A 56,944-nucleotide genomic window follows, 5' to 3' on the forward strand; every position below is an offset into this window, starting at 1 on the left:
AAGGAACGGACGCTTCCTTCGGACCGCCTTCCAGCGGACCCTCCGGGCTTCGTTCTTTCGTGTTTCCAGCTTATCAGATGTTTTCCGCTCCGTTTTCCGGAGTTTCATTCATCGGATTCACTTTCCGCTTTGCCGCCCCGGTCTCCCGCGGCGACTCCGGAACTGTACGGGCACCGGCCCGCCACATGCAAATCGTCCCGCCCCGCTGTCGCGGGACGGGACGATCCATCGTTCGAGCACCGTCAGGCGCGGCCCATCTCCTCGGCGATGGCCGCCGCGAAGGCGTCGATGTCGGCCTCCGTGGTGTCGAAGGCGCACATCCAGCGGACCTCGCCGGTGTGCTCGTTCCAGAAGTAGAAGCGGTAGCGCTTCTGGAGCCGCTCGCTCACCTCGCGCGGGAGGATCGCGAACACCGCGTTCGCCTGGGCCGGGCGGACCACCTCGACGCCGTCGATCTTCCGGACCGCGGCCTCCAGGCGGCTGGCCATCGCGTTGGCGTGGCCGGCGTTGCGCAGGTAGAGGTCGCCGGAGAGCAGGGCCTCGAACTGGACCGAGACGAAGCGCATCTTCGAGGCGAGCTGCATCGAGGTCTTGCGGAGGTACGTGATGTTGCGAACCCGCTCCGGGTTGAGCACCACCACGACCTCGCCGAACAGCAGGCCGTTCTTCGTCCCGCCGAAGGAGAGCACGTCGACGCCCACGTCGGTGGTGAAGGCGCGCAGCGGCTGGCCGAGCGAGGCGGCGGCGTTGGCCAGGCGGGAGCCGTCCACGTGGACGAGCATGCCCAGCTGGTGGGCGTGCTCGGTGATCGCGCGGATCTCGTCGGCGGTGTAGAGGGTGCCGAGCTCGGTGCTCTGGGTGATGGAGACCGCGAGCGGCTGCGCGCGGTGCTCGTCGCCGAAGCCCCAGGCCTGCTGGTCGAGCAGCTCGGGGGTGAGCTTGCCGTCCGGGGTGGGGACGGTGAGCAGCTTGATGCCGCCCATCTTCTCCGGGGCGCCGCCCTCGTCCACGTGGATGTGGGCGGACTCGGCGCAGACCACCGCGCCCCAGCGCGGGAGCAGGGCCTGGAGGGCGACCACGTTGGCGCCGGTGCCGTTGAAGACGGGGTAGGCCTCGGCCTTGTCGCCGAAGTGGCGGCGGAAGACGTCCTGGAGGTGGGCCGTGTAGTCGTCCTCGCCGTAGGCGATCTGGTGGCCGCCGTTGGCGAGGGCTATCGCGGCGAGGACCTCCGGGTGCACGCCGGCGTAGTTGTCGCTGGCGAAGCCGCGGACGGCGGGGTCGTGCCGCCGTACCGCGTCCGTACGGGTGAGGTCGGTCATCGGGCTGTCAGCCACAGGTGCTGTCCGTTCAGTTCTGCTGCGGGGCGGTCCCAGAGGCCCGCCAGGTGTCCGGCGAGGTCGGCGGTGTCGGTGAAGCCGGCGAACTTCGCCTCCGGCTTCTCGGCCCGCATTTCGGGACTGACCAGCGCCTTGATGACCAGGATCGCAGCCGCCGCGGTGGGCTCGCCGTCGGGGGCGGTGGTCTCCTTCTTGAAGGAGTCGGCCATGGCGAGGGTCCACGCCTCGGTGGCGGCCTTGGCGGCCGCGTAGGCGGCGCCGCCGGCGGTGGGCTTGTGCGCGGCCGCGGCGGAGATCATCGCGTAGCGGCCGGCGGTGCTGCGGACCAGCGCGGGCTGGAAGGCCAGCGAGGTGTGCTGGAGGGTGCGCACGACGGTGTCGTGCAGGAAGTCCCAGTCGTCCAGCCGGGTGTCGAAGAAGGTCTTGCCGCCGCGCCAGCCGCCGACCAGGTGGAACAGGCCGTCGACGTGGCCGTGCTCGGACTCCAGGTGGTCGGCCCAGTCGTGGACCTCCTGCGGGTCGAGCAGGTCGATCACCTGGCCGCTGACCTTGGCCCCGCGGACGGCCACCCGGGTGGCGTCCAGCGCGGACTCCAGGCGCTGGGCGTCGATGTCGGCGCCGATCACGGTGGCACCGTCGGCGGTGAGGCGGCGCAGCACGGCGCGTCCGGCCGGGCCGCTGGCTCCGGCGACGGCGATGACCTTGCCGGCCAGCGGGGCGTTGGTGGAGGTGGTCACGCGGCGGCTCCCTGGATCCCGGCGCCGGTGATGCCGGCGGTGGCGGCGATGACGCCGCTCAGCTTCTTGTTGAGGGCCTCGTAGAACATGCTCAGCGGGAACTCGTCCGGGAGCACGGCGTCGCAGAGGGCCTTGTTGAGGGCCTTGCCGTCGGTGATGTCGAGCGGCAGGGCCTCGGAGCCCTTCGCCCAGGTGGAGGCCGGGTGCGGGGTGAGGTAGCGGGAGACCAGCTCGTACGCGGCGATCCAGTGGGCCGGCTTCGGCCGGTCGATGCCGTCGCGGTAGAGGGTCTCGATCTCGGCGCAGAGCGCGTTGGTGACCTGCTGGGCGCGCTCCCAGTCGATGCTGAGGCGGTTGTCGCGCCAGCGCAGCGCGTCGTGCTTGTGCAGGTAGGCGAAGAGCAGCTGGCCGCCGAGGCCGTCGTAGTTGCGCACCCGGTCGCCGGAGACCGGGAAGCGGAACAGGCGGTCGAAGAGGACCGCGTACTGGACGTCGCGGGCGTGCGGGTTGCCCTCGGTCTCCAGCTGCACCGCCTCCTTGAAGGTGGTGAGGTCGCAGCGGAGCTCCTCCAGGCCGTACATCCAGAACGGGCTGCGCTGCTTGATCATGAAGGGGTCGAACGGCAGGTCGCCGTGGCTGTGGGTGCGGTCGTGGACCAGGTCCCACAGGACGAAGGTCTCCTGCGCGCGCTGCTGGTCCTGGAGCAGGCCCTCGGCGTCGGCCGGGATCTCCAGGCCGAGCTGCTGGACGGCGCTGGTGGTGACGGCGCGGAAGCGCGCGGCCTCGCGGTCGCAGAAGATGCCGCCCCAGGTGAATCGTTCCGGCGCCTTGCGCACGGAGACCGTCTCGGGGAAGAGCACGGCGGAGTTGGTGTCGTAGCCGGCGGTGAAGTCCGTGAAGGTGATCGGCACGAACATCGGGTTGTCGAAGCGGGTGCGCTCCAGCTCGGCCAGCCAGTCGGGCCACACGACGCTCAGCAGGACGGCTTCCAGGTTGCGGTCCGGGTTGCCGTTCTGGGTGTACATCGGGAAGACGACCAGGTGCTCCAGCCCGTCCTCGCGCTGGGCGGCGGGCTGGAAGGCGAGGAGCGAGTCCAGGAAGTCGGGCTCGCGGTAGCCGGTGTCGGCCCACTTGGCGAGGTCCGCGTCGACGGCGGCCAGGTAGGCGGCGTCGTGCGGGAAGTTCGGAGCGAGCTCCTGGACGGCGGCGCGGACGGTCGCGACCAGCGGGTCGACCGTGTGCCGCTGGACGGCGGCCAGGTCGATCGAGCCGTCCTTCGACTGGAGCGGGCGCAGCGTCTCGACGGCCTCCTTCAGGCGCAGCCAGGCCGGGTGGCCGGCGAGGGTCGAGACCGGGGCGTCGGCCGCCACAGCGAGCCTTGGCGAAAGATTCTGCATCGTGGACTCACTTCGACAGGAGTTATTTCAACGGGAACACCATAAGTACGAAAGGTTCTCCCGTTCAAGGGGGGCCGGACGGGCAAAGTTCCGGCGCACCACCGCTCCGGCGCGGAAACCTTCGGCGGGAGGCGGGTTGTCCGGCATGTGGACAGTGATCTGGATGTTCTGGACAGATGCGCCGTTCTGATGCGAACCTCCCCGCATGCTCCCGGCGGTGATCACGGTGGCCGTACGCCACGACAGCCCGTTCCGGGCGCCCTCCCGTCGGCACGTCTGCCGTCGCTGTCGCGCGCGCGGCCTCTGCTGCCGCTGTCGCCGCTGTTGTTGACCGGCCTGCCGCCGACCCGGCTGCTGCCGGTCCGGCTCGGGGGGCGCCGCGGACGCGGGCCCGTACGCCGACCATGCCGCCTGTGTTCCGGCGCCGCCACCGGGGGGAAGTGACCCGCCGGGATGCGGGCCGCCCGTCGCGCCCTCCCGTGCCCCTCACCTTCCTTCCGTCCCGCCGGTCCTTTCCCTGGAGCCCCGTCATGACCCTCCGCAAGCCGTCCGCCGTACTGCCCATCGCCGCGCTGGTCGCCGCCGCGGCCGTGCTGACCGCCTGCGCGCCGCAGGACTCGAAGTCCGACGCCGCCCCGGGCGCCTCGGGCGCGGCCGGGTCGGCGGCGGGCTGCGCGCCGGGGGCGCTGGCCACGCGTACCGCCGGGACGCTGACCGTCGGCACCGACAAGCCCGCGTACGACCCGTGGTTCACCGAGGACAAGCCGGAGAACGGCAAGGGCTTCGAGTCCGCCGTCGCCTACGCGGTCGCCGAGAAGCTCGGCTACCCGAAGGAGAAGGTCAGCTGGGTGGTGGCGCCGTTCAACAAGGCGACCTCCCCGGGTGCCAAGGACTTCGACTTCGACATCAACCAGGTGTCCGTCAGCGACGAACGCAAGCAGGCGGTGGACTTCTCCTCCGGTTACTACGACGTGCGCCAGACCGTCATCGCGCTGAAGAACTCCAAGGCGGCGGGGGCCAGGAGCATCGCCGACCTCAAGGGCGCCAAGCTCGGCGCGCAGGTCGGCACCACGAGCCTGGACACCATCACCGACACCATCAAGCCGAGCACCCAGCCGGCCGTCTTCGACTCCAACGACCTGGCCAAGGCGGCGCTGAAGAACGGCCAGATCGAAGCGCTGGTGGTGGACCTGCCGACCGCCTTCTACATCACCGGCGCCGAGGTGCCGGAGGCCCAGGTGGTCGGCCAGTTCGAGGTGTCCTCGCGGGCCGAGCAGTTCGGCCTGGTGCTGGACAAGGGCTCCAAGCTGACCGGCTGCGTATCGCAGGCGGTGGACGCGCTGCGCGCCGACGGCACGCTGGCGAAGCTGGAGAAGCAGTGGCTCTCCGACGCCGTCTCGGCACCGGTGCTGAAGTGAGTGCTGACCTGGGCCCCCGGCCGAGCGGGGAGTCGTCAGGCGGGGAATCGTCGGGTCGGGAGGGCTCAGTGGACCTCGCCAAGGCCCCGGCGGCGCGGACCGGGACGCCGGCCGCGGAGGACGGCTACCGCCCGTCCGAGCGGCGGCTGGCGCACGAGGCCTACCGGCGCTCCCGGGCCCGCCGCTCGGCGCTGATCGCCACCGCGTCGACCCTGGCGACGGCTGTCGTGCTCTACCTGCTGGTCGTCAACTCCCCCGGCTGGGAGGTGACCCGGCGGACCTTCTTCAACCTCGACTACGCCCGCCAGGCACTGCCCGAGGTGCTGAAGGGGCTGCGGCTGAACCTGGAGCTGATGCTCGGCTGCGGGGCGCTGATCCTGGTGTTCGGACTGCTGCTGGCGGTGCTGCGGACGCTGCGCGGGCCGGTCTCCCTGCCGGTGCGGCTGCTGGCCACCGCGTACGTGGACTTCTTCCTCGGGCTGCCGATGATCATCTGCCTGCTGGTGATGATCACCGGGGTGCCGGCGCTGCGGCTGACCGGGGTGACCACCGATCCGCTGCTGCTGGGCGGGGCCGCGCTGGTGCTGACGTACTCCGCGTACGTCTCCGAGGTGTTCCGCTCCGGCATCGAGTCGGTGCACCCGAGCCAGCGCGCCGCGGCCCGGTCGCTGGGGCTGACCAACGCGCAGGCGATGCGGTACGTGGTGCTGCCGCAGGCCGTCCGCCGGGTGGTGCCGCCGCTGCTCAACAACCTGGTGAGCCTCCAGAAGGACACCGGGCTGGTCTCGATCGGCGGGGCGATCGACGCGGTGTACGCGGCGAAGATCATCGCGGCCCGGTCCTTCAACTTCACGCCGTACCTGGTGGCGGGGCTGGTGTTCATCGTGCTGACCATTCCGTTGACCCGGTTCGCCGACTGGCTGACCACCCGGATGACCCGCCGCCAGCTGCAGGGAGGTGCGGTGTGACGTCGAGCGAGGTGCTCCGGCTGGAGTCGGTGCGCAAGACCTTCGGCGACCAGGTGGTGCTGCGCGACGTGGACCTCGCCGTGGCCGAGCACTCGGTGACGGCGCTGATCGGGGCGTCCGGCTCCGGCAAGTCCACGCTGATGCGCTGCGTCAACCTGCTGGAGGGGATCGACGACGGGGCGATCTTCCTGGACGGTGAGGAGATCACCGATCCGCGCGCGGACGAGGACGCCGTACGGCGCCGGATCGGCGTGGTGTTCCAGTCGTACAACCTGTTCCCGCATCTGACGGTGCTGGAGAACATCACGCTCGCGCCGCGCCGGGTGCACCGGGTCGCCCGGGCCGAGGCGGAGGCGCGGGCGCTGGAACTGCTCGACCGGCTCGGGCTGGCGGCCAAGGCGAAGGAGTACCCGGACCGGCTGTCCGGCGGGCAGCAGCAGCGGGTCGCCATCGTGCGCGCGCTGGCCACCGGGCCGCGGCTGCTGCTCCTGGACGAGATCACCGCGGCGCTCGACCCGGTGCTGGTCGGCGAGGTGCTGTCGGTGGTGCGGGACCTCAAGGAGCAGGGGATGACGATGGTCCTCTCCACCCACGAGATGGGCTTCGCCCGCGAGGTCGCCGACCGGGTCTGCTTCCTGGACGGCGGGGTGGTGCTCGAACAGGGGCCGCCGGAGCAGGTGTTCGGCGACCCGCGGGAGGAGCGCACCCGGCAGTTCCTCAGCCGGGTGGTCGCCTCGGGGCGGCTCCAGAGCTGAGCGGGCACGCCCGGCCGGCGGGTACCGCACTGTGCGGCCGGGGTTTGCCACAAGGCGTGCGGTGGGCGTGCGGCAGGCGTGCGGCCAGGGCTTTCGCGAGGACGGGCACCACTGTGCGCCCCCGTACGCGCCCTGGCCACGCCCGGCCGGGTGCGGTGATCGTGGACCGGACGTCCGTCGCCGCGCACGGGGGCGGCGCACGGGCGACAGCCGACGGGTGACAACTGACAGCCGACAGATTTCATCATCTGTTCGCTGACCGCTGTCCGTTGTCATCTGTTCGCCGCCCGCCGCCCCGTCGCCCACCGCCCCGGGAGGCCTCCGTTGCACGGACCCGCCCTGGTCAACTGGCTCCTCGCCCTCCTCGCCGCCGGCGCGGGCACCTCCTGCCTGACCCGGCTGCGCCACTCCCCCTGCGCCCCGGGCGGCGCACACCGGCCGCTCGCCCGCGAGTCCGACGCCGCCGAGGCCCTGATGGGGCTCGGCATGGCCGCGATGGCCGTCACCGGCGCCACCGTCCCGGCCGCCGTCTGGGCCGGGCTCTTCGGCCTCCCCGCCGCCGCCTTCCTGCTCGCCGCCGTCCACGCCCCGGCCGGCCGGGCGCACCGCCTGCACCACGCGGTCGGCGCGCTCGCCATGACGTACATGGCCCTCGCGATGACGGGCACCTCCGGCCACGGGCACCACCAGGCCGCCGCCCTGGGCCTTCCGGCGCTGACCGGGGCGCTCCTCCTCTACTTCGGCGGATACACCCTCTGGACCGGCAGCCGGCTGCTGCGCACCCCGGCGGGCGCCCTCGCGGTCGGCACCGCCGGTCTGCCACAGGCCTGCCGACTCACCATGGGGATCGGCATGTTCGCCATGCTCCTGACCATGTGACGGCCGCACGCCACGACCTCCGGCGCCCCAAGGCCCCCGTCCGGGCGTGGCGTTGGTCACTGGCCGGACGAAAGCCGTTCCACCGGACGTCGCCAGCGCATAGGTTGGCGGGGAACGCGTTGTCGCGTTCCGTGCGTACTCGGGGAGCCCATCGATGCCTGCCCTGATCGGCCTGCTGCTGCTCGGCCTGCTGCTCTCGACCGTCGCGCCCCGGCTGCTGGCCCGGGCCCGCTGGGCGGAGCGCGAACCGGTGCTGGCACTGCTGGTGTGGCAGTGCCTGGTGGTGGCCGTCCTGCTCTGCTGTGCGCTGGGCCTCCTCCTGGCGGCCTCCGCCGCCCTGCCGGAGCTGCGCGCGCTGCTGTTCCGCGGCGCGCCGCACGGCGTGGAGGCGGCGTACGGCCTCCAGGAGGCCGAGGGCTGGGGCCGGCTGTGCGCCGCGGCACTGGCCGCGGGCGGGGTGCAGACGGTGTTGGCGCTCACCCGGGAGGTCCGCACGGCCAAGGCACTGCGCAATCGTCGGCACGCCCAACTGGCCACCCGCGCGCCCGAGTTGCCGGACAGCATCGAGAGCGACCGGAGCCGCCGGGAGCGGCTGGTGGTCCTGGAGAACGTCCGCCCGGAGGCATGGTCGCTGCCCGGACCGGACTCCCGGCTGGTGGTCACCACCGGCGCCCTCCGGCAGCTGACCGACCGGGAGCTGGCGGCCGTGCTGAGCCATGAGCGCGGCCACGTCCGGGCCCGGCACCACTGGCTCCAGCAGTTCGCCCAGGCGCTCGCCTCCGGCTTCCCCGGGGTCGGCGTGTTCAGCGCCTTCCGGGACCAGGTGGCGGAGCTGGTCGAGCTGGCCGCCGACGACCGGGCCGCCCGTCGGCACGGTCGGCACACCACCGCCCTCGCGCTGGCCGAACTCAACCTGGACCGCGGGGTGTTCGGCTCCTGTCCGCCCGGCCTGGCACAGTCCCCGAAGCGGGTCGACCGGCTGCTCGCGGGCCGTCCGCGGCTCTCCGTCCCGCACCGGCTGCGGCTCACCGTCGGGGCGCTCGCCGCGCCCGCCGTGGTCGTCCTGCTGGCCGCCGCACCGGGGCTGCACTCGCTGCTCTGAGGCCAACCCGGCGTCAGCCCGGGGTTCTTGACGTTCCGTCAGCCGGAAAGCCGATCCGTCAGTCGGTGGACGATCCGCAGGCCGGCCCGAGTCCGCCGCCGAGGGTCAGCTCCAGCACCTGGCGGTGGAGCGGCCTGGCCTGCTCGTACCGTTCCCGCCCGGCCTCGGTGAGGGTGAGCACGACGCCCCGCCGGTCGCTCTCGCACATCGCCCGGGTGACCAGTCCGGCCTTCTCCAGGCGGGCGATCAGCCGGGAGAGCGCGCTCTGGCTCAGGTGGACGGTGTGGGCCAGCTCGCTCACCCGCACCGCGGGCCCGCCGCCGCCCCCGCACTCCTCGACGAGGCGCTCCAGCACCTCGAACTCGCTCATGCCCAGCCCGTACCGGTCGCCCAGCTCGCGGTCGAGCATGCAGGCCGCGGCGGCGTGCCGGGCCAGCAGCTCGCGCCACTGCGCGACGAGACCGGTCTCCGCCGGGGAGTCGAGTTCAGCCACGCCGCCACCCTAGCACGTGCATCGACAATTATTGCGTTCACATCTAATTCACTTGCATTGAATGCATGTGCATGTACTGTCCTCCCCATGACCACCGCGACCGTCCCATCACCCGATGCCCCGTCAACCAGCGGGCCGCACTGGACTCCCCGCCTCTGGGGCACCCTGATCGTGCTCTGCGCCGCCATGTTCCTGGACGCCCTGGACGTCTCCATGGTGGGCGTCGCCCTCCCGTCCATCGGCTCCGACCTGCACCTGTCCACCTCCACCCTGCAGTGGGTGGTCTCCGGCTACGTGCTCGGTTACGGCGGTCTGCTGCTGCTCGGCGGACGCGCCGCCGACCTGCTCGGCCGCCGCCGGGTGTTCCTGGTCGCCCTGGGCGTCTTCGCCGCCGCCTCACTGGTCGGCGGCCTGGTCGACGACGGCGGCCTGCTGATCGCGGCCCGCTTCCTCAAGGGCGTCAGCGCCGCCTTCACCGCCCCGGCCGGCCTGTCGATCATCACCACGACCTTCGCGGAGGGCCCGGCCCGCAACCGCGCCCTGTCGATCTACACCACCTGCGGTGCCAGCGGCTTCTCGCTCGGCCTGGTGCTCAGCGGCCTGCTCACCTCGGTCGGCTGGCGCTGGACCTTCCTGATGCCCGTCCCGGTCGCACTGCTCGCGCTGGTCTTCGCCGTCCGGCTGCTCCCCCGCCCGGTCGAGGAGCGCGCCAAGGGCGGCTACGACGCGCTGGGCGCGATCACCGGCACCGCGACCGTTCTGCTGCTGGTCTTCACCGTCACCGAGGCCCAGGGCGCCGGCTGGCTGAGCGCGCGCACGCTCGGCTCGATGCTCGTCGTCGCCCTGTTGGCCGCCGCCTTCCTGCGGGTGGAGAGCCGCGCCGCGCACCCGCTGGTCCGGCTCGGCATCTTCCGCAACGGTTCGGTCGCCCGGGCCAACGTGGTCGCCTTCGCGATGACCGGCGCCTACGGCGGCTTCCAGTTCGTGGTCACCCTCTACCTCCAGCACCTGCTCGGCTGGTCGGCCCTGGAGATGGCCCTCGGCCTGCTCCCCGCCGCGGCGCTCATCGCGCTCTCGGCGCCCTTCATGGGCCCGTTCGTGGACCGCTTCGGCACCGGGCGGCTGCTGCCGATCGGCCTGCTCTCGCTGGTCGCCGCCTTCGCGCTGTTCCTGCGGCTGGACGAGCACAGCTCGTACCCCGGCCTGGTGCTGCCCTCGATGCTGCTGCTCGGCGTGGGCTTCGCCTTCGCCTTCCCCTCGGTGAACATCGCCGCCACCGACGGCGTGGGCGACGAGGAGCAGGGCCTGGCCTCGGGCCTGGTGAACACCGCGATCCAGGTCGGCACCGCGGTGGTCCTGGCCGGAGCGACCGCGATGATCACGGCCGGCAGCGCGGGCGGCGACAGCCCGCAGGCCCAGCTGGACGGCTACCGGCCGGCGCTGCTGTTCGTCACGATGGTCGCCCTGGTCGGCCTGGTGGTCGCGGCGGCGGGCGCCCTGGTGGACCGGCGCCGCGCCTCAACTCCCGCGCCGGTGCCGGATTATGATTACTCATCAGCCGGGTCGACCGCGGCCCGCGCCGAAGTCCTGACCGAGCGCTGACCCCGGGCCCCGCCCGCGGCCGATCTCCGGGCCGTCGGGCCGTGGCGCCGGCTCCACCAAACCCCCGTGTTGGTGGAGCCGGCCGTCTTCGTGGCGGCCGCCCGGGCAGCGCCCCTCGGGGCACGGTTCCTCGGTGCGGCTGTCGGCTCCGCAAGTATATTGGCTCGCAGCCAACGAACGTTCGGAGCAGACACGATGGCACCTCGCGGGGATTCGGTCAATGAGGAGATGCGGCAACGCTCCCGCCGACGCATCATGCGGGCCACCGTCGAGCTGGTTGACCAGCGCGGATACGCGGGCACCACGCTGACGGACATCGCCGAGCGGGCCGGGCTCGCCCGCGGGCTGCTCTCGTACTACTTCGACGGCAAACGGCTGCTGATGCAGTCCGCGACGCACCGGATGATGCACCAGTCGCTGGCCTGCGCCTTGGCGGAACTGGCACCCGGTTCCTCACCGAACGCCCGGCTGGCCCGGGCGATCGACACCGTGCTCGGGCTGGCGCTGGACCACCCCCGGGTGATGCGCTCGCACCTGGCGCTGATCCTCGACCCGGACACCGGCGCCTTCGTCCAGGACCCGGAGCAGCAGCAGCTCGGGGCCCTGCTCCAGGGCCTGCTGCTCGACTGGGGCGCGCCCGACCCGGTCGCCGAGCACGCCGTCCTGCGCAGTGCGCTGATGGGCGGCTGCATCGGGGTGCTGCTGCCGGGCGCCGAGATCCCGCTGGCGCCGATCCGGGCCGACCTCTTCCGCCGCTACGACCTGGCCTGGGAGCTGGGCCGCCCGCCGCAACCGTCCCCGCCGGAACGCGAGAGGCCGCCGGCCCGCGACTGACGGCGGGTGGGCGGCCTGGCGGACCGACTGCCGGGGGCCTCGCGAGGGAGGGATCTCACAGGCCCCGGACGGCAGCGGCTCAGCGTTCCTTCAGGATCGAGGCGAGCAGATCTATCGTGCGCTCCGGCGTGAGACTGTCCACGCAGAGCCGCTCCATGACCTGGATGTAGGCGTCGACGTCGTCGCGCTTGTCCAGGTAGAGCGCGCTGGTGAGCTGCTCCAGGTAGACCACGTCCGCGAGGTCCTGCTCCGGGAAGCGCAGGATCGTGAACGCCCCGGACTCGCCCGCGTGCGCGCCGAACCGGAACGGCATGACCTGGATCACCACGTTGGCCTGCTCGGCGACGTCGATCAGGTACTGCACCTGACCGCGCATCACCTGGGGCCCGCCGACCGGCCGGCGCAGCGCGGCCTCGTCGATGACCGCCCACAGGCGCGGGCTGGCCCCCTCGGTCAGCAACTTCTGACGGCGCAGCCGGAGGCTGACCCGCCGTTCGACCTCCTCCTCGCTGATGACCGGCCGACTCTGGCCGAAAACCGCCCGTGCGTACTCCTCGGACTGCAGCAGTCCGGGGATGAACTGCACCTCGTAGGTGCGGATGAGCTGGGCGGCCTCCTCCAGGCCGACGTAGGTCTGGAACCAGCCCGGCAGCACGTCGTTGAAGCTGTGCCACCAGCCGGACTTGTTGGCCTCGCGGACGAGGCCGAGCAGGGCTTCCCGCTCGATGCCGTCGTCCACGCCGTACAGGCTGAGCAGGTCGGCGACGTCGCGCTCCTTGAAGCTGACGCGGCCGAGCTCCATGCGGCTGATCTTGGACTCGGAGGCCCGGATCGCGTAGCCCGCGTCCTCGCGGGTGATGCCGCGCGCCTCACGCAGGCGGCGCAGCTGCGAGCCGAGGAGGATCCGGCGGACCATCGAGCCGCCGCCCGGCTGAACTGTGGTCATGCGGTCGAAACCTCCACCTAGGGCAAACAGCGCACAGTCTGCCATCAGTTGAGCGCTCACGGTGCCGATACTGACGGATGTTCCTATCAGTTCTGCACTCCACGCACCAGGATGCACGTGCATTCGGCGCTTGCATATGCCAATAGTGCGACTGCACGTGAATCGACTCTTGCATCTGCAGTGAGCGCACACCACCATGGTGCACGTGCACCTGCACATCCCTGGCAATCCCGCGGGCTCCGCGTCGACCCCACGCGCGACTCCGTGCACCGACCCGACGGCGTCCCCCGCGTCATCGGGCGTTCGAGTGCGCGCGCGCCTGGTCGAGGGGGCGGCCGAGCGGCCGAGCGAGTCGGAGGTGACCGGCATGACCCCGGCGGGTCCAGCCGTGTCCGCCCCCTTATGGGAGGAGCTCTTCATGAGCACCGGTACGGCTTTGGCGGTTGACCCCCATGTGGTCACCTGTACGCTCGCTCCTCGCTTCGAAGCCGTCAGAACCGCGCGGGACTTCGCTCGGAGCACGCTCCAGCTCTGGGGCCTGACGGAACTGTTCGACGACGTCGCGCTGGTGGCCTCGGAACTCGTGACCAACGCGCTCCGGCATGCGATCGGCGCACGGCCCGACCCGTCGGGCGGCGCCCTGGGCGAGTACGACTTTCCCATGAAGCCGACCGCGGACGGCCGGCTGCCGATCCGAATAAGCCTGGTGCACCGCGCACCCCAGGTGGTCTGCGCGGTGAGCGATCCGAGCAGCACCGGCCCGGTCGCCCGGGAGGCCGACTTCGTCGCCGAATCGGGCCGCGGGCTGCACCTGGTGGAGTCGTTCAGCCGCTCCTGGGGCTGGCACCCTCTGGGCAGCGGCAAGGTGGTCTGGGCGATGTTCGAGACCGAGTCGGTCGGCGGTTCCCCGCTGGACGGACACCCCGGGCTCGGCGGCCGCTCACCGCTCGACGGTCCCGTCGACGCCGGCGGACGGCATCGGCGCTCGGCCTAGGACGGGCCCCGCGCTCCGAGCGGGTCCTGTACTCCCAGCGGGCCCCGTGCTCCGAGCGGGCCCGGCGTTCCGGACGAGCCCTGACCCCGGGACAGGCCCTGCGCTCCGGAGGAGCCCTGCCTTCGGGACGGACCCCGCGCCGGACGGCGCGCGGCCGGTCGACGGACACCCCGGGAGGACCGCACCCCGGGCGCTTCCAGCAGGCCCCGTCGAGAGCCTCCGGCACCACGGAACCGCGAGCGGCTCAGCGCGGCCGGGCGGGCCGGGCGGCCGGACGGATCCGGGAGAGGCCTCCGGAGCGAAGACATCCGGAGGAGACAAAGACAAAGGCCGTCGTGGTGTCGGCACCCACGACGGCCCCCCGATGATGGAGCACGGCGGCCGGTCAGACCGCCAGGTGGTCGAACTCCCCGTCCTTCGCCCCCAGCAGCAGGGCGGAGATCTCGGCCCGGGTGTAGATGAGGGCGGGGCCGTCCGGGAACCGCGAGTTGCGCATCGCCACATCGCCGCCCGGCAGGGCCGCGAACTCGACGCAGTTGCCCTGGGAGTTGCTGTGCCGGCTCTTCTGCCAGACCACCCCCTGGAGATCGGCGGCGGCCATCCCGTTGTAGGTGTCGTACGAGCCGTGCGTGTCCTGCGAGTCGTGCATAGAAATCTCCCGAAGAGCTCCGGAGTTGTCGTCCAGCGCGGCGCCCCCGGCACCGCCGAAACGAACGGACCGGCCCCGTACCGGTCCGGCACAACGCCTCACTTGACGTGATGATAGCCGCAGTGCACGTGCATCAGCACGGGACATTGCAGGTGCACGAGGCCTTTTACCCGCAGCCGCGAACTCTTCACGGGCCCTTCCCCTGACGGTACGTAAACGGACATAGCCGATGAATCGTCGAGCCCGCGATAACCGGCCGTGAGCACCTCCCCGCTGAATGTTGATCTTCGAATGCCGGGAGTCGCCCGCCCGTGACCCTCCGTCAAGCCGGGCTCATGCTGTGAGACATCTCACGCGCCCCGGGTGCAACGCCCGTCCCCTCGGATCGCGTCGGGACAAGCACCGGCCACCATGCGGGGGTTGGGCGAAGAATGTCCGGATTGTAGGCAAAGCGCCCGGACCGGCGCCGGAGACGCACCGGGTCCGTACCGCGAGCACGCGAAACCCGTACGGCAGCCGACTGCAAGCCGGACGGGCCGATGTCCTACGATCTCCGGCATGAGCACCGCAGCCATTCCGGGCGCGCCACTGCCCGTCCGTACTCCAGGCTCCCGTGCGCGGGGGCGCCACCGTCGTCCCGAGCGCCCCGAGATCCCGGCCGGCGCCCCGGCCCTGGTGCTCGCCGTGCCCGCGACCGCCGGGCCCGAGTCCCGCTCGGTCGTCGAGGAGCTGCTCTCGATCGTCCGCACCGAGCAGAACGGCGTCCAGACCGCCGTCGGCTACCTCCCCGGTGACGGTGCGGCGGGCGCGAGCGGCGAGGACCGCACCGTGGCCGAGCTGCTGGCCCTGGCCGCCGAGGCCGGGCGGCCGATGCCCGTCCTGGTGCCGCTGGTGCCCGGCCCGCACACCTTCCTGACCGGGCTTCACGCGCTCGCCGCCGAGTACGGCGCGCCCGTCACCGACCCGCTGGGCCCGCACCCGCTGCTGGCCGAGGCCGTGCACGTCCGGCTCTCCGAGGCCGGGCTGGCCCGGGCCGACCGCGCCCGACTGTTCGCCATCGCGACCGCCGCGGACGGCGTGGTGCTGACCACCGTCGGCGGCGAGGACGCGGCCGCCGCGGCCGGCATCACCGGCGTGCTGCTGGCCGCCCGGCTGGCCGTGCCGGTCGTCGCCGCCGCGCTCGACGTGCCCGGCTCGGTGGCCGCGGCCGTCAACCACCTCAAGGACACCGGCTCGCAGCGCCCGGCGCTGGCCCCGCTGGTGATCGGCCCGGAGGCGGACTCCGAGCTGCTCGCCACCGCCGCCGAGGAGACCGGCTGCCCGTCGGCCGCGCCGCTGGGCGCCTACCCGTCGGTCGGCCAGCTGATCGCCTCCACCTACCTGGCCGCGCTGCCCACGCCGTCCCCGGAGGACCTGGCACGGGCCGAGGCGGAGGCGGCGGCCGCCGCCGAGGCCGAGGGGGTCGCGGAGGGCTCCCGTGGCGCCCACGCGGCCGCCGAGGGGCCTGGCGGACGATAAGGACACCGCGCGCGGGTTCGCGCGCACCGAAGGGCCCGGAACGGATCGCGTTCCGGGCCCTTCCACGTACTTCCCCCCACCCCGTCCGTCCCGTACGGGAGTCACCCGGCAATGAAGGGGAATGTCCGTTCTGGCGCTATTTGAAAGGAAATAGGGAGCGTGGATTCACATGCTCCGATCGCGACCGCTCCCCCACCCGCCGGAGTGCGCCACTCCGCGATTCGACGCACCGTCACGCCACTCCTGAGGCGGAGCCAGTTGTCGGCTTCCACAACAGCATTGCCTGAAAACGATCATTTACGATCATGGTGAGTGGCAATTTTGGCAGTTTCCACTAAACCGTGATGCACATCACAGTGGTTTGCAGTTTGAACTTAAGTCTGATTAACGTGCTCCCCGTTCGTGACCACACGAACCCGGTCATCCGCAACGCCGAGTCCTGCCGTCGGATGTCCTGGAAGCGCGAAAACGCACCACGGCAGGAGCGGGGGACCCACAGGTAAGTCGCCCCGGACCGCTCTCCGGAACGGTCCAGGGCTAGGGGTGAAGCCGTGCTCACCGCACGGCCGGGCAACTCCAGCCCGAATCCGACAGCTCACCTCGCAGGCGTGGGAGAGGACCACGTCTTCATGCTGCCCACCAACGGCACCCGTCTGTCCGGCCGTACCCGTCGCGTGATCGCCGCCCTCGGCGTCGCGGGCGTCGGCCTCACCGTCCCCTGCCTCACCACCAGCACCGCCTCGGCCGCCTCCGTCGCCACCTGGGACAAGGTCGCCCAGTGCGAGAGCGGCGGCAACTGGAGCATCAACACCGGCAACGGCTTCTACGGCGGCCTCCAGTTCACCTCCAGCACCTGGTCCGCCTTCGGCGGCACGGCCTACGCGGCCCGCGCCGACCTGGCCGCCAAGGACCAGCAGATCGCCGTCGCCGAGAAGGTCCTCGCCTCGCAGGGCCCCGGCGCCTGGCCGGTCTGCTCGGTCCAGGCCGGGCTCACCAAGGGCGGCGCCGCGGCCGCCGTTGACACCTCGGCGGGTTCGACCGCCGCCAAGCCCGCCGCGCCCGCCCAGAGCGCCAAGCCGGCCGCTCCGGCCGCGAAGCCCAGCGCCAAGCCCGCACAGCCCCAGACCCCCGCCGCGAAGCCCGCCGCGCCCGCCCAGGGCGACGCGCAGGCCTCCACCGACTCCGCCGCCTCCGGCAACCGGAGCGACTGGGTGCAGAAGCGCCAGCAGCAGGCCCAGGGCGGCGACTACACCGTCGTCGAGGGCGACTGGCTGTCCGCGATCGCCGACCAGCACAAGGTGCAGGGCGGCTGGCAGCGGCTGTACGACCTCAACCGCGGCACCCTGACCGAGGGTCCGGACACCATCTACCCGGGCCAGCAGCTGTCCTTCGGCGGCAACGGCCAGGCCCGGGCCGGCCAGTCCTCCGCCGGCACGTCCGGCTCGGACTTCACCTGGTTCGACCGCTCGCAGAAGTCCGGCCAGTCCGCGAACGGCGGTGCCGTGAACGCCCAGCCGACCGCGCAGCCCGAGGCCCCGGCCGCCAAGCCGTCCACCAAGCCGGCCGCGAAGCCCGCCACCAAGCCCGCTCCCCAGCCCCAGGCCCAGACGCAGACCCAGGCCCAGGTGCCGGCCGCGACCGGCAGCATGGCCGCCGCGGTCTCCTTCGCCCAGTCGAAGGTCGGTCAGGCGTACGTCTACGGCGGCACCGGCAACGGCGGCTGGGACTGCTCCGGCCTGACCCAGGCCGCGCTGCGCGCCGCGGGCGTCTCCGTCCCGCGCGTCGCCGCCGACCAGGCCGCCGCCAGCACCCACGTCTCGCTGGACAGCCTCCAGGCGGGCGACCTGCTGTTCTGGTCCAACAACGGCAAGGACTCCGGCGTCTACCACGTCGCGATCTACATCGGCAACGGCAAGTACGTCGAGGCCGCCAACCCGAGCTCGGGCGTCCGCGAGCAGAGCATCGCCAACTGGGCCCCGGACTTCGCCGGCCGGGTCTGAGGACGGCGCGCGGTCCACGGCGCTTGGCTGGCTGACGGCGCACGGCCGACGGACCGACGGTAACAGCTGACGGGTAACAGATAACAGCTGACAACTTTCAACATCTGTCAGCTGTTATCCGTCAGCTGTCGGCCGTCGTCCGAACGCTGACCGCCCACCACCCCCGGGGAGAGTCTGGTCGCTCCTCCCCGGGGGTTCCGGCGTTCCCGGGGCCCCGGCGTGCCCGACCGTTCCCGACCGCGGTTCCGCCCCGTTCCGTGGTGGATCGCCGCCCCAGCGGGCATGCTGCTGCTCTGCACTCGAGGAGGAGTCACATGGCCCAGGTCACCGTCACCCTCGACGCGAACCTCGCGATCGACGCGATGATGCTTTCCGGCACCAAGAGCCCCCAGGACGCCGTCGAGCTGGTCCTGCGCGACTACCTGGCCCGCGGCCGCCGCACCGAGACCCGTACCGGCGAGGCCGCCGACGGGCACCGCCTGACCGCCGACCGCCCGACCGCCCAGGAGGGCTGACCCACCCCACGGCCCGCCACGGCCCGCGACGGCCGACCGCGCGCACGCCGACGGGCCCCGGAGAGCGATCGCCCTCCGGGGCCCGTCCGACGGCCGTGGCGGCCGGGGTTCAGCGCGCGCAGGCCCCGGTGGACCCGCGCATCACCAGCTCCGGCTGGAACATGAACTCGCCGCGCTGGGCGGCGTTCCCGCCGACCTCCTCCAGCAGCGCGTCCACCGCCGCCGTGGCCATCGCCTCGACCGGCTGGCGGATCGTGGTCAACGGCGGCTCGGTGAAGGCGATCAGCGGCGAGTCGTCGAAGCCGACCACCGACACGTCCTGCGGCACCGACAACCCGCGCTGCCGCACCGCTCGGATCGCCCCGAGCGCCATCATGTCGCTCCCGCAGACGATCGCCGTGCAGCCCTTGTCGAGCAGCGCGCCGGCCGCCGCGTGCCCGCCCTCCACGCTGAACAGCGTGTGGTGGACGAGGTTCTCGGCCTCCTCCCGGCCGAGCCCGAGCACCTCGCGCATCGCCGCCGTGAAGCCCTCGATCTTCCGCAGCACCGGTACGTACCGGCGCTGACCGACGGCCAGCCCGATCCGCTCGTGCCCGAGTTCGGCCAGGTGCTGGACGGCCATCCACATCGCGGCGCGGTCGTCCGGCGAGATGAACGGCGCGTCGATCTTCTCGCTGTAGCCGTTGATCAGCACGAACGGCACCCCGCGCCCGGCCAGCCGGGCGTAGCGGTCGTGGTCGGCGGTGGTGTCGGCGTGCAGGCCGGAGACGAAGACGATGCCCGCCACGCCCCGGTCCACCAGCATGTCCACCAGTTCGTCCTCGGTGGACCCGCCCGGCGTCTGGGTGCACAGCACCGGGGTATAGCCGTGCCGGCTGAGCACCTGCTCGATCACCTGGGCCAGCGCCGGGAAGATCGGGTTGCTGAGCTCCGGCGTGATCAGGCCGATCAGCCCGGCGCTGCGCTGGCGAAGGCGGGTCGGCCGCTCGTACCCGAGCACGTCGAGTGCCGCCAGCACGGTCTGCCGGGTGGCGGCGGAAACGTTCGCCTTGCCGTTGAGCACGCGGGAGACGGTGGCTTCGCTGACCCCCGCCTGCGCCGCGATGTCTGAGAGTCGCGCCGTAGTCACGGTCCCAGAGCCTATTCCAACCACGTCAGACCGCCCACCAGCCGGTGCTGTCCGGAGCGAGCACCGTCTCGCCGCCGTCCACCACGAGGTCGGTCGAGGCGAGCAGCAGCGTGCCCGGGGCCGCGATCCGCACCGGCTCGCCGGTGGTGTTCACGGTGCAGACGAAGGCGCCGCGGCGGAACGCCAGGGTGCCCTCGGGGCTCTCCAGCCACTCGACCCCGGTGCCGGCGCCGAGGTCGGGCTGGGCCCGGCGGACGGCCAGCGCGCTGCGGTAGAGCTCCAGGGTGGAGTTCGGGTCGCCGGTCTGCGCCTCGACGCTCAGCTCGGCCCACTCGGCCGGCTGCGGCAGCCAGGACGGCCCGCCGGCCACCGGGCCGAAGCCGTACGGGGCCTCGGTGCCGGACCACGGGATCGGGACGCGGCAGCCGTCGCGGTAGCCGTCCTGGCCGGCCTGGCGGAAGAAGGACGGGTCCTGGCGGACCTCGTCGGGCAGGTCGGTGACGTCCGGCAGGCCGAGCTCCTCGCCCTGGTAGACGTACGCCGAGCCGGGCAGCGCGAGCATCAGCAGGGTGGCGGCCCGGGCGCGGCGCAGGCCGAGCGCCCGGTCGCCGGGGGTGCGGATCTGGGTGCCGAGGCCGGGCTCGTTGGCGAACCGGGTGGCGTGCCGGGTGACGTCGTGGTTGGACAGCACCCAGGTGGTGGGGGCGTCGACCGGGCGCATCGAGTCGAGCGAGAGGTCGATCACCTCGCGCAGCGCGGCGGCCTCCCAACCGGTGCCCAGGTACTGGAAGTTGAAGGCCTGGTGCAGCTCGTCGGGGCGGACGTAGTTGGCGGTGCGCTGGACGGTCGGGGTCCAGGCCTCGGCGACGCCGATCCGCTGCCCCGGGTACTCGTCGAGGATCGTGCGCCAGCTGCGGTAGATCTCGTGCACGCCGTCCTGGTCGAAGAACGGCATGACGTCGTTGCCGAGCAGCTTCAGCTGGTCGGCGCCGCCGAGGTCGGGCAGGCCGGGGGCCTTGACCAGGCCGTGGGCGACGTCGATGCGGAAGCCGTCCACGCCCATGTCGAGCCAGAACCGCAGGATCGAGCGGAACTCGTCGGCGACGGCCTGGTTCTCCCAGTTGAAGTCGGGCTGCTCCGGGGCGAACAGGTGCAGGTACCAGTCGCCGGGGGTGCCGTCCGGGTTCTCGCTGCGGGTCCAGGCCGGGCCGCCGAAGATGGACTCCCAGTCGTTGGGCGGGAGTTCACCCTGCTCGCCCTTGCCGGGGCGGAAGTGGTAGCGGTCGCGCAGCGGGGAGCCGGGGCCCTCCCGCAGGGCGCGCTGGAACCACTCGTGCTGGTCCGAGGAGTGGTTGGGGACGAGGTCGACGATGATCCGCAGGCCCAGGTCGTGGGCGTCCCGGATGAGGGCGTCGGCGTCCAGCAGGGTGCCGAACATCGGGTCCACGGCGCGGTAGTCGGCGACGTCGTAGCCGGCGTCCGCCTGCGGCGAGGCGTAGAACGGCGACAGCCAGACCGCGTCCACTCCGAGGTCGCGCAGGTAGGGCAGGCGGCTGCGGACGCCGGGCAGGTCGCCCATGCCGTCGCCGTTGGAGTCGGCGAAGCTGCGCGGGTACACCTGGTAGATGACCGCGTCCCGCCACCAGCCTCTGGACGCGCTGACGTTCGCCTCGTGAGCGGTGTCGGCGGCAGGCCGGGAGGTGTCGGCCAGGTTCTGGGTCATGGACGGTATCCCTTGGGGACTAGAGGAGCGGAAGGCGCCGGGACGTGGAGGCGCGTGACGACGTGGTCGGGAACGGCGGCGTGCGGGTGGTGCGTGACGACGCGGTGGCGCGCTACGACTTGGAGGCGCCGGCGGTCAGACCGGTGACCAGGTGGCGCTGCACCAGGTAGAAGAAGGCCGCGGACGGGATCGCGATCAGCACGGCGGTCGCGGCCATCAGGTTCCACTGGGCGTCGTGCTCGCTGACGAAGGTCTGCAGGCCCACGGCCAGCGTGTACTTGTCGGAGCTGAGCATGAACGTGGAGGCGAACGGCACCTCGGCCCAGTAGGTGAGGAACGAGTAGAAGGCCGCCACCGCCAGGCCCGGGCGGGCGAGCGGCAGCACCAGCCGCCAGAAGGTGCCGAACGGGCTGAGCCCGTCGACCCGGCCGGCCTCGTCGATCTCCACCGGGATGGTGTCGAAGTAGCCCTTCAGCAGCCAGGCGCAGTACGGCACGGTGGTGGTCGAGTAGACCAGGATCAGGCCGGTGTAGCTGTCCAGCAGGCCGAGTTCGGAGAGCATCGTGTACATCGGCACGATCAGCACCGCGATCGGGAACATCTGGGTGACCAGCAGCGACCACATCAGCGGCTTGTGCCCGGGGAACTTCATCCGGGAGACGGCGTAGCCGGTGGTGGCGGCGAGCATCACGCCGAACACGGTGGTGACCCCGGAGACCAGCAGGGCGTTGCCGAACCAGGTGAAGAAGTCGGTGTCGGACAGCACGTGCTGGTAGTTCGACAGCGTCAGCTTGTCGAGGATCTGGCCGGGGTGGAGGTAGTCGGTCTTGTCCGGGCCGAGCGAGACGAACAGGATCCACGCGACCGGGAACAGCGCGATCAGGCCGGCCAGGATCAGGGTGCCGTGGGACAGCGCCCGGGCCAGCGGGCTGCGCTCGCCGCGGCGGCGGACCTTGGCGGGCCGGGCCGCCGGGGCCGGGGCCGCCGCACGGGCCGGGAGTTCGGTGGTGGTGCTCATCGGGGGTACCTGCCTTCGTGGGTCAACTGGGTCCGGGGCCTCAGCCGTTGGCCTGCTCGTTGCGGGCGAGCCAGCGCCGGTAGAAGGCGGTGAAGACGATCAGGATGGACAGCAGGATCACGCCGTAGGCGGCGGACTGCGCGTAGTCCCGCGGGATCTGGCCGAAGCCGAGGCGGTACGCCCAGGTGACCAGCAGCTGGGCGTCGGGGGCGCCGGTGCCGAACAGCAGGAAGATCACGTTGAACTGGTTGAACGTCCAGATCACGCCGAGCAGCACGACCGTGGAGGAGACGGAGCGCAGCCCGGGCAGGGTGACGTACCGGAAGCGCTGCCAGGCGGTGGCGCCGTCCATCTCGGCGGCCTCGTACAGCTCGGCCGGGATCGACTGGAGGCCGCCGAGCAGCGAGATCATCATGAACGGCACGCCGGCCCAGGTGTTCACCATGATCGCGGCCGCCTTCTGCGCCCACGGCTCGGTGAGCCAGCCCGGCTCGGGCAGGTGCAGGAAGGAGAGGATGCTGTTGACGACGCCGCCGTCGGCGAGCATCAGCCGCCAGGAGAAGACGGTGACGAAGGTCGGTACGGCCCACGGCAGGATGAGCAGCATCCGGTAGGCGGCGCGGCCGCGCAGCTTCTGGTTGAGCAGCAGCGCGAGGCCGAGCCCGAGGGTGTAGTGCAGGAAGACGCAGACGGCCGTCCAGGCGATGGTCCAGACGAAGTGCGACCAGAAGCGGTCGTACGAGCCCGGGCCCCACAGGATGTCGGCGTAGTTGTGGAAGCCGACGAACTGGTAGGTCGCCGGGATCTCGTTGACGCCGATCTTGCGCGCCATGTTGAGGCTGTTGGCGTCGGTGAGGGTGAGCCAGATGCCCTCGGCGAGCGGGTAGAGCACCAGCACGCCGAGCACCAGCACGACCGGGGCGATCATCGCGTAGGCGTACCAGTGCTTGGCGTAGGAGCGCTTGACGCGTTCCAGCAGGCCCGGACGCTGCTCGCGCTCCCGGCTGCCCTTGCCGGTGGCGCCCTGCACGGCGACTGACATCGTTTGCACCTTCTCGGGGGGATTCTCGGGGGGAGCCGACGGCCCGGCCCTCCGGGGGGCGACAGGTGAGGGGCGGCGCCGAACGGCGGACGGCGAACAACTGACAGATGATGAAATCTGTTCTCTGTTATTCGTTCGCCGTCACGCGCTCGGCCGCTCCTCGTCCGCTGTCACCCGTCGACCGGCGGGCCGGGCACAGGGACTACTTGGCGAAGCCCGGCAGGAGCTTGGCGTAGTCGGTGGAGACGGTGTTCAGCGCGTCCTGGGTGCTCGTACCCTGGACGGCCTTGCCCAGGTTGGTGCTCAGCGAGGCGAACAGCGAGCTGTACTCGGGCAGTTCGGGGCGCGGCTTGGCGCTGCTCAGCACGGCCTGGAAGCCGGCGATGCCCGGGTCGGCCTTGACGTCGGCGGTGAAGGCGTCGGAGCGGGTCGGCAGGGTGGAGTTCTTCTGCGCGATGAACGCCTGGCTCTCGGCCGAGGTCATGAAGGCGGCGAACTTCTCCGCGGCGGCCTTGTGGGCCTTGTCGGCACCCGCGTACACGGCGATGTTGTGACCACCGGTGGGAGCGGCGGCCTTGCCGCTGGAGCCGGCCGGGACGGCCGCGATGCCGAGGTTGTTCTTGTCGGCGAAGGCCGAGCCCTTGTAGATGTTGGTGATCTCCCAGGGGCCCTGGACGATCGCCGCGACCTTGCCGCTGTTGAAGGCGTCCATCATGTGGGCGTAGGCGTCGGTGGTGACGTCGGCCTTGACGGTGCCGGGCGAGGTGAACATCGTCTTGTAGGTCTCGACGGCCTTGACGGCCTCCGGCGAGGCGACGCTGATCTTCTTGCCGGCGGCGTCGACGGTGTCGGTGCCCTCGCCGTACAGGAACGGCATCGCGTAGTAGCCGTCCGCGGCCTTCAGCCAGAAGCCGTCCACGCCGGCCTTCTCCTTGACGGCGGCGGCGTCGGTCTTCAGCTCGTCCCAGGTCTTCGGCGCCTCGGTGATGCCGGCCTTGGTGAACAGCTCCTTGTTGTAGAGCAGGCCGAGCGTGTCGGTCACCAGCGGAACGCCGTACAGCTTGCCCTCGTACTTGGCCTGCTGGATCAGGCTCGGCTGGAAGGCGGAGGTGTCGGCGGCGGCCGGGGTGCCGTCCAGCGGCTCCAGGAAGCCGGCCTTGGCGAAGGCGGCGGTCCAGCCGACCTCGGAGCGGAACACGTCCGGAGCACCCTTGGCCCCCATGGCGGTCTGCAGCTTGTTCTGCGCCTGGTCGAACGGCACGTTGACGAAGTCGACCTTGACGGTCGGGTTCGCAGCCTCGAACTTCTTGACGAGCTCCTGGTAGTTCGGCGCCTCGTTGGTGGCGTTCGACGTGTCCCAGTACGTGAGGGTGACCGGCCCGTCGGCCTTGCCGTCGGAGCTGGAGCCGCTGCTGCCACAGGCAGCCATCGAGACCGCGAGGGCCACAACGAGGGCAGAGGCCGCGATGCCACGCCGCATGAGAACTCCTAGGGAGGGTGGGGGTGCCCGAGATGTTCCGAGACAGGCGCATAATGGCTGCCTCGTGCCGACCGCACCGTTGCTGCCGTCGGGCTCGGGAAGGAAGTTAACAGCGGCGCAAGAGGGACGGAAAGTCCTTGCAGCAAGTTTCTGCAAGAAACCGCGATCGTTACGCCCGCGTGTCCTGGACGTAGCCACTCGGTAGTTGACGGCGGCACCGATTGCCCCGTTTCGACCGATTCACCCCTCCGTGGGCTGGCCGACGGAACCACCGTGCGTGGCCGGAAACGCTCTGCAGCAGACTGGACGCATGCGAATCAGAGCCGTCACCAGGGACGAACTTCCGCTGCTCGCCGAGCTGGAGCGGGCCGCCGGCGCACCCTTCGCCTCGATCGGCATGCCGGAGATCGCCGAGGACGAACCCCCCGCACCCGAGGAGCTGGCGCACTACCTGGAGCGGGGCGTCGCCCTGCTCGCCGAGGCCCCCGACGGAACCGTCGCCGCCTACCTGCTGGCCGAGCCGGTGGACGGCGCCCTCCACATCGAACAGGTATCCGTGCACCCCGACCACGCCCGCCGCGGCATCGGCCGGGCGCTGATCGAGCACCTCGCCGAAACCGCCGACGCCCCGGCGCTCACCCTCACCACCTTCACCGAGGTCCCCTGGAACGCCCCCTACTACGCCCGCTGCGGCTTCCGGCCGCTGGCCGAGGAGGAACTCACGCCGGGCCTGCGGGAGATCCGCCGCAAGGAGGCCGAGCACGGCCTCGACCGCTGGCCCCGGCTCTGCATGCGCCGGGACCTGCGGCCGTAGCGCCGGCCCCGGCCGGCCGGTCCTCCTGATCAGCCCTGCCGGTCGGTCCCAGCCGTCAGCCCTTCCCACCGGTCCTACTGGTGGGTCCCCAGCCGGAGCACGGTGGTCGAGCGGAACTCCTCCCCCGGCCGCAGCTCCGTGCTGGGGAACGCCGGGTGGTGCGGGGAGTCCGGGAAGTGCTGGGTCTCCAGGGCGATCCCGGCGAACGGCCCGTACGGGACGCCGCTCGCGCCGGTGACCGCGCCCTGGAACTTGTTCGCCGTGTAGACCTGGATGCCCGGCTCGGTGGTCAGCACCTCCAGGGTGCGGCCGCTGACCGGGTCCTCCAGCAGCGCGGCCCGCGCCGGGGCCCCGTCCGCGGGACGGGCGCGCAGCACCCAGTTGTGGTCGTAGCCGCCGGGCCCGGCCAGCTGGGGGTGCTCGTCGTGCACCGACTTGCCGATCGGCGTGGCCGCCGTGAAGTCGAACGGCGTGCCGGCCACCGGCTCGGTCCGACCGTACGGGATCTGCCGCTCGTCGGCCGGGGTGAACGCGTCGGCGTCCAGGGTGAGCAGGTGGCCCAGGACGTCGCCGCTGCCTTCACCCGCGAGGTTGAAGTACGCGTGGTTGGTCAGGTTGACGACGGTCGGCTTGCTGGTGACGGCACGGTAGGCGATCACCAGCTCGCCGGAGGCGTCCAGGGTGTACGTGACGGTGACGTCCAACGCGCCGGGGAAGCCCTGGTCCCCGTCCGGGCTGTGCAGCGCCAGCCGCACCCCGCCCTCGACCGGTTCGGCCGCCCACATCCGGTGCGCGAAGCCGTCCGGACCGCCGTGGATGGTCATGCCGCCGCCGGTCGGAGCGAGCTGGTGCTCCTCGCCGTCGATGGTGACCGACGAACGGTCGATCCGGTTGGCGTACCGGCCCACCACCGTGCCGTAGTGCCGGGCCGGGCCGAGGATCTCGGACAACCGGTCGGTGGCCAGCAGCAGTTGGGCGGAGCGGCCGGAGCGGTCCGGTGCGCTCAGGGTGTGCAGGGTCGCCCCGAGGGTGAGCACGCTCGCCTCGTACGGGCCGGCCGTGAGCGTCCAGCGCTCGATCGCGGCACCCGCACCCGAAGGGTCCAGGGGTTCCTGCCGCACGCTGGTGGCCTCGCTCGCCATTGGCCTGCTCCTCACTGGCGGCGGGCGTTGCACCGCGGCCGCCCGGTTCCGGGTCCGTCGAGGGGGCGCCGCGGCAGCCCCGTGTCCGTCAGCCTAGCGACGGCGGCGGCAGCGGGGGCGCTTCCACCAGCCCACGCGCCGCCCCGCGCGCCGCCGTCCACCATCCGCACGCCGTGCGCCGGACCCGACCGCCGGGCGCTGACCGCCGCGCCCGGCACCGGCCCGGCACCCGCCCCTCGCCCGCCTAGTCGTTCAGGTCCCCCAGCCGCCCCAGGTCCCGCTGCTGCGGCGGCAGCCCGAGCGCCGAGGCCAGGCCGTCCGGCCCGCTGCCCGCCTTGCGGTAGACCGCCGCCAGCCGCCGGTTGACGATTCCGATCGGCACCCCGAGCTCGTCGGCGATCCGCTGCGGCGGCACGCCCTGCACGGCCCGCTTGGCGACCTCCCACTCCGAGCTGCTGAGCGTCTCCAGGGTGTCCCGGAAGTCGCGCAGCCCCACCCGGTTGGGCCGCAGGCCGTAGTTGGCGAGCTCCTGCCGCGCCCGGTCGACCAGCCCCTCCGCCGAGCAGTGCTGGGCCAGCTCGATGCCCTGGTACAGGCACTCCTGGGCGTCGTCCAGCCGACCGACCCGGCGCAGCGCGGCCCCGAGGTCGACCAGCGCAACGGCGTGCTCGTAGCCGGCCGGGGACTGCCCGAGGTACGCCACGGCCTCCTCCAGCAGCTCGACCGCCTGTCGGCCGTGCTCGATCCGCGCGTACAGCCGCAGCGCGCTGCCGATCGCCGAGGCGGTGCCGAAGGCCCGCGCGTCATGGACCGCCTTCTGGGCGTACTCCCGGGCACGCTCGGGCTCGTCGCCCGCGATCGCGATGGCGAGGTGGCCGGCCCAGGGCGCCCAGACGGTGTTGCGCCAGCCGCGGATCTCCAGCTGGGAGCCGGCCTCGGTGAGCGCGGCGGCCGCGCCCGCGTTGCGGGTCTTGGCGACCAGCAGCTTGCCGTACAACGAGGCTGCGTCCGGCAGCACCATGGCGGTCGCGTGGTACGGCGGGTGGAAGCCGGAGTCGTTGGCCAGCTGCCAGGCCTCATCGATCCGGCCGCGGGCGAGCAGGGTGTCGACCAGCACGCCGACCGCGTCCCAGGCCAGCGGCAGCATGTCCCCGATCCGCTCGGAGATGCGGTGCGCCCGGCGCAGGAAGTCCTCGGCCTCGGCGAGCAGGCCGCGGCGGAACCGGGCCAGGCCCATCAGGAAGTAGGCGAAGCCCCGGTGGGCGCCGCTCCAACCGGCCACCTCGAACTGGATGATGGCGTCCGCGGCCAGCCGTTCGGCCTGGGCGATGCGGTCGTTGTAGATGTACGTGAGGCAGAGCATCGAGGGCAGTTCGAAGCCCCAGGTGGTGTCGGTCCACCCGAGGCCCTTGGGCAGCCGTCCGCCGTCGAGGACCTCGTCGGCGAGCGCGAGCGCCTCCGCGGACGGGGCGCCGCGCAGGGTGAGGTCCCAGGCGCGCATGGCGAGTACGGCCCGGGCGGAGGCCTCCTTGCCGTTCAGGCTCCGGCACATCTCGCCGAGCCGGGCGGAGCGGCCCGGGCCGTCCTCCTCGGACTTGCGGAAGGCGTGCCACATGAACGAGGCGGCCTGGAGCCGCTGACGGCCGGCCGGGTCGACGGTCTGCTCGGCCTCGCGCTGGCAGACCAGGGCGGCCTCGCCCAGCTCACCGGCGTGGGCGAGCACCTCGGAGAGCCGGAAGGTGGCGTCCACGCGCAGTTCGGGCCGCAGCGGCAGCTCGTCGGGGTCGAGGGCCAGCTTGAGCTGGTTGACGGTGGCGACGGGGTCGGTGAGCAGTGCGGAGCAGCCGAGTTCGTACATCACCTCGGCCTTGATCTCGTCGGCGGGCGGCTCGTTGAGCGCGCGGTGCAGACAGCGCTGGGCGGCCTCGGGGGCGCCGATCAGCTGGTGTTCGATGGCGGCGCGGCGCAGCTTCTTGACGATCCGGTCGTCGCCCTCGCCGGAGTGGGTCTCGACCAGGTGGCGGGAGGCGGCGAGCAGGCCGAGTCCGGCGTTCTCGATCTCGGCGGCGGCGATGCCGTGCATGCCGAGGCGGGTGGCGTCCGGCATGGTGTTGTAGATGGAGCTGGCGATCAGCGGGTGGACGAACTCCAGGTTCCCGTTGGGGGTCTGGGTCAGCACGCGCTGCTTGCGCAGCTGCTTGATGGACTCGCGGGCGCCCTCGGTGCTCTGGGTAGAGATCCGGGTGGCGAGGTCCACCCGGATGTCGGTGCCCAGCATCGCGCAGGCCCAGGCGTACCGCAGGGTGCTGGCGCCGAGCCGGTCCAGCCAGCTCTTGAGGGTCATCCCGGTGGCGTCGACGGCGAGTTCGCGCAGCTGCCGGGAGTTCTCCTCGACCGGTTCGAGCTCCTGGTCGCGGACCTGGTCGAGCAGGGCGATGACCTCGAACGGGTTGCCGTTGACGACGTTCCAGAACTCGTAGCAGAAGGCCTCCTCGGCCTTGTCGCCGAGTTCGGCACGGATCATGTCGGTGACCGAGCTGAGGTTGAGGCGGTTGAGCTCGTGCCTGCGCGCCTTGAGTCCGAGGACGGCCCGGCGGAATTCCTGGGTCTCGGTGGGCCAGTCGCTCTCGTCCTCCCGGAAGGCGAAGACGAGCAGGACGGGAAGTTCACTCGATCGGATGGCGAACTTGGTCAGCCAGGAGAGTGACTCCCCGTCCGCCCAGTGCAGGTCGTCGACGATCATCACCATCGGCGCCCGGCGCGGCGCGAGCTGGGTGAGGACGTAGTCGAGGCCGTCGCGCACGCCCTGCGGGTCGAGGCGGCGGGCGCCGGCCTTGGGCTGCTTGAGGCCCATGGCCGGTCCGACGACCTCCTCCCAGGTGCCCATGACCTGGGCGAACACGTCCGGCGGCAGGTCACTGAGCACGGGCTGGAGCAGCTGCCGCAGCACGTGGTACGGATCCTTGAACTGCCGTTCTCCGCCTCGGGCGAAGAGCACGGTGGCGCCGTCGCGGAGCTTGGCGAGCCGCCGGACCTCGTGCAGCAGACTGGTCTTTCCGATGCCGGGGCGGCCGGAGAAGGTGAGCAGGTCACCGATCTCCGTGCCACCTGCGGCGAAGCCGCGGCAGAGCTGGTCCACGGCGGCCTCCACCGAGCGCAGTTCGGAGTCGCGGTCGTGCAGCCGGACCCGGGGCGCGGTGCCGTCGCCCTCGTGGGCGGAACCAGCACCCGCCCGAATTGCGTTCTCCTGCTCGGTCACCGTCGTGCCTCCGCCTCGCCCGCTCGCGTCACAGCTCCATCACTGCGTGCAGCCGAGGTTAGCGCCGCGCGGCCGTTCCCGTGGGGCATTCGTGCAGGCTGGGGCGGACGGTGAGGGTTCGGGCGGCTTGTCAAGGGCAACTGCCCTATATCCCTAACGTCCGATCATTGCATCAGATACCCTACGGCCTTCGAGGTTCGGATGATCTTGCGGAACCCACCCCCACCGCCCGCGCCTCGCCGCGTCAACTCCCCCCACCATCAGCGCTCGAACAAAAAGCGCCCCCAACCTCCGCTGCACCGGGAGTCCGATGTCTGACGACACCTCACTTCAGATTCCGTTCCCGCACCGCCGCAGTCCGCACGGCCCGCGCGCCACCGCACTGCACCGGGACTGGCTCATCCGCCACCCCCTGCTACCCGACGCCGACCACCCCGGCTACGCCCACTGGGAAGTGGTGGACCTCGCCGCGCTCGGCTACCCGGACGCCGGTCCGGACGAACTCGCCCTGGCCGCCGACCTGATGGGCTTCTACTTCCTCTTCGACGACCAGTTCGACGGCCCGCTCGGCCGCCGCCCCGCCGAAGTCGCCCCGATCTGCGAACGGCTGATCGCCGTCCTGCACGGTGCCCGCCCCGACCAGGACTCCCCGGTCGAGACCGCGTTCGCCGACCTGTGGGACCGCAGCGTCCAGGGCATGCCGGCCCGCTGGCAGGCCCGCGCCGCCTACAACTGGGAGTACTACCTGGCCAGTCACCCGGCCGAGGCGGCCGGCCGGATCTCCACCCGGCCGCCGGACCGCGACGGCTACCTGGAGCTCCGACGGGGCACCGCGGCCATGGAGACCATCTTCGACATGGTCGAACGCCTGGGCCAGTTCGAGGTCCCGGCCGCCGTCCTGCACCACCCGGTGCTGCGCCAACTCCGCCAGCTGGCCGCCGACATACCGTCCCTCAGCAACGACGTGCGCTCCTACCCCCTGGAGGCGCCGCGCGGGGACGTGAACAACCTGGTCATGATCGTCCAGCGGGAGCGGTGCTGCTCGGCCGAGGAGGCCTGCGCGGCGGTCATCGCCGAGGCCCAGCTGATGGTCGACCGCTGCGCCGAGCTGCGCGACCGACTGCCGGACGTCCACCGCGAGTTGGGCCTCTCCCGGATCGAACGCGTGATCGCCGAGCGGTACGCGGACGGACTGCTGACCTGGCTGGCCGGCTACCTCAGCTGGGAGGCCCGCACCGGGCGGTACCACGCGGTCTGACCGGGCGCCCGCCCCGAACCGCCCGACGGGCGTACGGCGGCCCGCCCCGGGAGCGCCGTCCGGGCCACGCGGCGGCGTGCGGCGGCACGCCGCGGGAACGCGGCCGGAACGCGCGCCCCGCAGCGATCCGGTTCCGGGCGCCCGAGGTGATCCGCTCCGGGGCGCCCCTGGTGATCGGCTCCGGACTCCCGTCGGCACGCCCCCGGGAGCGGCCGGCGGACACACCCTCCGTACGGGCCCGGCGTACGGACCGTAGCCGCGCCGGGCGCCGGGCGGTTATCGTGCTCGACGGCGGGCGCCCGGCGGGGCGCCGGTCCGATGGCGTGTCCCACCCCTCCCGCCGGACCGCCCCCTGACCGGGCGGTCCGGCGTGCCGCCCGCGGCCCGAGCCGCGCCGACGGCACCCGACGCAGCGAGGAGACACCGAGCATGACGGTCTACCAGCCCCCCGGCACCCCCGGCAGCATCGTCGCCTACCGCTCCCGGTACGAGCACTGGATCGGCGGCGACTGGACGCCCCCGGTGCGCGGCGAGTACTTCGGCAACCCGACCCCGGTCACCGGCGAGGTGTTCACCGAGGTCGCCCGGGGCACCGCCGAGGACATCGAGGCCGCCCTGGACGCGGCCCACGCCGCCGCCCCGGCCTGGGGCCGCACCTCGGCCGCCGAGCGCGCGCAGGTGCTGCTGCGGGTCGCCGACCGGATGGAGGCGAACCTGGAGCGGCTGGCCGTCGCGGAGAGCTGGGAGAACGGCAAGCCGGTGCGCGAGACGCTGGCCGCCGACCTCCCGCTCGCCGTCGACCACCTGCGCTACTTCGCCGGTGCGCTGCGGGCCCAGGAGGGCAGCCTCTCCCAGCTGGACGAGGACACCGTGGCGTACCACTTCCACGAGCCGCTGGGCGTGGTCGGCCAGATCATCCCGTGGAACTTCCCGATCCTGATGGCGATCTGGAAGCTCGCCCCGGCCCTCGCGGCCGGCAACGCGGTGGTGCTCAAGCCCGCCGAGCAGACCCCGGCCTCGGTGCTGCTGCTCGCCGAGCTGACCGCCGACCTGCTGCCGCCCGGCGTGCTCAACATCGTCACCGGCTTCGGCGAGGAGGCCGGCGCCCCGCTCGCCGCCAGTCCCCGGGTCCGCAAGGTCGCCTTCACCGGCGAGACCACCACCGGCCGGCTGATCGCCCGCTCGGCGGCCGACAACCTGATCCCGGTCACGCTGGAGCTCGGCGGCAAGAGCCCGAACGTGTTCTTCGCGGACGTCGCCGCCGCCTCGGACGCCTTCTACGACAAGGCCGTCGAGGGCTTCGCGATGTTCGCCCTCAACCAGGGCGAGGTCTGCACCTGCCCCAGCCGCGCGCTGATCGACTCCGCGATCTACGAGCGGCTGCTCGCCGACGGCCTGGAGCGGGTCCGGGCGATGCGCCAGGGCGACCCGCTGGACACCGAGACCCAGGTCGGCGCCCAGGCCAGTGTCGAACAGCTGAAGAAGATCCTCTCCTACTTCGAGATCGGCCAGGAGGAGGGCGCCAAGCTCCTGGCGGGCGGCGAGCGGGCCGACCTCGGCGGTGCGCTGGCCGGCGGGTACTACGTCACGCCGACGGTCTTCGAGGGCGACAACTCGATGCGGGTCTTCCAGGAGGAGATCTTCGGACCGGTCGTCTCGGTCACCCGCTTCGATGGCTTCGACCACGCCGTCGCCCTCGCCAACGACACCCAGTACGGGCTCGGCGCGGGCGTCTGGACCCGCAGCCTCAACACCGCCCACCGGGCCGGACGCGCCATCCAGGCGGGCCGGGTCTGGACGAACTGCTACCACGCCTACCCGGCCCACGCGGCCTTCGGCGGCTACAAGAACTCCGGCATCGGGCGGGAGAACCACAAGGCGCTGCTGGAGCACTACCAGCAGACCAAGAACCTGCTGGTCAGCTACTCCCCCGACGCGGTCGGCTTCTTCTAGGAAGTCGGCTTCCTCCAGGGAGCGGAGCGGCAAAGCGGAGCGGGAGGCCCACCGGGGCCTCCCGCTCCTCGCCACTCCCCGTGGCGGGCTCCGGGGCGATTCGCCTGTTCCGGGGATCAAAGCACATGAATGCGCCCAATTCACCGACGCGCCGCCGACATGCCCGGACGGCCCGCGCGAAAGCCGTAGACAGGACTCCCCGTACCCCAACCCCGATCCGGGAGTCCCGCGTGACCATCGCCCCCACGAAACTCAGCGACCCCGCCGTCCGCGCCTTCGTCACCGCGGTCAACGCGGGCGACCGCGAGGCCTTCTTCGCGCTGCTCGCCGCGGACGCGACCATGTCCGACGACGGGTCCGAGCGCGACCTGGCGGACTGGGTCGACCGGGAGATCTTCGGCCCGAACGGCCGGATGGCCGTCCAGACCGAGTCGCACGGCGGCCACGCGCTGGTCGCCGAGTTCACCAACGAGACCTGGGGCACGATGCGCACCGCGTGGCGCTTCACCGTCGACGGCGGGAAGATCCGCCGCTTCGAGACCGGCCAGGCCTGAAGCGACCGGCCTGGCCCGGGGCCACCAGCCAGGCCTGGGACTACCGGCCGGGCCCGGGGCTACAGGCTGACCCCGGGGCTACCGGTCCAGCCCCAGGCACCCCCGCACCGCGCGGATCAGGTTCCGCGAGCGGACGTCCCCGGTGACACCCGGCTGCATGCCGTTGGTGACGTAGCCGAAGCCCAGCCCCAGGTCGGGGTCGGCGAAGCCGAGCGAGCCGCCCCGGCCCGGGTGGCCGAAGCTCGCCGGGGAGGCCATCGGCGCGGTCGGACCGTGCCGCCAGAAGCCCAGGCCGAAGGTGGAGTTGACGATCAGCACCCGGTCCGGCCCGCTCACCGCCGGCCCGACCGCGCGTACCAGCACCTCGGGGCCGAGCAGCGGCGGCAGCAGCGCGCCGGAGCCGTCCGCACGGTCGGCCGCACCGATCAGCGCCGCGTAGAACCGGGCCAGCGACCGGGCGGTGCCGATGCCGCCGGCCCCGGGGATCTCGGCGGCCTGCACCGCCGGGTCGTTGAGGTCCACGCCGGGGCGCACCGAGGCGAAGGAGCGGGCGGTCAGCGAGGCCGGGTCCTGGTAGGCGTCCCGGACGGACTGCTTGGGCCGCAGCCGCAGCCCGCTCGGACCGGTCCGCGCCGCCTCCGGGGCCGGCAGGTCGACCAGCTTGCCGACCCGGGGCGCGGCGCCGGCCGGCAGCCCGATCCACAGGTCCAGCCCGAGCGGCCGGGCGACCTCCTCGGCGAAGTACTGGCCTATGGTCCGGCCGCTCACCCGGCGCACCACCTCGCCGACCAGCCAGCCGAAGGTGTACGGGTGGTAGCCGTGCGCGGTGCCGGGTTCCCAGGCGGGCTCCTGCGCGGCGACGGCGGCGGCCGCGCGCTCCCAGGTGAGCACGTCCTCCAGCCGCAGCGGCACGTCCAGCGCGGGCACCCCGGCCTGGTGCGAGAGCAGCTGGCGCACCGGGACCCGGCCCTTGCCGGCCGCCGCGAACTCCGGCCAGTACGAGGCCGCCGGAGCGTCCAGGTCGAGCAGGCCGCGCTCGACCAGCAGCAGCGCGGCGGTCGCGGTGAGGCCCTTGGTGACCGAGCGCAGCACCTGGGCGGTGTCCGCCGTCCACGGCACCGCGGGCGCCGGCCGGCCGCCGACCTCCGGCCGGGCGTCGCCGCCCCACAGGTCGACCACCTTGCGGCCGCGCACGTACAGCGCGAAGGCCGCGCCGAGCTCGCCGTAGTCGGCGAAGTTCCGTGCGAAGGCCTCCCGTACGGGCTCGAACCCCTCGGCCGTCTCGCCCCAGATCTCCACCACCGCGTGCCGTCCTCGACCAGTTCCGCTGCTTCTCATGCCATGTGCGCTCGTTTTCGATCTCCTTCGATCCTTCTTCAATCGAATTCGTTCGAACCGAGCCCCGAAACCCTAACCTGTCCCCCATGACCAACCCTGCCGAGGAACTGCTGGACATCGTCGACGAGCACGACCGCGTGATCGGGACCGCCCTGCGCGGCGAGGTGTACCGGCGCGGGCTCACCCACCGCTGCGTCTTCATCCTGGTCCGCGACCCGGCCGGACGGATCTTCGTCCACCGCCGCACCGACACCAAGCTGTTCGCCCCTGGCGCGTACGACATGTTCGTCGGCGGCGTGGTCGGCTCCGGCGAGACCTACGCCGAGGCCGCCGTCCGCGAGACCGAGGAGGAACTCGGCGTCCACGGCGTCACCCCGCGGCCCCTGTTCAAGTTCCTCTTCGAACAGGACCGGCTCTCCTGGTGGTGCGACATGTACGAGGCGGAGTGGGACGGCCCGGTCTCCCCCCAGGAGTCCGAGGTCGCCTGGCACGCCTGGCTCACCCCCGCCGAACTCGCCGACCGCCTCACCTGCGACACCTTCGTCCCCGACGGCCTGGAGGCCTACCGCCGCTACCTGGAGCTCCGGTCCGCCTAGCGCCGCCGCAGCCTCGGAGCCGACGGTTCGCGGTGCGGGGCGGCGTGCCGGCTTCGGAGACGGCGTGCGGGCCGACGGGCGGCGCGCCCCAGACTCCACCGGAGGGCCCGCGACGAACTAGGGTGGCGCGCATGGCCTCCCGTACGCCGTCTCCGACGGCCGACCACGCAGCACGGACCTCCGCATCCGCCGGGGCGGCGGGCGGGCGGCCGCGTCGGCGGCTGAGCGTGGACGAGCGGCGGGAGCAGCTGATCGCCGTGGCGCTGGAGCTGTTCAGCCGCCGACCGCCGGAAGAGGTGTCGATCGACGACATCGCCGCCGCCGCGGGCGCCTCCCGGCCGCTGGTCTACCACTACTTCCCCGGCAAGCAGGCGCTGTACGAGGAGTCGCTGCGGCGGGCCGGGCAGGAGCTGTCGGCGCGGTTCGAGGAGCCCATGGAGGGGCCGCTGTCGGAGCGGCTGCACCGGGTGATGGGCCGCTACCTGGACTTCGTGCAGAGCCACGGCCCGGGCTTCGCCGCCCTGCTGCGCGGCGGGTCGGTGGCGGCCAGCGCGGGCACCTCGGCGGTGATCGACGACGTGCGCCGGGCGGCGCAGGAGCAGATCCTGGCCCACCTGGCGATCCCCGCGCCGAGCGTCGGGCTGCGGCTGACCGTCCGGGCCTGGATCGCCAACGCCGAGATCACCTCGCTGGAGTGGCTGTCCGAGCGCTCGGTGCCGCTGGCGGAGCTCCAGCTGCACCTGGTTCAGGAGTTCGTCGCGGCGCTCACCCTCACCGCCGCCCGCGAGCCGGCGCTCGCCGCCGAACTGGCCTCCTTCTTCGCCGACGAGCGCCCCGACGGCCCGACCGGGCGCCTGGTGCGGGACCTCGCGGGGCTGTTCGCCGTGCCGGGGATCGTCGAGGCGGTCACCGCGCTCGCGGCCGGCACCCCCGACGACGGGTCCGCGCAGGCCACCGGGGCCGCCGCCGAGTGACCCGCGCGGTCGGCGGATCGACGACCGGGGCCGGCGGAGCGGTAACCGTGCCCGGCGGAGCGGTAACCGGGGTCGGCGCCGGACTCGTCACCGCGCGCCGACCGTCCAAGTGATCATCGGGTGATCCTGCGGTTCGGTCAGGACAGTGGGCTCTGATAGGAATGAGCAGGGATCTGACGGCGCGCCGCCGCGCCGGGGCCGGTCCCACCCGAACCACCGACAGCAGACGGAGCAGAGCGGGGGGCTCACCAGGTGACCCAGGACGTCCAGTTCAGCGTGGAGGCCAATCCCTTCGCGGCAGCGGAGCAGGTCTGCGCGACCCTCGGCACCCTCACCGACGCCCTCTTCGACCAACACACCTCGCGCCACCCGGCGGCCTCGCTGAGCGCCCTGCGGACGGCCGAACACCCCGCCGCCGAGGCGCTGTTCGCCCTGCCGCTGGCCCCCAACGGCCCGGTGCACACCGCCCTCGACCGGCTCGGCACGGTGACCACCGCGGGCACCGGACGGCCGGGCACCGGCGCGCGGCTCACCGACCGGGTGGTCACCGCGCTCCAGGCCCGGTACGGCGGCGGCGCGGTGCGCGGTGCCATCGCCGACCGGGGCACCACCTCGGCCGCGCTGTTCCAGCTCCCGGTCACCGGCGAGTTCGCCGACGCCAAGCTGCGTCCGCCGTTCGCCCCCGCGCTGGCCGCGCTGGCGGCCGGGCAGCAGACCCGCCAGCCGGTCGAACTGCCCACCGGCGCGGGCGCCGAGGTCCGGCTGGTCGTACCGCCCGGCTTCCACTCGCTGACCTCCCCGGGCGGCCCGCCCGGCGTCTCCGCCCGTACGGTGCCCCCGCTGCCCGACGGCGCGGACCGGACCGGCGGCAGCGCGACCGGTGGGAGTGCGAGCGGTGGGAGCGCCCCGGCCACCGTGGCGGCCGCCGATGAGCTGGCCCGGCACCTGGCCGAGGTCGCCGAGGAGCTGTTCAGCTCGACCGGTCCGGAGCCGCGGCGCGACTTCGCGGTGATCTCCGCCACCCTGGCCGACCTGATCCGCGACGCGGGCGTCGTGTACGCCGGCGTCTGCGCGCTGGAGCTGGACGACCGCGCCTCGGACGCCGCCCTGGTCGTCTCGCTCGCCCGGCACCCGCTGCCGATCACCGCGCTCGCCACCGAGCTGGCCACCGTCCGGCGGCACGCCGAGGTGTGGACCGTGCTGCTGCCGGCCGGACCGGCCGCCGTCCTGGTCGAGGGCCGGACCGTCCCGGTACCCGGACCGCTGGCCACCGACGGACAGCGGCGCTGGGTGGTCACCTCGGCCGTCCAGGCCTTCGTGCCGCTGCCGGACGGCGGGACGGTGCTGTGCGCCCAGCTGTCCACGGCACGGCCGAAGGACTGGGAGCTGTACACGGAGGCGTTCGCGGAGCTGCTGAAGAGCATCCAGTTCGGCTGGGACGGCGTACCGGTCCCGGGCGCCGCGACCGCCGTCCCGGCCGCCGCGGTGAGCAGCGTTCCGACCCCGGCGCCCGCTCCCGCCCCGACCCCGTCGCCTGCCGCCACCATCGAGGAGGCGCCGGCGGAGGCGCCGGAGGAGAGGCCGGTGCACCTGCGCGGCACACCGGTACGGGTGCCTCCCGCGGACTTCAACCCCTTCGCGCCGGTCGCGGAGACCCCGGAGGTCCCCGCCGCCGGTGGGGACCAGGCGGCACCGGACGCCGAGGGCGGACCGAAGGGCACCCCGGTGATGGTCCCGCCGCCGGACTTCAACCCCTTCGCCATGGGGGGCATCCCGGACGTGTCGGGCGACGCGCCCGCCACCCGGCCCGCCGGGGCGGCTCCGGTCGCCGATCCGTTCGGCACCACGGTCGCGGCCGAGCAGAAGGCCGACCCGTTCGGCACGACTCTCCCCTCCCAGGGCCCGGCCGTCCCGCCGCCGCCCTCGACCCCGCCCGTCATCCCGGCCCAGGCACCGCCCGCCGCGGCCGCGGCGGAGCGGAGTTCGGGGCAGGGCGGGGACGCGGAGGAGCCGGCTTCGGGCAAGGGCACGCCGGTGATGGTCCCGCCACCGGACTTCAACCCCTTCGCCATCGGGGGCCTCCCGGACCTGTCGACTCCCGAGCCGGAGCCGGCGGAGGAGGCGGACGCCGAGCCGCAGAACCGCCCGTTCGGCTGAGCCGGAGGCGAGGGAAGCCGCTGCGCGCCGTCACCGCGAACGGGTGACGGCCGTCAACGGACAGCTGACGACTGACGGCTGACAGGTAACAACCGACAGATAACAGCTGACAGATTTCAGCGAACGAAATCTGAAATCTGTTACCTGTCAGCTGTTCGCCGCCCCCGGCCCCCGCCGCTCGATCATCAGACCGACCCCGTCCAGCATCCGCGCCATCCCGAACTCGAACAGCGCCTCCAGGCCCAGGTCGATCTCCGGCCCCCGGTTCATCGCGTCGAACATCGGGAACCGCTCCGGATCCGCCATCAGCCGGGCGTGCTCCTCACCCTCCACCCGGTCCATCCACTCCTCCGCGGACAGCCCGCTGTCCTGCTCGGCCTGCGCCTCCCGCTCGAAGTGGACGGCCAGCCCGCACACGAACGCCGCCAGGGCGACGGCCGCCTGGGCCATCTCCTCGCCGCTCAGACCCCGCCCCGCCAGGGCGGCCATCGACCGCTCGGTGTGCACTGCGGCGTCCGGCGCCAGCACGGACCGGGTGAAGGACATCGTGGAGGCCAGCCACGGGTGACGCCGGTAGATCCGCCACTGCAGCCGGGCGACCGTCTCCAACCCCTCCCGCCAGTCCTCCGCCGGCGGCTCGGGCAGCGGCTGTTCCCCGAACGCCACGTCCGTCATGAGCCGCAACAGCTCGTCCTTGCCGGGCACATGACGGTAGAGCGACATCGTCGCGACGCCCAGATCGGTCGCGACCCGGCGCATCGACAGCGCCGCCAGCCCCTCCTCGTCGGCCACCCGGACGGCCGTCGCGACGATCCGCTCCCGGGTGAGCTCACCCTCGCCGCCCGATCTCACCCGCCGCTCCGCGGTCGGCTCCGCCACCGGCCGCGCTTCCCGCGCCGGTTCCCGCCGCGGCTCCCGGGCCCGGACCTCCTCCGGAGCCGCCTTCCCGGCCACCACCGTGCCCACCCCAGGAACGGCCCGTACGAGCCCTTCCTCCCGGAGGCGGTTCAGCACCTTGGTCGCCGTGGCCATCGCGACGCCCCACTCCTGGGTGATCCGCCGGGTCGACGGCACCCGCGCCCCCGGCGCCAACTCCCCTGCCGCGATGCGACGTCGGAGCTCGGCCGCGATCCGCTCCGAGGGACTCCCGCTCTCAGCCACCCGATCCCACCATCAACCTGCCGTTCAACAGCCGTGGCGCCGACAGCAGTTGACGCACCGGGCGCCAACCACCGGCCGCCACAGCCGGGTTCACCCGCGATCCGGTCGCACCCGGCCCGATCCGCGTCCGCCCTCAGCCGGCCCTCGGCGCGCCCTCAACCCGCCCGCCGGGCCAGGTGCACCACGTCCGGCACCCCCCGGGCGACCGGGATCTCGTGCGTCACCACGTCCGAGAACCCCACCGCCCGCAGCGCCTCCTCGAAGGCCGGCGAAGGCTGCGCGCTCCACACCGCCAGCACCCCGCCCGTCCGCAGCCGGTGCCACAGCACCGCGAGCCCGTCCGCGCCGTACAGCCCGTCGTTGGACTCGGTGACGGTCCAGTCCGGCCCGTTGTCGATGTCCAGGCACAGCGCGTCGTAGCGCTCGCCGTCCGCCGCCGCGAGGTACTCCAACAGGTCGGTGTGGAGTACCTCGACCCGCGCGTCCTCCAGCGCACCGTCGGAGAAGGCGCCGAGCGGGCCGGTCCGGTGCCAGTCGATGATCGCGGTCTCCCGCTCGACGATGGCGATCCGCCCCCAGCGCGGCTCGGCCGCCGCGTACGCCAGCGAGAAGCCGACCCCGAGGCCCCCGATCAGCACCGACGGCCGCTCGACCGGGCCGCCCGTGCGGTCCAGCTCGTCCAGCGCCGCCTGGATCAGCAGCCGCTCCGAGCGCCCGTCGGCGGTGTCCATCAGGAAGCAGCCGTTGGCGATGATCTCGAAGTCCCGACCGCGTTGCCGGAGCACCACCTCGCCGTACGGACCCTCCCGCCGGTCGAGGGTGACGACGGCCTCGTGGCCGTCGCGTTCGGGCAGTGCGGTGGTCATCCGTCCCCCTTGGTGGACTCGGGCGAACTCGGCTGCGGTGCCGCCCCCGTACGGACGGGGCGGGCACCTGCCCGACAATAGCCGAGTCCGCACCCGGGTCCGTCAGGTCGTGACCAGCACCCCCACGTAGGAGACGCCCGCGACGACCACCCAGGACCCGAGTCCGAGCAGGGCGATCCGCCCGCCGGTGCGGGCCATGGTCGGCAGGTGCACCGCACTGCCCAGGCCGAACAGCGCGGCGGCCAGCAGCAGCCCCTGGGCGTCCGCGGCCAGGTCGAGCGCCCGCTCGGGCAGCACCCCGGTGGTCCGCAGGACGATCATCGCGAGGAACCCGGCCACGAACAGCGGCACGATCGGCGGACGGCTGCCGGTCTTCACCGACTTCTCAGCCGGCTTCGCGCTCGACTTATCGCCCGACACTGCGCTCGCCGCGCCCGCCGCGCCCTCCTCACCCGCCCCGCCCGCCGCTGAGGCCCCCACCGGAGCGCCCACCGGCGCCCCGACCGGAACCTCCGCCAAGGCCGCCACCCGCGCCGCCCGCAGGTTCCGCCGCACCGCCACGGCCACCCCCGCGACCAGCGGCGCCAGCAGCACCACACGCATCAGCTTGACCAGCACCGCCTCCCGCAGCGCCCCGGCCCCGCCGGTCTGCGCGGTGGCGACCACCTGCCCGACGTCGTGCACGCTCGCCCCGACCCAGCGCCCGAACTCCAGCTCGCCGAGCCCGAGCGGGTGCTGGAGCAGCGGCAGCACGGCGATCGCCAGCGTCCCGCAGAGGGTCACCAGCGCCACCGAGGCCGCGACGTCCTCCTCCTCGCTGCCCGCCGCCTGGCTGACCGCGCCGATCGCCGAGGCCCCGCAGATCGAGTACCCGGTGGCGACCAGCAGCGGCTGGTCCCCGGGCAGGCCGAGCCGCCGGCCCAGCCAGAGCGTGCCCGCGAAGGTGGCCGCGACCACCGCGAGCACCATGGCGACGGTGGCCCAGCCGAGGCCGAGCACGTCGTCCAGGCTGAGCTTGAGCCCGAGCAGGACGATCCCGAGCCGCATCAGCCGCTTCCCGGCCGTGGACAGCCCCGGCCGGGCGATCCCGCGGACCACCGGGCGCAGCCCGGGCAGGTGGGCCACCAGCATGCCGAGCAGGACGGCGGCGGTGAGTTCGGGCACGGCCGGCACCAGCGCGTGGATGCCCAGCGCGGCGGCCACTCCGAGGGCCGCGAGCAGCAGCCCGGGGGCGTCCCCGCGCATCGGGGGCAGCGAGCGGGTGCCGGCGGTGCGGTGCCTGAGGGTCAGTGCCACGCCGCCCTCACTGCTGCCGGTCGGCGGGCAGCCGGTAGACCCGCCGGATGCTGGTGCCGAGCCGCGAGACGTCCGCGCCGTAGACGTGGATGGAGATCGCCGTGCTGCTACAGGAGTTGCGCACCAGGTGGATGTCGCCGGGCGGGGCGAAGGCGGCCACGGTGCCGGCCGGGCCGGCCACGTGCTCGGTCTCGACCAGCCGGGAGGTGGGGCCGTCGGAGACCAGCCGGTAGCGGGTCTCGCTCTCCTGGCCCTGGTGGACGCCGGCCACGCACCAGGAGACGTGGTCGTGGATCGGGGTCTGCTGCCCGGGCAGCCAGACCAGGGCGACGACGGAGAAGCTGCCGTCCCCCTCGGCGTGCAGGACGTGCTGGCGGTAGCGCTGCGGGTCGCCCTCGCGCTGGGCGGGGGTGAGCAGCGCGTCGGGCCCGTCCGGGTCGGCGTGCAGGTGCGGGGCGAGGCGCTCGCCGACCAGGTAGGCGGTGAGCTCCGGCGGGAGCCCGCGGTCCACGACGGCGCGGATCTCACTGATCAGCGCGGTCATCCGCTCGGTGAGCCGGTCGCTGCCGACCGTGGCTGAGGGTGTCATCCCAGCAGGTTCGAACCTATGGACCCATCACGTCCAAGGAGGGTTTGTAAGCAATCTCCCCATCAACGCTTATAGGTCGCGGATGGCAGTCCTTGCTCGTCGGTCATGTCGGCCACCGACGGGTCAGCACCCGACCCGGCTCGCCGCCGCCTGCCGCAGGTGGTCCAGCACCAGCCCGGTGGCCGGGATCCGCCGGTGCTCGCGCAGCACGTACGCGCTCACCTGCCGCCGCAGGTGCGGCTCGACGGCCCGTCCGGTGACCTTGCGGTGGCACATGAACGAGAGCACCAGCGCCGGCATCAGCGCGATCCCGACCCCGGCGGCGACGAGCGACTGCACCGCGAGGTTGTCGTCGGTGGAGAAGACGATGTCCGGTGCGAAGCCCTCCTCCGCACAGACGTGCAGCAGGTTGGCCCGGCAGCGCGGACAGCCGGCGATCCAGCGTTCGCCGCCGAGGTCGGCCAGCCGTACGGCGTGCCGGCGGCCGAGCGGGTGCCCGACCGGCAGCAGCACCGTGAGCAGGTCCTCCATCAGCGGGATCTCGTCCACGCCCTCCGGCACCTCGGCCGCTGCGCCGGGGTACCGGAACGCCAGCGCGATGTCGCACTCCCCGCGCAGCAGCCGCTGGACGGAGTCCGGCGGCTCGGCCTCCAGCAGCTCGACCCGCACACCGGGGTGCTCGGCCAGCAGCCGGGCCATCGCCTGGGGTATCAGGGTGGCGTTGGCGCTGGGGAAGGCGCAGACCCGCACCCGACCGGCGCGCAGCCGGGCCAGCGCGGCGAGCTGCTGCTGGGCGGCGGACATGCTGCCGAGGATCAGCTCGGCGTGCCGGGAGAGCGCCTCGCCCGCCTCGGTGAGCCGCAATCCGCGCCCGGCCCGGGTGAAGAGCGGGACGCCGACGGTGCGTTCGAGCGCCTTCATCTGCTGGGTGATGGCGGGCTGGGTGTAGCCCAGTTCGCGGGCGGCGGCCGAGTAGGAGCCGGCCCGGACGACCTCGTGGAACGTCCTGATGTGCCGCGAATCGAACACCGGCTCCATGGTCCCTCCCGCCCTCTCGTCCACCGTCGGCAGCCCCGTTCCGGCCGCGCTCCGGTCGTCCACGGGCCGCGCCCGGGCGCCCGAGAATCATAAGAGGAATTTGGAGGTACCGACCCCAACCCCACCCGTACCTATGGTTCAGCCCCGAACCGGCCTTCTCACAACTGCGCCGACGGAGGCAGCCCCACCGGCACCCCGGCCTTGGCCACCGGTGCCCCGCCCCGCGCGCTCGGACTGCGCCGGCTGCGTCGCTCCACGAAGCGGGCGAGCCAGGAGAGCAGCAGACACATGCCGATGTAGATCGGCGCGATCACCATCACCACCGGGATGAACGGCAGGTCGTAGTCCAGGTTGGTGGCGATCAGCTTGCCCGCGTGCAGGAACTCCTCGAAGGTGATCAGGAAGCCCAGCGAGGTGTCCTTGAGCGCGACCACCAGCTGACTGATGATGGCCGGCAGCATCGCCCGGTTGGCCTGCGGCACCAGGACGTACGTCATCACCTGGGTCTTGCGCATCCCCAGCGCGAACGCCGCCTCCCGCTGCCCCTTGGGCACCGCGAGCACGCCGGCCCGGAACACCTCGGCCAGCACCGAGCCGTTGTAGAGCACCAGCCCGGCCACCAGCGCCCAGAGCGGCTGCACCTTGAGCGCGACGAAGACGAAGAAGATCATCACCAGCACCGGCATGGCCCGGAAGAACTCCACCACCAGCGTGGCGAGCCAGCGCACCACCCGGTGGTCGGAGAGCCGCCCGGCCGCGAACAGCGCGCCGAACGGCAGCGCGAACAGCACCGTCCAGCCGAAGGCCTGCAAGGTGTTGCCGAGCCCGCGCAGCAGCAGCTCCTGCACGCCCCGGTACTCGAAGGGCTGCCACTTGGCGTACGTGAACTGGTGGGTGTGGAAGAGCATGTAGACCACCCAGCCGATCAGCGCCGCGATCAGCAGCAGCGCGATCCCGCCGTACAGCCGGTGCCGGGAGAGCGCCTTCGGGCCGGGGATGTCGTACAGCGCCGAGGATTCGACCGTCATCGGGACACCGCCACTCGTCGTTCCAGCAGGTTGAAGACGGCGCTGATGGCCAGGGTGATGATCAGGTAGCCGACGGCGATCCAGACGAAGGTCCAGATGATGCTGTAGCCCAGCTCGTTGATGGTCCGGTAGGTGCCCAGCAGCTCGGTGACGCTGAACGAGCCGGCGATCGCCGTGTTCTTCGCCAGCGCGATCATCACACTGCCGAGCGGCGCCACCACCGAGCGGTACGCCTGCGGCAGCACCACCAGGCTCATCGTCTGCCCGAAGTTCATGCCGAGGCTACGGGCCGCCTCGCCCTGCCCGGTCGGCACCGTGTTGATGCCCGACCGCATCGACTCGCAGACGAAGGCCGAGGTGTAGCAGCCCAGCGCGAGCACCGCGAAGGTGTAGAAGGGCAGGGTGATGTCGAACCGGGGCAGGCCCAGCACCACGATGAAGAACAGCAGGGTCAGCGGCGTGTTGCGCAGCACCGTCACCCACAGCGTCCCGAACACCCGCAGCGGTTTCACCGGCGAGACCCGGAAGCCCGCGATCAGCACGCCCAGCACCAGCGACAGCACGGCGCTCACCGCGAACAGCGAGAGCGTGCCGAGGAACCCGTCCCAGTAGGTCGACCAGTTGTCGGTCAGCGTTTTCACGGCGCGGCCCTCTCAGTACCGGTCGATCTGCGGCGGGTTCGGCGCCGGCTCCCCGGAGAGGCCGAGGGTCGCCTCGAACGCCCTCCTCCAGTCGCCGTTCTGCATGTGGTGCTCCAGAGCGTCGTTGATCGCGCCGCGCAGCACGGTGTCGTTCTTCGGCACCCCGATGCCGTACGGCTCGGTCGAGAACAGCGGGCCGACCACCTTGAGCTCGTCCGGCACCTTGGCCGCGTAGCCGAGCAGGATCGCGTTGTCCGTGGTCACCGCGTCGACCTGGTTGGTGATCAGGTTGTCCACGCAGGCCGAGTAGGTGTCGTAGCCGATCAGCTTGGCCTTCGGGTACTGCGACTGGATGCGCTGGTACGGCGTCGAGCCGGCCGCCGAGCAGACCTTCTTGCCGTCCAGGTCCTGCGGGCCGTGGATGGTGGTGTTGTTCTTGCGCACCAGCAGCGACTGCCCGGCGATGAAGTACGGGCCGGCGAAGCCGACCAGCTTCTTCCGGTTGTCGTTGATGGTGTAGGTGCCGACGTAGTAGTCCACCTGGCCGTTCTGCAGGGCGGTCTCGCGGTTGGCCGAGGCGATCGTCTTGAACTGGATCCGGTCCGGCGGGAAGCCCAACGAGGCGCCGACCATCTTGGCGATCTCGATGTCGAAGCCGGAGTACACGCCGGTGGCCGGGTTCTTCTGGCCCAGGTACGGCTGGTCCTCCTTGGCGCCGACCACCAGGTGGCCCCGGCCGCGGGCGGCGTCCAGGGTCGGCGAGCCGGTGATCGCGGAGGCGTCCTGCACCTGGTAGCTGGGCAGGGCGCTGGGCTGCGGGCCCTTGGGCGGCGGGGTGCCGGGCTTGCCGCAACCCGCCACCAGCGCGGTGAACAGCAGGGCGGCGGCGAGCACGCGCCGCCCCGCCCGCGCCACGGGCCTTCCCACAGATCTTCCCGCGGGCCTCGCCGCCGGCGTCGTCTCACGGTTCACGGCGCCGCCTCAGTGCTTCAGGATCTTGGACAGGAAGTCCCGGGCACGATCGCTCTCAGGAGCGCTGAAGAAGTCCTCCGGGGCACGGTCCTCGACGATCCGGCCGTCGGCCATGAACACCACCCGGTTCGCGGAGGCCCGGGCGAAGCCCATCTCGTGGGTGACCACGATCATCGTCATGCCCTCGCTCGCGAGCTGGCGCATGACGTCCAGCACCTCGTTGATCATCTCGGGGTCGAGCGCCGAGGTGGGTTCGTCGAACAGCAGCGCCTTGGGGTCCATCGCCAGCGCGCGGGCGATCGCGACCCGCTGCTGCTGCCCGCCCGAGAGCTGCGCCGGGTACTTGGCCGCCTGATCGGCGAGGCCCACCCGCTCCAGCAGCGCGCGGGACTTGTCGTCCGCCTCCGCCCTGGGCCGGCCGCGGACCTTGATCTGCGCGAGCGAGACGTTCTGCAGCACGGTCTTGTGCGCGAACAGGTTGAAGGACTGGAACACCATGCCGACCTCGGCGCGCAGCCTGGCCAGCCCCTTGCCCTCCTCGGGCAGCGGCTGGCCGTCGATCAGGATGGTGCCGTTCTCGATCGGCTCCAGCCGGTTGATGGCCCGGCAGAGGGTGGACTTGCCGGAGCCGGACGGGCCGATGACGACGACGACCTCGCCGCGTCCCACCGTCAGCTCGATGTCCTGCAGCACGTGCAGGTCCCCGAAGTGCTTGTTGACCCCGCGCATCTCGATCAGCGGGGTGAAGGCCGATGCGCCGGCCGGGGCCGGCCCGGGGGCTGTGGTCACCTGCTGCGCCGTCCCTTCAGCAGCCAGCCCAGCGCGACGCCCGCGATCAGCGTGGCCAGCAGCGCGATCCAGAGCGGCGCGGTGACGGTGAAGACCCAGAACTGGATCTTGACCTTGTCGAGGTTGGCGAACAGGAACCACACGGCGAGGACGACGATGGCGCCGATCCCGATGTAGCGCGTGGGAATCCCGCCGATCTCACCGCGCGGGGAGCGGGACGAGCCGTCTGAAATCTTGGTCACCGGAGCAGTCTGCGGGCCGGGCGGCCGATTTGCCCGGTTACGCGCCCCTCCGGGCCAGGGAGTAACCCGTACGGGGCAATCCGGCCCCGTACGGGTTTGAAGCCCCCTCCTGCCGGGACGGCCCGCTCCCCGCTCGTCCCGCCCCGGGCCGTCGCGCTACCGCTCGTCCCGCCAGGACCGCCAGAGCGCCGCGTACGGACCGCCCGCCGCGACCAGGTCCGGGTGGCTGCCGTACTCGCTGATCCGCCCGCCCTCGACCACCGCGATCACGTCCGCGTCGTGCGCGGTGTGCAGCCGGTGGGCGATGGCGATGACCGTCCGGCCCTCCAGCACCCTGGAGAGCGAGCGCTCCAGGTGCCGGGCGGCCCGCGGGTCCAGCAGGGAGGTGGCCTCGTCCAGCACCAGGGTGTGCGGATCGGCCAGCACCAGCCGGGCCAGCGCCAGCTGCTGGGCCTGCGGCGGGGTCAGCGAGGTGCCGCCGGAGCCGACCTCGGTGTCCAGGCCCTCCGACAGGGCGTCCACCCAGGCCCCGGCCTCCACCGCGTCCAGCGCGGCCCGCAGCTCGGTGTCGTCCGCGTCGGGAGCGGCCAGCCGCAGGTTGTCCCGCAGGGTGCCGACGAAGACGTGGTGCTCCTGGTTCACCAGGGCGACCTGCGCGCGCACCCGCTCGGCCGGCATCCGCGCCAGCGCCGCACCGCCGAGGGTCACGCTGCCGCGGCCGGGGGCGTAGATCCCCGCCAGCAGCCGGCCGAGCGTGGACTTGCCCGCGCCCGACGGCCCGACCAGCGCGACCCGGCTGCCCGGGGCGACGTCCAGGCTGATGCCGTGCAGGACGTCGGCGCCCTCCCGGTAGCCGAACCGGACGTCCTTCGCCTCGACCCGACGGCCGTCCGGCCGGGCGGACTCGTCCCCCTCGTGCTCCGGCACCTCGCGCACGCCGACCAGCCGGGCCAGCGAGGCCTGGCCGATCTGGAGCTCGTCGTACCAGCGCAGGATCAGGTCCACCGGGCCGGTCAGCATCTGCGCGTAGAGCACGCCGGTGGTCAGCTGGCCCACGGTGATCCAGCCCCGGAGGGTGAACAGCCCGCCGAGCACCAGGGTGGCGAGCACCGCCGAGGTGTAGACCGCGTCGATGGTCGGGAACCAGACCGAGCGCAGCCACAGGGTGTACCGCTCCCAGGCCAGCCACTCGCGCAGCTTGCGGTCGGTCAGCCGGACCCGTTGGTCGCCCAGCCGCAGGGCCTCGACCGTCGGCCCGGCGTCGACCGTCTCGGCCAGCACGTTGCTCACCGCCGCGTACCCGGCCGACTCGCTGCGGTAGGACTGCGGCGCGCGCCGGAAGTACCAGCGGGAGCTGATCAGCAGCAGCGGCAGGCCGACCAGCGAGGTCAGTGCGAGCAGCGGCGAGGTGACCAGCAGCGCACCGAGCACCAGGAGCAACGACACCACGGCGACGGCGAGTTCGGGCACCGCCTCGCGCACCGACTTGTCCAGCCGGTCGATGTCGGTGGTGCCCCGGGAGACCAGGTCCCCGGTGCCGGCCCGCTCCAGCACCCCGGTCGGCAGGGCCACCGAGCGGACCAGGAAGTCCTCGCGCAGGTCGGCCAGCACCTTCTCGCCGAGCACCGCGCCGCGCATCCGCGACCAGCCGGTGAACGCCGCCTGCGCCACCAGGGCCAGCAGGTACCAGGCGACCGCCACCGTGATGGTGGACCCGGCCGTCCCGGTGGCCAGCGACTCGACCAGGCGGCCGAGCACCCAGGGCCCGACCAGCCCGGCCAGCGTGGCCGTCGAGTGCAGTGTCACCACCGCGGAGAACCCGCGGCGGTGCCGCCGCGCGAGCAGCAGCAGGTACCCGCGCACGGCGGCCGGGGAGCCGACCGGCAGGGTGGTGGCCGGCCCCTGCTCCTCCTGGACGGGGGGCTTCATGACGTACTCCTCGCGTGCGTGGCAGGGAAGTTGACGATGGTCCTCATGGCCCCACCCACCGGGCGGGCCGCTTCCTCGTCGCGGGTGACCACGGCCCGGTAGGCCGGCTCGGTCCGCATCAGCTCACGGTGCCGCCCGGCCGCGACGACCCGGCCCTCCTGCAGCAGCACCACCCGGTCCGCCTGGTCGAGCAGCAGCGGGCTGGTCGCGAACACCACGGTGGTGCGGCCGGCTCGGGTGTCCCGCAGCCCGGAGGCGATCCGCGACTCGGTGTGCGCGTCCACCGCGCTGGTGGGCTCGTCCAGCACCAGCACCGGAGGGTCCGCCAGCAGGGCGCGGGCCAGCGCGAGCCGCTGGCGCTGCCCGCCGGAGAGCGAGCGTCCGCGCTCGGTGATCCGGGCGCGCATCGGGTCTCCCCCGCACTCCGGCGAGCCCTCCACCAGGGCCTCCAGCACGTCGTCGGACCGAGCCGCCGCGAGGGCCTCGGCCGCCGGGACCCGCCCCGAGGACGGGATGTCGAACAGCTCGGCCAGCGTGCCGGAGAGCAGCACCGGCTCCTTGTCGTGGACCAGCACCGCCGCCCTGGCCTCGGCCAACGGCACCGCGTCCAGCTCCGTGCCGCCGAGCCGCGCCGAGGCCTCTGCCCGTTCGCCCTCGGCCAACGGCACGTGGCCGCCGAGCCGCTCGGCCAGCGCCCCGGCGTAGTCCGGGTCCCCGCAGACCACCGCGGTCAGCTCGCCGGCCCGCGCCGTCAGCCCGCTCGCCGGGTCGTGCAGGTCGGCCTTGTCCGGCCTGGCCAGCGCGGCCTCGGCCGTACCGGTGGTCCGGTCCAGCGAGAGCACCCGGACGGCCCGCCCGGCGGAGACCCGGGCCACGCTCCAGGCGTGCGCCGCCTCACCGAGGATGCGCAGCGGAGCGGCCAGGAAGGCCGTCGCGCCGTACACCGCGATCAGGGTGCCGACGGCGAGCTCGCCGGAGGCCACCAGCCGGGCGCCGTACCAGGTGACGCCGACCACGAACAGGCCCGGCAGCAGCACCTGTTGGGCCTGCATCAGCGACCAGATCCGGGACGACCGGACGGCCGCCGCCCGGACCTTCTGGGACGCGGCGCGGTACCGCTCCAGGAACAGCTCCTCGCCGCCGATGCCGCGCAGCACCCGCAGCCCCGCGACGGTGTCGGCCGCCAGCTCGGTGGCCTTGCCGCCGAGGGCGCGCTGCTGTTCGTAGCGCCGCTCGAACGGCCCGATCAGCGGCCAGACGGAGGCCGCCAGCACCGGGACGCCGAGCAGCACCCCGGCCCCGAGCACCGGATCGACCGTCAGGACCACCACGCTGACGGCCAGCCAGACGATCACCGCGGACCGGACCCGGGCGACCAGCTCGACGTACCAGCCGATCCGCTCGACGTCCCCGCTGCCGACCGCGACGACCTCGCCGGTGGCGATCCGGCGGGACAGCCCGGCCCCGAGGTGCGAGGCCTGCCGGGCCACCAACTGCCGTACGTGGGTGGCCGCGTGGATCCAGTTCCAGACCGCCTGGCGGTGCAACAGCACGGTGCCGACCGAAGCGCCCGCGCCCAGCAGCAGGAGGAGCCCGGCGGCCCGCCAGATCCCGCCGGCGTCGCCGTCCACGGCGGCCTGCACGCCGAGCCCGAGCGGTATCGGCAGGGCGGCCTGGCCCCCCATCTCGATCAGCGCCCAGAGGGTGGCGAGCAGCTGCCCGCGCCGCTGGCTGCGCTGCAGCCAGCGCAGGAAGGCCAGGGGTGAGGAGAGGTCGGGACGGCCGGGATCGGCCAGCGGCAGGGGGGTGAGCAGCATGACACTCCGATACGAGCGGTGCGCGGGTGCGGGGCACGGGCGCACAGGGGTGCGAGGGAGCCAGGAAGCAAGGGGAGCCGGGAAGCAGGGGGACCAGGGCGCACGGAACGCCTCAGCACCGTGCGCGCAGCACGCACGGCGACGGAACGGCAGGCGGCCCGGGCCGGCGGGCGGAGGATGCGCGGCGCTGCGGCACGGCGCCCGGCGCGACATCGACGCTGCGTCCGGAGCGGACACCGGACGGACATGGAATGGGCACGAAGGGCCCGGAAGTCAGGAGGTCATGGCCGCGAGCCTGCCAACCTCGATGTGATCCGCGCAACAGGTTTTTCCTCCGCCGACCGCGCGCGCCACGCCCCGCCCGCCACGCGCCGGGCCCGCACTCCCCCTGTGCGCCCCCGCGGGTTCCCGGCAGGCTTCCCGCGAGCCCCCCGCACGTCCCCCACCAGGGCGGTTCCGCCCCGTCACCGGCCGGCCGCCGCCCAGGCCAAACCCCCGCAAAGCTTCACCCAAGATTCGCCCGTTCGGCGGGAACAATCACACCGGGACACCAGTTGCCCCCACTGGAACAGCAGGACAATCAGGAGGGCACCTCTTCCCGTGAGCAGCATCCCCACCGTCACCCTCAACGACGGCGCGCAGATCCCGCAGCTCGGCTTCGGCGTGTGGCAGGTCCCGGACGCCGAGGCCACCCCCGCCGTCCGCGCCGCGATCGAGGCGGGCTACCGCTCCATCGACACCGCGGCCATCTACGAGAACGAGGCCGGCACCGGCGCGGCGATCACCGAGGCGCTGGCGGGCGGCGTGGCCCGCGAGGACCTCTACGTCACCACCAAGCTGTGGAACTCGGGCACCCGCGACTGGTCCGGCGAGCAGGGCCGCGACGCGGTGCTGCGCGAGTTCGACGCCTCGCTGGCCAAGCTCGGCCTCGACCAGCTCGACCTGTACCTGATCCACTGGCCGCGCCCGATGCACGGCGACAGCTACCTGAACATCTGGAAGGCCTTCGAGCAGCTGAAGGCGGACGGCAAGGTCAAGTCGATCGGCGTCTCCAACTTCGGCACCGAGCAGCTGACGCGCCTGCTGGACGAGGCCTCCGTCGCCCCGGCCCTGAACCAGGTCGAGCTGCACCCGTACTTCCCGCAGACGGAGCTGCGCGCGTTCCACGCCGAGCACGGCATCGCCACCGAGGCGTGGAGCCCGCTGGGCCAGGGCAAGGAGCTGCTCGCCGAGCCCGCGCTGGTGAAGATCGCCGAGAAGCACGGCCGCACGGTCGCCCAGGTGGTGCTGCGCTGGCACCTCCAGAGCGGTGTGATCGCCATCCCGAAGTCGGTCACCCCGTCCCGGATCCGGGAGAACCTGGACGTCGCCGGCTTCGAGCTGGACGCCGAGGACCTCGCGGCGATCGCCGCCGTGGCCACCGGCAAGCGGATCGGCCCGGACCCGCAGGAGTTCGACTGGAACTGACGCGCCCGGGGTCCCGGCTCCCGGGCCCCGAACCGTCTGAGCACCCGACCGGCTGACCACCGGTCGCACGAAGACCGCCCGCACCTCTACAGGAGCGGGCGGCCTTCGGTGTGCCCCGATGCGCCAAAGCCCATGGCCATGGACCCTCAGCGTTTTGGCGAATCGTTTTGGCTACGGTGGCGAACTTTTGACCTACAGCCTGCCCGCCTTGGCGATGAGCGCGAGCGCGGCCTCGTGCTCACCCTCCTCCAGCGGCGCCAGCAGCAGGCGCTGGACCTCGGCCACCCCAGCGGCCGAGCGGTGCAGCAGGTCCTGTCCCGCCGGTGAGAGCGAGAGCAGGTTGCGCCGTCCGTCCGAGGGGTCGCGCCGACGCTGCACCAGACCGCGGCGCACCAGCCGGCTGACCATCTCGGCCATCGTGGCCTTGTCCAGCGAGGCCAGCTCGCCGACCGTGCGCTGGTCGGCGCCCGGTTCCAGCTCCAACGCGTCCAGCACCGCGTACTGCGGAGCCGTCAGCTCGGCGCCCACGTGCTCCGACCAGAGCTTGGTGTGCACCTGCTGGCTCACCCTGATCAGGTAGCCGATCGCCCGCTGGGCGTCCAGTATCGGCCGCGCGTCGGTGATGACGGCGACCGCCGCGGGCTCCAGCCTGGCTATCTTGGCCATCACCCGGACGATCTCGACCTGTTCCTCCGCCGTGAGCGGTTCGAACAGGACGCGCTGAACGCGGACCACACCACCGGTGGCCTCGCGCACCGCCTGGGCGCCGCCCTGCGAGAGGGCCAGCAGCTTGCGCCGGCCGTCGGCCGGGTCGCGCCTGCGCAGCACCAGGCCACGACGGACCAGCCGCGCGACCATCTCGGCCATCGTGGCCTTGTCGAGCGAGGCCCGCTCGCCGACCGTCCGCTGGTCCGCACCCGGTTCCAGGGCCAGGACCAGCAGCACGGCGAACTGCGGAGCCGTGAGATCGGCTCCGACGTGTTCGGACCACAAGCGGGTGTGGACCTGCTGTGCCACGCGAATCAGGTGTCCTGGCGACTGCTGCAGTCGCGTAGACACGCGGGTTGTCGGGATCTCCCCCAGCACCATGTATCCGTCCCGATGTCACACCCGGTGTGTGTGGGACACCCGGGTGGGGCAGTAACGGCGAGTGGGCGTCCAGCTATGAGGGAGGGCGCTCCAGCCGTGCAGCCGGTGGCTGCTGGCGGACACTATACAAACGGCGGGCCCTTGCTGGCAGGCAGGGGCGGATAGTAGACGCAGGTTCGGCAACATTGGCATATTTACTCGCTGCGAACAGCTTGCAGTAACCCGTTCTCAGCAGAAAGCCGACCGGTCGGTCCTTACCCACCGTCACCTGCGTCTCTCCACCCTGGCCGCTCCCCCTACCCGCCGGTAGGGTGTGGCCACCCTCTCCGGGGGCTCTCCCCGGGAGGCACTCCCGAGAGAGACGAGAGCGAGCATGACCGAGCAGAGCACCGCCCCCCGGGTCGCCGTCGTGACCGGCGCCGCCCGCGGCCTGGGCGCCGCCACCGCCGTCCGACTGGCCGCCGACGGCTACGCGGTCGCCGTCCTGGACCTGGACGAAGCGGCCGGCCAGGAGACCGTCGACCGGATCACCGCCGCCGGCGGCAGGGCGCTCGCCGTCGGCGCCGACGTCTCGGACGGTGAGCAGGTCCAAGCCGCCGTCGACCGGGTGGCCGCCGAGCTCGGCGCCCCCGTCGTCCTGGTGAACAACGCGGGCGTGCTCCGCGACAACCTGCTCTTCAAGATGTCCGAGTCCGACTGGGACACGGTCATCAACGTTCACCTCCGCGGCGCCTTCCTGATGACCCGCGCGGTGCAGAAGCACATGGTCGACGCCGGTTTCGGCCGCATCGTCAACCTGTCCTCGTCCTCGGCCCAGGGCAACCGCGGCCAGGCCAACTACTCGGCCGCCAAGGCCGGTCTCCAGGGCTTCACCAAGACTTTGGCCATCGAGCTGGGCAAGTTCGGCATCACGGCCAACGCGGTCGCCCCGGGCTTCATCGCCACGGACATGACAGCAGCCACCGCGGCCCGGGTCGGCATGGACTTCGAAGACTTCAAGCGGGCCGCAGCCTCTCAGATCCCGGTCCAGCGGGTCGGTCAGCCCGAGGACGTCGCCCACACCATCTCGTTCCTCGCGAGCGAGGGCGCCGGCTTCGTCTCCGGCCAGGTGATCTACGTCGCGGGCGGCCCCCTCGACTGAGCACGGAACCTACACAGGGTTACCACGGAGTGGGAAGCCGGGCGCACCGGCCTCCCACTCCGTTTGCTTTACCGGGGCTTTTGCAGAACCATTCGACGACCACACTGGCTTTCGATCCTGAAATAGCGGAAATCACCCCTCGGACCACCCCTGGTCGGCCCAATTGTCGATTTCCCGGGAAAATGACAATTACCACCGGAATAGCCCTGTCCGGATGGGTAAGGTCACCCCGTGCAATCCAGAAGTACCCCCGTTCCCCTTCCGCGCCAGGGGCCGGAGCGCCGCACCGCCGAGACCGGCCGCCTGGACCGTCCCACCGCCCCCGCGCGCCACCTCGCCCCGCTCGGCCCCGACCCCGGCGAGCCCGGCTGGCCGCCGATGAGCCGACGGCAGGCCGCCCTCCTCGCCGTCACCCTGGCCGGCTACCTGCTGGTGCTGGCCGGTGTCCTGCTCAACACCGCGCTGGTCGACCTCGACTGGTCGGTCCGGCTGCTGCGCCCCTACGAGCGGTGGCCCCGACTGGAGCCGCTGCTCGACACCTGGGTGGTCGCCGGGCAGCGCGGCCCGTCGGCGATCGCCGCCTTCGTCTGGCTCGGCTGGCGGGCCCACCGCCTCGGCCGACTGCGCCCGCTGCTGGTCATGGGCATCGCGCTGTTGTTGCTCAACGTCACCGTCGGCGCGGTCAAGATCGTCACCGGCCGGCTCGGCCCGCACTATGCCCAGTACGTCGGCTCGCCCGAGCTCTTCTCCGGCGGCACCATCTTCCCCTCCGGCCACACCGCCAACGCGGTGGTCACCTGGGGCGTGCTCGCCTACCTCGCCGTCCGCTGGCGGCGCACCGGCGCGGTGATCGCCGCCGCCACCGCCTGCTCGATCGGTCTGACCACGGTCTACCTGGGCACCCACTGGGTCACCGACGTCCTGGCCGGCTGGGCCGCCGGACTGCTCGTCCTGCTCTCGCTGCCGCTGCTGGAACCCCTGGTCGCCGCCGCCGAACAGCGGCTCCACCGGCGCTTCGGCCGCCGGCACCTGCTCTGCTGAACCCGGGCCCGCCCGAACCAGAGCCGACGGGTCACCGCGGTCCTACCCCTCCCAACTGCGCTCGACCACACCGTTGCGCACCGCGAGGTTGAGCCGCCCCTGCCGGTACTCCATGGTCATCAGGTCCCCCGGCTCCAGCACCCGGACCGACGCCCAGCCGTGCCGCCGGGCCAACTCCCGGGCCCGCTCGATCCGCAGCCCCGCGTACCCCTCGCCGTCCTGGCCCGCCGCCCCCGAACCGGAGCCCGAACCCGAACCCGAACCCGAACCCGCCGCACCGGACCCCGCCCCCACCGCGTCCGAACCCGACATCGCGCCTCCCCCGGCTCGCTCCTCGGACGTACGCTGGAATCGTAGCCCGACCCACGCGGTCCGGAGGTGAACGGCATGCGCACCACCACCCCGCGCCGGTGGCGCAGCGGCACCGAGCCGGCCACCGCCCGCAGCGACCTCAAGCTCCGCTACCTGCTCTCGCTCACCTTCACCCCCTTGTTCGCGCTGGCCACGGCGGGCTTCGCCATCTGGGCGGCCGTCTCGCCCGCCTACGGTGCGCCCAGCCGGGGCACCCTCACCGGCTTCGCCGTGGCCTGCGGCCTGCTCACCCTGTTCGCCGTCGTCGATCTCGTAGTTGTCATCCGGCGCCGCCAGACCGAGCTCTGACGCGGTGTCTCCCACGGAGTGGGAAGTCGACCCGGCCGACTTCCCACTCCGTGCCGTCGACTTCCCACACCGTGCCACCCACGATCCCGACCCCGGCGGCCCCGGCAGCCTCAGCGCCCGCCGACCGCCTGCTTCACCAGCGTCCGCCCGAAGTCCCACATCAGCCCGCTCCCCCGGTGGGCCTCGTCCATGATCTCGGTGAAGGCGTCCACGAACCGGTCCACGTCACGCTCGGTGATGATCAGCGGGGGGATCAGCTTGATCACTTCCAGGTGGTCCCCCGACACCTGGGTCAGGATGCGGTGCCGCTGCAGCAGCGGCACGACCACCATCTGCGCGAACAGCCCCTTGCGCGCCGCCTGGAGCGCGGTCCAACCGGTGCGCAGCTTCAGCGACTTGGGCCGGCCGAACTCGATCCCGATCATCAGCCCGCGCCCGCGCACCTCGGCGAGCAGCTCGTACTGGTCGACCAGCGCGGTCAGCCGTCCACGGAAGTAGTCGCCCACCTTGCGGGCGTTCTCCACCACCTGCTCGTCGCCCATCACCTCCAGGGTCGCCAGCCCGGCCGCCATGGCCTGGGCGTTGGACCCGAAGCTG

The 56,944-nt window shown here is 72.6% G+C and carries 51 protein-coding genes and 1 riboswitch (1 of these 52 cut by a window edge); of the genes, 22 read left to right on the forward strand and 29 right to left on the reverse strand.

All coding sequences use genetic code 11. From position 1 onward, the window contains the following. Positions 1-242: 242 nt before the first annotated feature. From ACFRQN_RS03645 to ACFRQN_RS03655, 3 genes are read right to left on the reverse strand one after another with little or no spacing between them, the layout of a single operon-like run. Positions 243-1,319, reverse strand: coding sequence for a low specificity L-threonine aldolase (locus ACFRQN_RS03645; protein WP_049650550.1), 1,077 nt, complete (start codon positions 1,317-1,319; stop codon positions 243-245). Next, entirely contained in the window at positions 1,316-2,074 is a 759-nt protein-coding gene (locus tag ACFRQN_RS03650; RefSeq protein ID WP_079272480.1) for an SDR family oxidoreductase, read from the reverse strand. Before ACFRQN_RS03650 ends, ACFRQN_RS03645 begins: the two co-directional genes overlap by 4 nt. Beyond that, positions 2,071-3,471, reverse strand: a complete 1,401-nt coding sequence (locus tag ACFRQN_RS03655) for a DUF6421 family protein (RefSeq protein ID WP_049650551.1) — start codon at positions 3,469-3,471, stop codon at positions 2,071-2,073. The genes ACFRQN_RS03650 and ACFRQN_RS03655 overlap by 4 nt, the downstream gene beginning before the upstream one ends. Positions 3,472-4,001: 530 nt before the next feature. Here ACFRQN_RS03655 and ACFRQN_RS03660 point away from each other — a divergent pair. The 5 genes from ACFRQN_RS03660 (at position 4,002) to ACFRQN_RS03680 (ending at position 8,593) form a co-directional block, all read left to right on the forward strand. Beyond that, the gene (locus tag ACFRQN_RS03660) at positions 4,002-4,889 is read left to right on the forward strand and encodes an ABC transporter substrate-binding protein (protein ID WP_049650552.1); all 888 of its coding nucleotides are present in this window, start codon (positions 4,002-4,004) and stop codon (positions 4,887-4,889) included. A gap of 68 nt (positions 4,890-4,957) precedes the next feature. Further along, positions 4,958-5,857, forward strand: coding sequence for an amino acid ABC transporter permease (locus ACFRQN_RS03665; protein WP_380737962.1), 900 nt, complete (start codon positions 4,958-4,960; stop codon positions 5,855-5,857). Further along, positions 5,854-6,612 (forward strand): amino acid ABC transporter ATP-binding protein, encoded by a 759-nt coding sequence (locus tag ACFRQN_RS03670; protein WP_380737964.1) that lies wholly within the window; start codon positions 5,854-5,856, stop codon positions 6,610-6,612. Before ACFRQN_RS03665 ends, ACFRQN_RS03670 begins: the two co-directional genes overlap by 4 nt. A 324-nt stretch (positions 6,613-6,936) precedes the next feature. Continuing rightward, entirely contained in the window at positions 6,937-7,491 is a 555-nt protein-coding gene (locus ACFRQN_RS03675; protein ID WP_380737966.1) for a DUF5134 domain-containing protein, read from the forward strand. A 154-nt stretch (positions 7,492-7,645) separates the two neighbouring features. Next, positions 7,646-8,593 carry a M56 family metallopeptidase gene (locus tag ACFRQN_RS03680; protein ID WP_117492506.1) on the forward strand — a complete coding sequence of 316 codons (948 nt, stop codon included), beginning with the start codon at positions 7,646-7,648 and terminating at the stop codon, positions 8,591-8,593. Positions 8,594-8,651: 58 nt separating this feature from the next. Here ACFRQN_RS03680 and ACFRQN_RS03685 read toward each other — a convergent pair whose 3' ends face one another. Next, positions 8,652-9,086 carry a MarR family winged helix-turn-helix transcriptional regulator gene (locus ACFRQN_RS03685; protein ID WP_049650557.1) on the reverse strand — a complete coding sequence of 145 codons (435 nt, stop codon included), beginning with the start codon at positions 9,084-9,086 and terminating at the stop codon, positions 8,652-8,654. 87 nt (positions 9,087-9,173) lie between these two features. Between ACFRQN_RS03685 and ACFRQN_RS03690 the strand changes: the two genes are divergently transcribed. Then, positions 9,174-10,688 (forward strand): MFS transporter, encoded by a 1,515-nt coding sequence (locus ACFRQN_RS03690; protein WP_380737968.1) that lies wholly within the window; start codon positions 9,174-9,176, stop codon positions 10,686-10,688. 228 nt (positions 10,689-10,916) lie between these two features. Continuing rightward, positions 10,917-11,522, forward strand: coding sequence for a TetR/AcrR family transcriptional regulator (locus ACFRQN_RS03695; protein ID WP_049650559.1), 606 nt, complete (start codon positions 10,917-10,919; stop codon positions 11,520-11,522). 79 nt (positions 11,523-11,601) lie between these two features. Here the strand turns inward: ACFRQN_RS03695 and ACFRQN_RS03700 are convergent, their stop codons facing one another. Beyond that, complete coding sequence (locus ACFRQN_RS03700) at positions 11,602-12,468, reverse strand: helix-turn-helix transcriptional regulator (protein WP_049650560.1); 867 nt, start codon at positions 12,466-12,468, stop codon at positions 11,602-11,604. Between the two features lie 418 nt (positions 12,469-12,886). Here ACFRQN_RS03700 and ACFRQN_RS03705 point away from each other — a divergent pair, with 418 nt between their 5' ends. Next, positions 12,887-13,462, forward strand: a complete 576-nt coding sequence (locus ACFRQN_RS03705) for an ATP-binding protein (RefSeq protein WP_380737970.1) — start codon at positions 12,887-12,889, stop codon at positions 13,460-13,462. 385 nt (positions 13,463-13,847) lie between these two features. Here the strand turns inward: ACFRQN_RS03705 and ACFRQN_RS03710 are convergent, their stop codons facing one another. After that, positions 13,848-14,111 (reverse strand): DUF397 domain-containing protein, encoded by a 264-nt coding sequence (locus tag ACFRQN_RS03710; protein WP_074004386.1) that lies wholly within the window; start codon positions 14,109-14,111, stop codon positions 13,848-13,850. Positions 14,112-14,669: 558 nt separating this feature from the next. On the opposite strand from ACFRQN_RS03710, the gene ACFRQN_RS03715 reads away from it, so the two are divergent. From ACFRQN_RS03715 to ACFRQN_RS03725, 3 genes are all read left to right on the forward strand, one after another. Next, on the forward strand, positions 14,670-15,629 hold the full coding sequence (locus tag ACFRQN_RS03715) for a hypothetical protein (protein ID WP_259316966.1): 960 nt from the start codon (positions 14,670-14,672) through the stop codon (positions 15,627-15,629). 451 nt (positions 15,630-16,080) lie between these two features. Further along, positions 16,081-16,251: riboswitch (cyclic di-AMP (ydaO/yuaA leader) on the forward strand. Then, the gene (locus ACFRQN_RS03720) at positions 16,238-17,629 is read left to right on the forward strand and encodes a transglycosylase family protein (RefSeq protein ID WP_380737973.1); all 1,392 of its coding nucleotides are present in this window, start codon (positions 16,238-16,240) and stop codon (positions 17,627-17,629) included. It overlaps the preceding riboswitch by 14 nt. Positions 17,630-17,943: 314 nt before the next feature. Continuing rightward, a complete protein-coding gene (locus ACFRQN_RS03725; protein ID WP_117492512.1) occupies positions 17,944-18,144 on the forward strand; it encodes a hypothetical protein in 201 nt (66 codons plus the stop codon). Between the two features lie 109 nt (positions 18,145-18,253). Here ACFRQN_RS03725 and ACFRQN_RS03730 read toward each other — a convergent pair whose 3' ends face one another. The 5 genes from ACFRQN_RS03730 to ACFRQN_RS03750 form a co-directional block, all read right to left on the reverse strand. Further along, entirely contained in the window at positions 18,254-19,273 is a 1,020-nt protein-coding gene (locus ACFRQN_RS03730; RefSeq protein ID WP_181970866.1) for a LacI family DNA-binding transcriptional regulator, read from the reverse strand. A gap of 25 nt (positions 19,274-19,298) precedes the next feature. Further along, complete coding sequence (locus ACFRQN_RS03735) at positions 19,299-20,996, reverse strand: glycoside hydrolase family 13 protein (protein WP_049650564.1); 1,698 nt, start codon at positions 20,994-20,996, stop codon at positions 19,299-19,301. A gap of 112 nt (positions 20,997-21,108) precedes the next feature. Further along, positions 21,109-22,014: a sugar ABC transporter permease gene (locus ACFRQN_RS03740; protein ID WP_049650565.1), complete on the reverse strand. Its 906-nt coding sequence runs from the start codon at positions 22,012-22,014 to the stop codon at positions 21,109-21,111. A 40-nt stretch (positions 22,015-22,054) separates the two neighbouring features. Next, positions 22,055-23,056, reverse strand: coding sequence for a carbohydrate ABC transporter permease (locus ACFRQN_RS03745; protein WP_049650566.1), 1,002 nt, complete (start codon positions 23,054-23,056; stop codon positions 22,055-22,057). Between the two features lie 202 nt (positions 23,057-23,258). Continuing rightward, the gene (locus ACFRQN_RS03750) at positions 23,259-24,536 is read right to left on the reverse strand and encodes an extracellular solute-binding protein (RefSeq protein WP_074004381.1); all 1,278 of its coding nucleotides are present in this window, start codon (positions 24,534-24,536) and stop codon (positions 23,259-23,261) included. Between the two features lie 310 nt (positions 24,537-24,846). Between ACFRQN_RS03750 and ACFRQN_RS03755 the strand changes: the two genes are divergently transcribed. After that, positions 24,847-25,350, forward strand: coding sequence for a GNAT family N-acetyltransferase (locus ACFRQN_RS03755; protein ID WP_380737976.1), 504 nt, complete (start codon positions 24,847-24,849; stop codon positions 25,348-25,350). A gap of 74 nt (positions 25,351-25,424) precedes the next feature. Here the strand turns inward: ACFRQN_RS03755 and ACFRQN_RS03760 are convergent, their stop codons facing one another. Both ACFRQN_RS03760 and ACFRQN_RS03765 read right to left on the reverse strand, forming a co-directional pair. Next, positions 25,425-26,492, reverse strand: a complete 1,068-nt coding sequence (locus tag ACFRQN_RS03760; protein ID WP_380737978.1) for an aldose epimerase family protein — start codon at positions 26,490-26,492, stop codon at positions 25,425-25,427. A 244-nt stretch (positions 26,493-26,736) separates the two neighbouring features. Then, complete coding sequence (locus tag ACFRQN_RS03765; protein ID WP_079272478.1) at positions 26,737-29,751, reverse strand: AAA family ATPase; 3,015 nt, start codon at positions 29,749-29,751, stop codon at positions 26,737-26,739. A gap of 310 nt (positions 29,752-30,061) precedes the next feature. On the opposite strand from ACFRQN_RS03765, the gene ACFRQN_RS03770 reads away from it, so the two are divergent. The 3 genes from ACFRQN_RS03770 (at position 30,062) to ACFRQN_RS03780 (ending at position 33,516) form a co-directional block, all read left to right on the forward strand. Then, on the forward strand, positions 30,062-31,009 hold the full coding sequence (locus ACFRQN_RS03770) for a hypothetical protein (protein WP_049649515.1): 948 nt from the start codon (positions 30,062-30,064) through the stop codon (positions 31,007-31,009). Between the two features lie 429 nt (positions 31,010-31,438). Further along, positions 31,439-32,962 (forward strand): aldehyde dehydrogenase family protein, encoded by a 1,524-nt coding sequence (locus ACFRQN_RS03775; protein ID WP_049649514.1) that lies wholly within the window; start codon positions 31,439-31,441, stop codon positions 32,960-32,962. 230 nt (positions 32,963-33,192) lie between these two features. Next, positions 33,193-33,516: a hypothetical protein gene (locus ACFRQN_RS03780; RefSeq protein WP_049649513.1), complete on the forward strand. Its 324-nt coding sequence runs from the start codon at positions 33,193-33,195 to the stop codon at positions 33,514-33,516. A gap of 78 nt (positions 33,517-33,594) precedes the next feature. Here ACFRQN_RS03780 and ACFRQN_RS03785 read toward each other — a convergent pair whose 3' ends face one another. Beyond that, a complete protein-coding gene (locus ACFRQN_RS03785; RefSeq protein WP_380737981.1) occupies positions 33,595-34,854 on the reverse strand; it encodes a serine hydrolase domain-containing protein in 1,260 nt (419 codons plus the stop codon). An 86-nt stretch (positions 34,855-34,940) separates the two neighbouring features. Between ACFRQN_RS03785 and ACFRQN_RS03790 the strand changes: the two genes are divergently transcribed. From ACFRQN_RS03790 to ACFRQN_RS03800, 3 genes are all read left to right on the forward strand, one after another. Then, entirely contained in the window at positions 34,941-35,450 is a 510-nt protein-coding gene (locus ACFRQN_RS03790; RefSeq protein WP_380737983.1) for an NUDIX hydrolase, read from the forward strand. Between the two features lie 131 nt (positions 35,451-35,581). After that, the gene (locus ACFRQN_RS03795) at positions 35,582-36,424 is read left to right on the forward strand and encodes a TetR/AcrR family transcriptional regulator (protein ID WP_375876293.1); all 843 of its coding nucleotides are present in this window, start codon (positions 35,582-35,584) and stop codon (positions 36,422-36,424) included. Between the two features lie 252 nt (positions 36,425-36,676). Beyond that, positions 36,677-38,581 (forward strand): hypothetical protein, encoded by a 1,905-nt coding sequence (locus ACFRQN_RS03800; RefSeq protein ID WP_380737986.1) that lies wholly within the window; start codon positions 36,677-36,679, stop codon positions 38,579-38,581. A gap of 147 nt (positions 38,582-38,728) precedes the next feature. Here the strand turns inward: ACFRQN_RS03800 and ACFRQN_RS03805 are convergent, their stop codons facing one another. The 12 genes from ACFRQN_RS03805 to ACFRQN_RS03860 form a co-directional block, all read right to left on the reverse strand. Further along, entirely contained in the window at positions 38,729-39,742 is a 1,014-nt protein-coding gene (locus ACFRQN_RS03805) for a TetR/AcrR family transcriptional regulator C-terminal domain-containing protein (RefSeq protein WP_380737988.1), read from the reverse strand. Between the two features lie 155 nt (positions 39,743-39,897). Continuing rightward, positions 39,898-40,608, reverse strand: a complete 711-nt coding sequence (locus ACFRQN_RS03810) for a spermidine synthase (protein ID WP_117492522.1) — start codon at positions 40,606-40,608, stop codon at positions 39,898-39,900. Between the two features lie 102 nt (positions 40,609-40,710). Next, complete coding sequence (locus ACFRQN_RS03815) at positions 40,711-41,853, reverse strand: YeiH family protein (RefSeq protein ID WP_380738015.1); 1,143 nt, start codon at positions 41,851-41,853, stop codon at positions 40,711-40,713. A gap of 58 nt (positions 41,854-41,911) precedes the next feature. Next, a complete protein-coding gene (locus tag ACFRQN_RS03820; RefSeq protein WP_074004375.1) occupies positions 41,912-42,493 on the reverse strand; it encodes a cysteine dioxygenase family protein in 582 nt (193 codons plus the stop codon). 123 nt (positions 42,494-42,616) lie between these two features. Continuing rightward, on the reverse strand, positions 42,617-43,522 hold the full coding sequence (locus ACFRQN_RS03825) for a LysR family transcriptional regulator (RefSeq protein WP_049649505.1): 906 nt from the start codon (positions 43,520-43,522) through the stop codon (positions 42,617-42,619). Between the two features lie 167 nt (positions 43,523-43,689). Continuing rightward, a complete protein-coding gene (locus ACFRQN_RS03830; protein ID WP_074004374.1) occupies positions 43,690-44,559 on the reverse strand; it encodes an amino acid ABC transporter permease in 870 nt (289 codons plus the stop codon). Continuing rightward, positions 44,556-45,200, reverse strand: a complete 645-nt coding sequence (locus tag ACFRQN_RS03835; RefSeq protein ID WP_074004373.1) for an amino acid ABC transporter permease — start codon at positions 45,198-45,200, stop codon at positions 44,556-44,558. Before ACFRQN_RS03835 ends, ACFRQN_RS03830 begins: the two co-directional genes overlap by 4 nt. Positions 45,201-45,212: 12 nt before the next feature. Then, on the reverse strand, positions 45,213-46,115 hold the full coding sequence (locus ACFRQN_RS03840; RefSeq protein ID WP_117492530.1) for a glutamate ABC transporter substrate-binding protein: 903 nt from the start codon (positions 46,113-46,115) through the stop codon (positions 45,213-45,215). Between the two features lie 66 nt (positions 46,116-46,181). Next, a complete protein-coding gene (locus ACFRQN_RS03845) occupies positions 46,182-46,910 on the reverse strand; it encodes an amino acid ABC transporter ATP-binding protein (protein WP_220450147.1) in 729 nt (242 codons plus the stop codon). 47 nt (positions 46,911-46,957) lie between these two features. Then, positions 46,958-47,203: a lipopolysaccharide assembly protein LapA domain-containing protein gene (locus tag ACFRQN_RS03850; protein WP_049649495.1), complete on the reverse strand. Its 246-nt coding sequence runs from the start codon at positions 47,201-47,203 to the stop codon at positions 46,958-46,960. A gap of 156 nt (positions 47,204-47,359) precedes the next feature. After that, positions 47,360-49,132, reverse strand: a complete 1,773-nt coding sequence (locus tag ACFRQN_RS03855) for an ABC transporter ATP-binding protein (RefSeq protein WP_380737991.1) — start codon at positions 49,130-49,132, stop codon at positions 47,360-47,362. Then, positions 49,129-50,949, reverse strand: a complete 1,821-nt coding sequence (locus tag ACFRQN_RS03860; RefSeq protein WP_380737993.1) for an ABC transporter transmembrane domain-containing protein — start codon at positions 50,947-50,949, stop codon at positions 49,129-49,131. Before ACFRQN_RS03860 ends, ACFRQN_RS03855 begins: the two co-directional genes overlap by 4 nt. A 600-nt stretch (positions 50,950-51,549) precedes the next feature. On the opposite strand from ACFRQN_RS03860, the gene ACFRQN_RS03865 reads away from it, so the two are divergent. Then, positions 51,550-52,416 carry an aldo/keto reductase gene (locus ACFRQN_RS03865; RefSeq protein ID WP_074004369.1) on the forward strand — a complete coding sequence of 289 codons (867 nt, stop codon included), beginning with the start codon at positions 51,550-51,552 and terminating at the stop codon, positions 52,414-52,416. A 192-nt stretch (positions 52,417-52,608) separates the two neighbouring features. Here ACFRQN_RS03865 and ACFRQN_RS03870 read toward each other — a convergent pair whose 3' ends face one another. Then, a complete protein-coding gene (locus ACFRQN_RS03870) occupies positions 52,609-53,433 on the reverse strand; it encodes a MarR family winged helix-turn-helix transcriptional regulator (RefSeq protein ID WP_053111942.1) in 825 nt (274 codons plus the stop codon). Between the two features lie 445 nt (positions 53,434-53,878). Here ACFRQN_RS03870 and fabG point away from each other — a divergent pair, with 445 nt between their 5' ends. Both fabG and ACFRQN_RS03880 read left to right on the forward strand, forming a co-directional pair. After that, the gene (gene fabG / locus ACFRQN_RS03875) at positions 53,879-54,646 is read left to right on the forward strand and encodes a 3-oxoacyl-ACP reductase FabG (RefSeq protein WP_380737995.1); all 768 of its coding nucleotides are present in this window, start codon (positions 53,879-53,881) and stop codon (positions 54,644-54,646) included. Between the two features lie 231 nt (positions 54,647-54,877). Beyond that, on the forward strand, positions 54,878-55,687 hold the full coding sequence (locus ACFRQN_RS03880; RefSeq protein WP_241853035.1) for a phosphatase PAP2 family protein: 810 nt from the start codon (positions 54,878-54,880) through the stop codon (positions 55,685-55,687). Between the two features lie 42 nt (positions 55,688-55,729). Here the strand turns inward: ACFRQN_RS03880 and ACFRQN_RS03885 are convergent, their stop codons facing one another. Then, on the reverse strand, positions 55,730-55,999 hold the full coding sequence (locus tag ACFRQN_RS03885; protein ID WP_380737997.1) for an I78 family peptidase inhibitor: 270 nt from the start codon (positions 55,997-55,999) through the stop codon (positions 55,730-55,732). A 75-nt stretch (positions 56,000-56,074) separates the two neighbouring features. Between ACFRQN_RS03885 and ACFRQN_RS03890 the strand changes: the two genes are divergently transcribed. Next, on the forward strand, positions 56,075-56,347 hold the full coding sequence (locus ACFRQN_RS03890) for a DUF6343 family protein (RefSeq protein ID WP_380737999.1): 273 nt from the start codon (positions 56,075-56,077) through the stop codon (positions 56,345-56,347). Between the two features lie 110 nt (positions 56,348-56,457). On the opposite strand, the gene ACFRQN_RS03895 is transcribed toward ACFRQN_RS03890, so the two are convergent. Further along, on the reverse strand, positions 56,458-56,944 hold the end of the coding sequence (locus ACFRQN_RS03895) for an aspartate aminotransferase family protein (protein WP_380738001.1). Its footprint extends 914 nt past the window's final position; only the last 487 of its 1,401 coding nucleotides appear in the window; the start codon falls outside the window, past its right edge; the stop codon is at positions 56,458-56,460.

The sequence above is a fragment of the Kitasatospora sp. NPDC056800 genome (genome assembly GCF_042789775.1).
In the GTDB taxonomy this organism is placed as follows: domain Bacteria; phylum Actinomycetota; class Actinomycetes; order Streptomycetales; family Streptomycetaceae; genus Kitasatospora.

Bases quoted from the DNA above. Each gene is read 5' to 3' on its own strand.
- ACFRQN_RS03645 (WP_049650550.1), bottom strand. From the start codon at position 1,319: ATGACCGACCTCACCCGTACGGACGCGGTACGGCGGCACGACCCCGCC.
- ACFRQN_RS03655 (WP_049650551.1), bottom strand. From the start codon at position 3,471: ATGCAGAATCTTTCGCCAAGGCTCGCTGTGGCGGCCGACGCCCCGGTC.
- ACFRQN_RS03660 (WP_049650552.1), top strand. From the start codon at position 4,002: ATGACCCTCCGCAAGCCGTCCGCCGTACTGCCCATCGCCGCGCTGGTC.
- ACFRQN_RS03680 (WP_117492506.1), top strand. From the start codon at position 7,646: ATGCCTGCCCTGATCGGCCTGCTGCTGCTCGGCCTGCTGCTCTCGACC.
- ACFRQN_RS03690 (WP_380737968.1), top strand. From the start codon at position 9,174: ATGACCACCGCGACCGTCCCATCACCCGATGCCCCGTCAACCAGCGGG.
- ACFRQN_RS03695 (WP_049650559.1), top strand. From the start codon at position 10,917: ATGCGGCAACGCTCCCGCCGACGCATCATGCGGGCCACCGTCGAGCTG.
- ACFRQN_RS03700 (WP_049650560.1), bottom strand. From the start codon at position 12,468: ATGACCACAGTTCAGCCGGGCGGCGGCTCGATGGTCCGCCGGATCCTC.
- ACFRQN_RS03705 (WP_380737970.1), top strand. From the start codon at position 12,887: ATGAGCACCGGTACGGCTTTGGCGGTTGACCCCCATGTGGTCACCTGT.
- ACFRQN_RS03710 (WP_074004386.1), bottom strand. From the start codon at position 14,111: ATGCACGACTCGCAGGACACGCACGGCTCGTACGACACCTACAACGGG.
- ACFRQN_RS03715 (WP_259316966.1), top strand. From the start codon at position 14,670: ATGAGCACCGCAGCCATTCCGGGCGCGCCACTGCCCGTCCGTACTCCA.
- ACFRQN_RS03725 (WP_117492512.1), top strand. From the start codon at position 17,944: ATGGCCCAGGTCACCGTCACCCTCGACGCGAACCTCGCGATCGACGCG.
- ACFRQN_RS03735 (WP_049650564.1), bottom strand. From the start codon at position 20,996: ATGACCCAGAACCTGGCCGACACCTCCCGGCCTGCCGCCGACACCGCT.
- ACFRQN_RS03740 (WP_049650565.1), bottom strand. From the start codon at position 22,014: ATGAGCACCACCACCGAACTCCCGGCCCGTGCGGCGGCCCCGGCCCCG.
- ACFRQN_RS03745 (WP_049650566.1), bottom strand. From the start codon at position 23,056: ATGTCAGTCGCCGTGCAGGGCGCCACCGGCAAGGGCAGCCGGGAGCGC.
- ACFRQN_RS03750 (WP_074004381.1), bottom strand. From the start codon at position 24,536: ATGCGGCGTGGCATCGCGGCCTCTGCCCTCGTTGTGGCCCTCGCGGTC.
- ACFRQN_RS03755 (WP_380737976.1), top strand. From the start codon at position 24,847: ATGCGAATCAGAGCCGTCACCAGGGACGAACTTCCGCTGCTCGCCGAG.
- ACFRQN_RS03760 (WP_380737978.1), bottom strand. From the start codon at position 26,492: ATGGCGAGCGAGGCCACCAGCGTGCGGCAGGAACCCCTGGACCCTTCG.
- ACFRQN_RS03770 (WP_049649515.1), top strand. From the start codon at position 30,062: ATGTCTGACGACACCTCACTTCAGATTCCGTTCCCGCACCGCCGCAGT.
- ACFRQN_RS03775 (WP_049649514.1), top strand. From the start codon at position 31,439: ATGACGGTCTACCAGCCCCCCGGCACCCCCGGCAGCATCGTCGCCTAC.
- ACFRQN_RS03785 (WP_380737981.1), bottom strand. From the start codon at position 34,854: ATGAGAAGCAGCGGAACTGGTCGAGGACGGCACGCGGTGGTGGAGATC.
- ACFRQN_RS03790 (WP_380737983.1), top strand. From the start codon at position 34,941: ATGACCAACCCTGCCGAGGAACTGCTGGACATCGTCGACGAGCACGAC.
- ACFRQN_RS03795 (WP_375876293.1), top strand. From the start codon at position 35,582: ATGGCCTCCCGTACGCCGTCTCCGACGGCCGACCACGCAGCACGGACC.
- ACFRQN_RS03810 (WP_117492522.1), bottom strand. From the start codon at position 40,608: ATGACCACCGCACTGCCCGAACGCGACGGCCACGAGGCCGTCGTCACC.
- ACFRQN_RS03815 (WP_380738015.1), bottom strand. From the start codon at position 41,853: ATGCGCGGGGACGCCCCCGGGCTGCTGCTCGCGGCCCTCGGAGTGGCC.
- ACFRQN_RS03820 (WP_074004375.1), bottom strand. From the start codon at position 42,493: ATGACACCCTCAGCCACGGTCGGCAGCGACCGGCTCACCGAGCGGATG.
- ACFRQN_RS03830 (WP_074004374.1), bottom strand. From the start codon at position 44,559: ATGACGGTCGAATCCTCGGCGCTGTACGACATCCCCGGCCCGAAGGCG.
- ACFRQN_RS03855 (WP_380737991.1), bottom strand. From the start codon at position 49,132: ATGAAGCCCCCCGTCCAGGAGGAGCAGGGGCCGGCCACCACCCTGCCG.
- ACFRQN_RS03860 (WP_380737993.1), bottom strand. From the start codon at position 50,949: ATGCTGCTCACCCCCCTGCCGCTGGCCGATCCCGGCCGTCCCGACCTC.
- fabG (WP_380737995.1), top strand. From the start codon at position 53,879: ATGACCGAGCAGAGCACCGCCCCCCGGGTCGCCGTCGTGACCGGCGCC.
- ACFRQN_RS03885 (WP_380737997.1), bottom strand. From the start codon at position 55,999: ATGTCGGGTTCGGACGCGGTGGGGGCGGGGTCCGGTGCGGCGGGTTCG.
- ACFRQN_RS03890 (WP_380737999.1), top strand. From the start codon at position 56,075: ATGCGCACCACCACCCCGCGCCGGTGGCGCAGCGGCACCGAGCCGGCC.